The 57,671-nt window shown below is 61.4% G+C and carries 42 protein-coding genes and 3 pseudogenes (2 of these 45 cut by a window edge); 28 read left to right on the forward strand and 17 right to left on the reverse strand.

Annotated features, from left to right (window positions below; all coding sequences use genetic code 11):
- The 9 genes from ligD to NKH90_RS11165 all read left to right on the forward strand — a co-directional run.
- Nucleotides 1–1,793: the 3' portion of a non-homologous end-joining DNA ligase gene (ligD, locus tag NKH90_RS11125; RefSeq protein ID WP_352771874.1), read on the forward strand. It extends 823 nt beyond the left edge of the window; only the last 1,793 of its 2,616 coding nucleotides appear in the window; the start codon falls outside the window, past its left edge; its stop codon occupies nucleotides 1,791–1,793.
- Between the two features lie 1,081 nt (nucleotides 1,794–2,874).
- On the forward strand, nucleotides 2,875–3,051 hold the full coding sequence (locus NKH90_RS11130; RefSeq protein WP_352771872.1) for a hypothetical protein: 177 nt from the start codon (nucleotides 2,875–2,877) through the stop codon (nucleotides 3,049–3,051).
- A gap of 645 nt (nucleotides 3,052–3,696) precedes the next feature.
- Nucleotides 3,697–5,694 carry a conjugal transfer protein TraG gene (locus NKH90_RS11135; protein ID WP_352819497.1) on the forward strand — a complete coding sequence of 666 codons (1,998 nt, stop codon included), beginning with the start codon at nucleotides 3,697–3,699 and terminating at the stop codon, nucleotides 5,692–5,694.
- Complete coding sequence (locus NKH90_RS11140) at nucleotides 5,678–6,133, forward strand: CopG family transcriptional regulator (RefSeq protein ID WP_352470524.1); 456 nt, start codon at nucleotides 5,678–5,680, stop codon at nucleotides 6,131–6,133. The genes NKH90_RS11135 and NKH90_RS11140 overlap by 17 nt, the downstream gene beginning before the upstream one ends.
- Before the next feature lie 297 nt (nucleotides 6,134–6,430).
- Nucleotides 6,431–7,429 carry a LacI family DNA-binding transcriptional regulator gene (locus NKH90_RS11145; protein WP_352540063.1) on the forward strand — a complete coding sequence of 333 codons (999 nt, stop codon included), beginning with the start codon at nucleotides 6,431–6,433 and terminating at the stop codon, nucleotides 7,427–7,429.
- Nucleotides 7,426–8,943: a sugar ABC transporter ATP-binding protein gene (locus tag NKH90_RS11150; RefSeq protein WP_352502908.1), complete on the forward strand. Its 1,518-nt coding sequence runs from the start codon at nucleotides 7,426–7,428 to the stop codon at nucleotides 8,941–8,943. Before NKH90_RS11145 ends, NKH90_RS11150 begins: the two co-directional genes overlap by 4 nt.
- Nucleotides 8,943–9,998, forward strand: coding sequence for an ABC transporter permease (locus NKH90_RS11155; RefSeq protein ID WP_352502907.1), 1,056 nt, complete (start codon nucleotides 8,943–8,945; stop codon nucleotides 9,996–9,998). Before NKH90_RS11150 ends, NKH90_RS11155 begins: the two co-directional genes overlap by 1 nt.
- A gap of 73 nt (nucleotides 9,999–10,071) precedes the next feature.
- Nucleotides 10,072–11,061, forward strand: coding sequence for a substrate-binding domain-containing protein (locus NKH90_RS11160; protein WP_352819362.1), 990 nt, complete (start codon nucleotides 10,072–10,074; stop codon nucleotides 11,059–11,061).
- 382 nt (nucleotides 11,062–11,443) lie between these two features.
- Nucleotides 11,444–11,590 (forward strand): hypothetical protein, encoded by a 147-nt coding sequence (locus tag NKH90_RS11165; protein WP_352819364.1) that lies wholly within the window; start codon nucleotides 11,444–11,446, stop codon nucleotides 11,588–11,590.
- A 196-nt stretch (nucleotides 11,591–11,786) separates the two neighbouring features.
- On the opposite strand, the gene NKH90_RS11170 is transcribed toward NKH90_RS11165, so the two are convergent.
- The 11 genes and pseudogenes from NKH90_RS11170 to NKH90_RS11220 all read right to left on the reverse strand — a co-directional run bounded on the left by NKH90_RS11170 (nucleotide 11,787) and on the right by NKH90_RS11220 (nucleotide 35,742).
- Nucleotides 11,787–12,437 (reverse strand): hypothetical protein, encoded by a 651-nt coding sequence (locus NKH90_RS11170; protein WP_352819366.1) that lies wholly within the window; start codon nucleotides 12,435–12,437, stop codon nucleotides 11,787–11,789.
- A gap of 32 nt (nucleotides 12,438–12,469) precedes the next feature.
- On the reverse strand, nucleotides 12,470–18,931 hold the full coding sequence (locus NKH90_RS11175; RefSeq protein ID WP_352819367.1) for an RHS repeat-associated core domain-containing protein: 6,462 nt from the start codon (nucleotides 18,929–18,931) through the stop codon (nucleotides 12,470–12,472).
- Nucleotides 18,932–18,956: 25 nt separating this feature from the next.
- Nucleotides 18,957–21,794, reverse strand: a complete 2,838-nt coding sequence (locus NKH90_RS11180) for a leucine-rich repeat domain-containing protein (RefSeq protein WP_352819369.1) — start codon at nucleotides 21,792–21,794, stop codon at nucleotides 18,957–18,959.
- 65 nt (nucleotides 21,795–21,859) lie between these two features.
- Nucleotides 21,860–23,977 (reverse strand): RICIN domain-containing protein, encoded by a 2,118-nt coding sequence (locus NKH90_RS11185; protein ID WP_352819371.1) that lies wholly within the window; start codon nucleotides 23,975–23,977, stop codon nucleotides 21,860–21,862.
- A gap of 19 nt (nucleotides 23,978–23,996) precedes the next feature.
- Nucleotides 23,997–26,042: a hypothetical protein gene (locus NKH90_RS11190; protein WP_352819373.1), complete on the reverse strand. Its 2,046-nt coding sequence runs from the start codon at nucleotides 26,040–26,042 to the stop codon at nucleotides 23,997–23,999.
- The gene (locus NKH90_RS11195; RefSeq protein ID WP_352819375.1) at nucleotides 26,039–27,379 is read right to left on the reverse strand and encodes a hypothetical protein; all 1,341 of its coding nucleotides are present in this window, start codon (nucleotides 27,377–27,379) and stop codon (nucleotides 26,039–26,041) included. Before NKH90_RS11195 ends, NKH90_RS11190 begins: the two co-directional genes overlap by 4 nt.
- Complete coding sequence (locus NKH90_RS11200; RefSeq protein WP_352819377.1) at nucleotides 27,376–31,224, reverse strand: hypothetical protein; 3,849 nt, start codon at nucleotides 31,222–31,224, stop codon at nucleotides 27,376–27,378. Before NKH90_RS11200 ends, NKH90_RS11195 begins: the two co-directional genes overlap by 4 nt.
- Entirely contained in the window at nucleotides 31,221–32,549 is a 1,329-nt protein-coding gene (locus tag NKH90_RS11205) for a hypothetical protein (RefSeq protein WP_352819379.1), read from the reverse strand. Before NKH90_RS11205 ends, NKH90_RS11200 begins: the two co-directional genes overlap by 4 nt.
- Nucleotides 32,546–33,676: a hypothetical protein gene (locus NKH90_RS11210; RefSeq protein ID WP_352819381.1), complete on the reverse strand. Its 1,131-nt coding sequence runs from the start codon at nucleotides 33,674–33,676 to the stop codon at nucleotides 32,546–32,548. The genes NKH90_RS11205 and NKH90_RS11210 overlap by 4 nt, the downstream gene beginning before the upstream one ends.
- Nucleotides 33,677–34,050: 374 nt before the next feature.
- Entirely contained in the window at nucleotides 34,051–34,686 is a 636-nt protein-coding gene (locus NKH90_RS11215) for an Lcl C-terminal domain-containing protein (protein ID WP_352771857.1), read from the reverse strand.
- A 225-nt stretch (nucleotides 34,687–34,911) separates the two neighbouring features.
- Nucleotides 34,912–35,742: pseudogene (locus tag NKH90_RS11220) on the reverse strand (IS5 family transposase).
- A 358-nt stretch (nucleotides 35,743–36,100) separates the two neighbouring features.
- On the opposite strand from NKH90_RS11220, the gene NKH90_RS11225 reads away from it, so the two are divergent.
- Nucleotides 36,101–36,271 carry a hypothetical protein gene (locus tag NKH90_RS11225; protein ID WP_352819383.1) on the forward strand — a complete coding sequence of 57 codons (171 nt, stop codon included), beginning with the start codon at nucleotides 36,101–36,103 and terminating at the stop codon, nucleotides 36,269–36,271.
- 713 nt (nucleotides 36,272–36,984) lie between these two features.
- Here the strand turns inward: NKH90_RS11225 and NKH90_RS11230 are convergent.
- Both NKH90_RS11230 and NKH90_RS11235 read right to left on the reverse strand, forming a co-directional pair.
- Nucleotides 36,985–37,290 (reverse strand): hypothetical protein, encoded by a 306-nt coding sequence (locus NKH90_RS11230; protein ID WP_352612590.1) that lies wholly within the window; start codon nucleotides 37,288–37,290, stop codon nucleotides 36,985–36,987.
- A 669-nt stretch (nucleotides 37,291–37,959) separates the two neighbouring features.
- A complete protein-coding gene (locus NKH90_RS11235; RefSeq protein WP_352771854.1) occupies nucleotides 37,960–38,853 on the reverse strand; it encodes a hypothetical protein in 894 nt (297 codons plus the stop codon).
- Between the two features lie 603 nt (nucleotides 38,854–39,456).
- On the opposite strand from NKH90_RS11235, the gene NKH90_RS11240 reads away from it, so the two are divergent.
- Nucleotides 39,457–39,759, forward strand: a complete 303-nt coding sequence (locus NKH90_RS11240) for a hypothetical protein (protein ID WP_352771852.1) — start codon at nucleotides 39,457–39,459, stop codon at nucleotides 39,757–39,759.
- A gap of 96 nt (nucleotides 39,760–39,855) precedes the next feature.
- Here NKH90_RS11240 and NKH90_RS11245 read toward each other — a convergent pair whose 3' ends face one another.
- Nucleotides 39,856–40,074 carry a DUF3072 domain-containing protein gene (locus NKH90_RS11245; protein ID WP_352502879.1) on the reverse strand — a complete coding sequence of 73 codons (219 nt, stop codon included), beginning with the start codon at nucleotides 40,072–40,074 and terminating at the stop codon, nucleotides 39,856–39,858.
- A gap of 448 nt (nucleotides 40,075–40,522) precedes the next feature.
- Nucleotides 40,523–41,287 carry a Crp/Fnr family transcriptional regulator gene (locus NKH90_RS11250; protein WP_352771850.1) on the reverse strand — a complete coding sequence of 255 codons (765 nt, stop codon included), beginning with the start codon at nucleotides 41,285–41,287 and terminating at the stop codon, nucleotides 40,523–40,525.
- A gap of 261 nt (nucleotides 41,288–41,548) precedes the next feature.
- On the opposite strand from NKH90_RS11250, the gene NKH90_RS11255 reads away from it, so the two are divergent.
- Nucleotides 41,549–41,779 carry a hypothetical protein gene (locus NKH90_RS11255; RefSeq protein ID WP_352502878.1) on the forward strand — a complete coding sequence of 77 codons (231 nt, stop codon included), beginning with the start codon at nucleotides 41,549–41,551 and terminating at the stop codon, nucleotides 41,777–41,779.
- 15 nt (nucleotides 41,780–41,794) lie between these two features.
- Nucleotides 41,795–42,087, forward strand: a pseudogene (locus NKH90_RS11260) (GSU2403 family nucleotidyltransferase fold protein).
- Nucleotides 42,088–42,313: 226 nt separating this feature from the next.
- On the opposite strand, the gene NKH90_RS11265 reads toward NKH90_RS11260, so the two are convergent.
- A complete protein-coding gene (locus tag NKH90_RS11265; protein WP_352612595.1) occupies nucleotides 42,314–42,700 on the reverse strand; it encodes a type II toxin-antitoxin system VapC family toxin in 387 nt (128 codons plus the stop codon).
- Nucleotides 42,700–42,957: a type II toxin-antitoxin system VapB family antitoxin gene (locus NKH90_RS11270; protein ID WP_352492342.1), complete on the reverse strand. Its 258-nt coding sequence runs from the start codon at nucleotides 42,955–42,957 to the stop codon at nucleotides 42,700–42,702. Before NKH90_RS11270 ends, NKH90_RS11265 begins: the two co-directional genes overlap by 1 nt.
- A 516-nt stretch (nucleotides 42,958–43,473) precedes the next feature.
- Between NKH90_RS11270 and trbB the strand changes: the two genes are divergently transcribed.
- From trbB to NKH90_RS11345, 15 genes and pseudogenes are all read left to right on the forward strand, one after another.
- Complete coding sequence (gene trbB / locus NKH90_RS11275) at nucleotides 43,474–44,490, forward strand: P-type conjugative transfer ATPase TrbB (protein ID WP_352502876.1); 1,017 nt, start codon at nucleotides 43,474–43,476, stop codon at nucleotides 44,488–44,490.
- A gap of 74 nt (nucleotides 44,491–44,564) precedes the next feature.
- Nucleotides 44,565–44,828, forward strand: coding sequence for a TrbC/VirB2 family type IV secretion system protein (locus tag NKH90_RS11280; RefSeq protein ID WP_352474837.1), 264 nt, complete (start codon nucleotides 44,565–44,567; stop codon nucleotides 44,826–44,828).
- Nucleotides 44,828–45,091 (forward strand): VirB3 family type IV secretion system protein, encoded by a 264-nt coding sequence (locus NKH90_RS11285; RefSeq protein WP_352685422.1) that lies wholly within the window; start codon nucleotides 44,828–44,830, stop codon nucleotides 45,089–45,091. The genes NKH90_RS11280 and NKH90_RS11285 overlap by 1 nt, the downstream gene beginning before the upstream one ends.
- 10 nt (nucleotides 45,092–45,101) lie before the next feature.
- Nucleotides 45,102–47,609 carry a conjugal transfer protein TrbE gene (trbE, locus tag NKH90_RS11290; protein ID WP_352819385.1) on the forward strand — a complete coding sequence of 836 codons (2,508 nt, stop codon included), beginning with the start codon at nucleotides 45,102–45,104 and terminating at the stop codon, nucleotides 47,607–47,609.
- Nucleotides 47,606–48,355 (forward strand): P-type conjugative transfer protein TrbJ, encoded by a 750-nt coding sequence (gene trbJ / locus NKH90_RS11295; protein ID WP_502898815.1) that lies wholly within the window; start codon nucleotides 47,606–47,608, stop codon nucleotides 48,353–48,355. Before trbE ends, trbJ begins: the two co-directional genes overlap by 4 nt.
- Nucleotides 48,356–48,367: 12 nt before the next feature.
- Entirely contained in the window at nucleotides 48,368–48,736 is a 369-nt protein-coding gene (gene trbK-alt / locus NKH90_RS11300) for a putative entry exclusion protein TrbK-alt (protein ID WP_352819387.1), read from the forward strand.
- The gene (gene trbL, locus NKH90_RS11305) at nucleotides 48,733–50,103 is read left to right on the forward strand and encodes a P-type conjugative transfer protein TrbL (protein ID WP_352771845.1); all 1,371 of its coding nucleotides are present in this window, start codon (nucleotides 48,733–48,735) and stop codon (nucleotides 50,101–50,103) included. The genes trbK-alt and trbL overlap by 4 nt, the downstream gene beginning before the upstream one ends.
- Nucleotides 50,100–50,786, forward strand: coding sequence for a conjugal transfer protein TrbF (gene trbF, locus NKH90_RS11310; RefSeq protein ID WP_352771843.1), 687 nt, complete (start codon nucleotides 50,100–50,102; stop codon nucleotides 50,784–50,786). Before trbL ends, trbF begins: the two co-directional genes overlap by 4 nt.
- Nucleotides 50,786–51,847, forward strand: a complete 1,062-nt coding sequence (gene trbG / locus NKH90_RS11315; protein ID WP_352819389.1) for a P-type conjugative transfer protein TrbG — start codon at nucleotides 50,786–50,788, stop codon at nucleotides 51,845–51,847. The genes trbF and trbG overlap by 1 nt, the downstream gene beginning before the upstream one ends.
- Nucleotides 51,844–53,058, forward strand: coding sequence for a TraB/TrbI/VirB10 family type IV secretion system protein (locus NKH90_RS11320; protein ID WP_352819391.1), 1,215 nt, complete (start codon nucleotides 51,844–51,846; stop codon nucleotides 53,056–53,058). Before trbG ends, NKH90_RS11320 begins: the two co-directional genes overlap by 4 nt.
- Nucleotides 53,055–53,156: pseudogene (locus tag NKH90_RS11325) on the forward strand (DUF2274 domain-containing protein); the annotation flags it as partial. The gene NKH90_RS11320 and the pseudogene NKH90_RS11325, both read left to right, overlap by 4 nt.
- A 45-nt stretch (nucleotides 53,157–53,201) precedes the next feature.
- Nucleotides 53,202–53,489, forward strand: coding sequence for a DUF2274 domain-containing protein (locus NKH90_RS11330; RefSeq protein ID WP_352819393.1), 288 nt, complete (start codon nucleotides 53,202–53,204; stop codon nucleotides 53,487–53,489).
- Between the two features lie 294 nt (nucleotides 53,490–53,783).
- Entirely contained in the window at nucleotides 53,784–54,542 is a 759-nt protein-coding gene (locus NKH90_RS11335; RefSeq protein ID WP_352819395.1) for a Tll0287-like domain-containing protein, read from the forward strand.
- The gene (locus NKH90_RS11340; RefSeq protein ID WP_352819397.1) at nucleotides 54,539–57,331 is read left to right on the forward strand and encodes an ATP-binding response regulator; all 2,793 of its coding nucleotides are present in this window, start codon (nucleotides 54,539–54,541) and stop codon (nucleotides 57,329–57,331) included. The genes NKH90_RS11335 and NKH90_RS11340 overlap by 4 nt, the downstream gene beginning before the upstream one ends.
- Nucleotides 57,328–57,671, forward strand: the 5' portion of a protein-coding gene (locus NKH90_RS11345; protein ID WP_352542692.1) for a response regulator. Its footprint extends 28 nt past the window's final position; the window shows 344 of its 372 coding nt (coding positions 1–344); the start codon lies at nucleotides 57,328–57,330; its stop codon lies off the right edge, out of view. The genes NKH90_RS11340 and NKH90_RS11345 overlap by 4 nt, the downstream gene beginning before the upstream one ends.

Genomic DNA, 57,671 nt, shown 5'->3' on the forward strand with positions numbered 1-57,671 from the left:
GCATTCCGGTCGCCTTCTCGACGTTGCTTTCGGTCCTCAGGGGGAAGGTTCAGCGCGAGGAGATACTGATAACCGCGCTCATGGCCACAGGCGTGGTGACCATAATGGGCATCAGCCTCTACAACGCCGAGGTCCTAGAACCCTTCGTCAAGCTAATAAACGCCACCATTATCAACAAGGCGGATTCTGCCTCGGGCGAGGAGCGCACCTACTGGAACATCAAGAGCCTGCAGTCCTTCCTGGACACCAGCGGCCTTGGCATCGGTTTCGGTAGTTCGAGGGCATCGAGCTGGCCGATCGCAGTTCTGTCCCAGCTTGGCGTCTTCGGATCGCTCATGATGGCCATCATGCTCGGTGTCGTGGTCAGCGGAATGGGCCGGCTACGGAAATGGGTGGACCCAGAGACCAACGCTGTCGTGACGAGTGTCAGGAACGCTTCCCTCGCCAGCATAGTTGCCGGGTCAGTGTCAGGTGGCAGCGCCGATCCAGGCATCCTCTTCTTCACCGCATTTGCCGTCGTTGCCGCCGCGAGGACGCGTGCTCGGCGCACCATGGCAGCAAAACGATCAAACTGGCTACTGATCAAGCATAGCAATCAACATGCTCGCGACGGTGATGGCGAAGCGATCTCGGCGGAGGCCCCCGGCCGAACTATAGCGACGATGGGCGCGGGAGAGCGCGCAGGCGCAGGCACAAAACCTTTTGCGATGAGCGGCTTCGCAGCAGGCAGTGGCGGCGTCATGCGGGACAGTAACCCGGGCGCCCCCCGGGACAAGCGTGCTACCAAAAAAGCAAAGCCGTCCCAGCGCCAACGGAAAGCTGCCTCGCGCACTGCCAAGGCAAGAATGCCGGAGTTCATCGCCCCTCAAATGTGCGAGACCCTATCCCGACCCCCTGGTGGGCGCGATTGGGTCCACGAGATTAAGCTCGACGGCTATCGAATCCAACTGCGTGTTCAAGCCGGCGCCGTCACGCTGAAGACGCGCAAAGGTCTGGATTGGACCTATAAGTTTGCGGCAATTGCAAAAGAGGCGTCAAGCCTTCCCGATGTCATCATCGATGGCGAGATCGTGGCGCATGGCGAAAACCAAGCGCCCGATTTTTCCGCCCTACAGGCCGCTTTGTCGCAGCGGAGAACCAACGACCTTATCTTCTTTGCCTTTGACATGTTGTTCGATGACGCTGGCGATTTACGGCAAATGCCGCTCTGCGCCCGGAAGGAGCGCCTGAAACAGATGCTAAGCAATGTTCATCATGGGGAGGGCAGTCAGCTCGTCCGTTATGTGGAACACTTCGCAAATAGCGGTCATGCGGCCCTGCGGGTTGCGGGCATCATCTCGAAGAAGATCGATGCGGTGTACGTGTCGGGCAGAAGCGATGGCTGGGCGAAATCAAAATGTCGGTCTGGCCATGAAGTGATTATCGGGGGGTGGTCATCCACCAACGGTAAGTTTCGGTCGTTGTTGGTTGGCCTCAATCGCGGTGACCATTTCGCCTACATTGGCCGGGTAGGAACGGGCTACAGTAAGACGAAGGTCAAGCAGCTTCTCCCACGTCTAAAGGCTGCGAAGGCTAAGACGTCGCCCTTCACCGGCAATGGAGCCCCAAAAGAAGATCCGGCCGTATTTTGGACCAGACCGCAACTTGTAGCAGAAATCGAAATGGCGGGCTGGACACGCGGTGGCAATGTTAGGCAGGCTGCATTCAAAGGTTTGCGCGACGACGAGTCAGCAAAAGACCTGGGAGCCGAACGCCCCGCCTACGCCGGAACATCGAGGCGCCGAACCCTTTAAAAAAGGCAAGTAGTCCCTATGATTGCAGGGCCTGAGGGTCCGTCATCCGATATGCAACGGTACGAGGGTTAAGCCGGCTGGCCGGCACAGGGGCCTCATGCACTAGGAGAAGGGCCTCATGGAAGATACCTGATTTGTTGGTTTGGATATTCACAAACAGCGGATGTCGATTGCGGTGGCGGAGAGTGGACGCTCCGGATCTCATGAGATCCGGGTTCCGATGAACGGCTTTTCCGTGGTTCTGTTTGGGCGCTCCAAGTTGAGAGCGTACTCATTGCCCTCTATATTAAGTCCGCTATCAACACTTTGGCCTGCCTCAATCCGACGCCGGGAGTCCCCTGCGCGTTGAGGGAAGCGGCTATTCAATTGCGAAGTATCGGGCGGCCGCAGTTGGACCGCGCGGGGAAGGGATGATCCAGGAGCTCTTGCCTTCTGTTATCAGACCGGCTTCCTAGTTTGGCGGGGCGCCACCTTTGGGCTCGGCCAGCATTACGAGTCGGGCAGACATCGTTTGATGCTGTAAGTCACCGGGTTCGCCAACGCATCCGAGTAGCTGCGAAGAATCCGGCTGGGCTGACCACCACTTGCCCTTTGTCTTGGTTGCAAAGCAGCCAATTGGGCATCTATTCCTTGGCGATCATGTACAAAACGATCTCGCTGATGAAAGTGGTAGGCGGAAAAACAGGTTGCGAAACGCTAACCACCTGCGGTCGCATTAGTATGGCTTGGTCGTGGAACGCAAAGGCTGACCCGATTTCGTCCCGCGATGCGGATGCGACAATTAGAGATCAAGCAAAACGTCGCCATGTGGGCGGCTGCAGCACGCCAGGATGTAGCCTGCCGATTTGTCCTCCAAGGTCAGCCCGCCTAGAGGTCATCCATGGCGACTTCGCCGGACAGCTTGGCGATCCGGCTCTTCCGGTTCCGGTCAGGACTGACAATCCGGGCATGACCTACAGCTGGTGGTAATGCTGCTGACGTGCTGGTCGAGGAACATCTGGATCAATCTTTTTGCGTGCGCTGCGGAACAACTCTCCATTTCAAGGATTGAGGCGAACATGAGAAGGGACAACTCATCATCATGTTCGACGACAACGACGACCGTGCCCGCCGTACTGAGCGGGACACATCCGCAGCCCGTTACCTGGCCACAGAGACCGGCATCTCGGAGAACCAGGCGCGAGACCTCATCAATATGATCGGGTACGATCGCCCGTCGTTGCTGCGCGAGGCTCGCATAATGAAGAAGGTGCCTTAAGAGTCGCTCGCCGCCCTCTGTACATGGCCGGGATACAGGACGAGGAAGAACTTGTTTCGGCCTCCAAGCTACCAATGGGACGATAAGCGGCGGCCCCGCCACGGTGTATCGGACCGGAGCCCACCGCGAAGGGTGCGGCGGGCTTTTTCTTCGTTTGCGGGCGCGCGTTCCTCAATCCTAGAACACGTTGATCAACCGCAGAAAATAGCCACCGCAGCCGCGATCATCTTTCAAATTGCGGATCTTATGCGCGGCTGCACGTGATCAGGGCGTCGGCAGACAGTGCGATCGGGCGCAAGAGATCGAGCGGCTCTGGGCCGGACGTTCCATGTGCCAGGTCTATCAGACCCATTTCCATTCAAGGCGCAAGTGAGATGGTTGTGCAGATCTGCGATTTAGTAGATCTCCTTCACGGCCACCACAATGAGAACAGCCACGATTGTTCCAAGGTGGCCCAATGCCAACGACCCGACTCTGATCTCTCTGCCCAAAGTGAAATACTTTCCAAAGAAATCTCGGACCGAATTCTACAAGTCTTTCCATCTCAGAGTACGTCCTGCCGCTTTTGACAACTCCTTCCCCTTGCATATCTCGACACTCGGTCTTTCTTCGTGGTTCGGGTCATTCAGATCGGAGAAACAACAAGTGCCGGCAACCAAGATTTTGTGGGGACAGGTCCTCACCGCCTTTCTGATCGTCGTCGCGACAACATGGGGAGCAACACAGTGGACGGCATGGCGGCTCGGCTTTCAAAGCCAACTCGGTCCGCCGTGGTTCGAATTGGCTGGACACCCCATTTATCCCCCGCCAGCCTTTTTCTGGTGGTGGTTTTTCTACGACGCCTACGCGCCGAAGGTCTTCCTGGAGGGCGCGGCGATTGCGGCGAGCGGAAGCCTCATGGCTATCGTCGCAGCGATCGGGATGTCGCTGTGGCGGGGGCGCGAGGCAAAGGACACCACGACTTACGGCTCGGCGCGCTGGGCGAGGCGAGACGAAATCAAGGCCGCTGGGATGATCGGTCAGGATGGGGTGATCCTGGGTATGTTGGGCCGACACTATCTGCGCCACGACGGTCCCGAACACGTGATGTGTGTTGCGCCGACGCGAAGCGGCAAGGGTGTTGGCTTGGTCGTGCCGTCACTACTGACCTGGCCGGGTTCGGCAATCGTCCACGACATCAAAGGCGAAAACTGGGAACTGACGGCCGGATGGCGGGCCCGTTTCGGCCAGGTGCTTCTGTTCGATCCGACCAATGCTGGATCAGCAGCCTACAATCCTCTGCTGGAGGTGCGACGGGGCGAGTGGGAAGTTCGAGATGTGCAGAACGTGGCGGATGTCCTGGTCGACCCAGAAGGCACATTGGAACGCCGCAACCACTGGGAGAAGACCAGCCATGCGTTGCTGGTCGGCGCTATACTGCACGTGCTCTATGCGGAGAAAGACAAGACCCTTGCCGGCGTGGCGAACTTCCTTTCCGATCCAGAGCGGCCAATCGAGGCAACGTTGCGCGCCATGATGCTGACGCGGCATTTGGGTGATGCAGGCCCGCATCCCGTCGTGGCGTCGGCTGCTCGGGAACTGCTTAATAAGTCCGAGAACGAGCGTTCCGGCGTGCTCTCGACGGCCATGAGTTTTCTGGGCCTCTACCGCGATCCAGTTGTGGCCAAGGTGACGTCATGCTGTGATTGGCGGATCGCAGACCTTGTCGAGGAGGCACGGCCGACGACGCTTTATCTGGTCGTGCCGCCATCGGACATCAGTCGCACAAAGCCGCTGATCCGACTCGTGCTTAACCAGATCGGCCGCAGGCTCGCCGAAGATCTTCACGCGAAGGATCACCGGCAGCGTCTTTTGATGCTGCTGGACGAGTTTCCCGCGCTCGGCAGGCTCGATTTCTTCGAAAGCGCGCTGGCCTTCATGGCCGGGTATGGCATCAAGTCGTTCCTGATTGCACAATCGCTCAATCAGATCGAGAGGGCCTACGGACCGAACAATTCCATCCTCGACAATTGTCATGTGCGGGTGAGCTTCGCCACGAATGACGAGAGGACGGCCAAGCGCGTCTCAGACTCTCTGGGGACCGCGACCGAGTTGCGCGCCATGAAGAACTATGCGGGGCACAGATTGTCGCCCTGGCTCGGGCATCTGATGGTGTCGCGGCAGGAAACGGCGCGTGCACTGATGACGCCGGGCGAGATCATGCAGCTGCCGCCGACCGAGGCGATCATTATGATCTCGGGCCAGTTCCCAGTCCGTGCGAAGAAGGCACGCTACTTTGCCGACCCGCGTCTTGCCGAGCGCGTGTTGCCGCCACCAAGGACCGGAGGGACAACGCAGAACGCTCGCCCTGACGACTGGACCGACACGACACTTCTTGCTGGGCCGGAAGGCAAATCTCGCAAGCTGAGGCTTGCCAGGGATCAGCAGGACGAGGATCCGGCCAATGGCGGCATTCGCCGCCAGCCCGAGCTTCCCGAACACGAAGACATCGCGCCGGAACGAACGCCACGCTGCGACGATGAGTTCGACCTCGACAGGGACGAGCCCGATGATGACGCCGTTCGTCGCCGCAGTGTCGATCAAGCCATGAGACGCGCAGCTCGTCAGGCCGCCCTTGACCCCAATGATGGCATTGAGCTTTGAGCGCATGAAGAACGCCAAGAAAAGACGTCTGTCTGCCTATCTCGACCCTGACATAATGAGGGCACTGGCGGATTACGCTGGGCGGCGCGAGGTCTCGCTGTCACTGGTCGCCGAGGCTGCGCTCGCGTCGTTCCTGTCGCCGGACGCCGAAGAACGAAAGCAAGCGGCGATCACTCGCCGCCTCGACCAGATCGATCGACGCGTGCAGCGGGTCGAGCGTGACGTCGGAATTGCTATTGAGACGCTAGCATTGTTCGTCCGGTTTTGGCTCAACTCGACTCCAGCCTTGCCGGAATCGGCGCAAGCGGAGGCGCGCGCCAAGGGCTTGCAGCGCTACGACAATTTCGTCGATGCGCTCGGTCGCCGGCTCAGCAAAGGACCAAGGCTCAGGCAGGAAATAGCCGACGATGTCCCGCCAGTGCCGCCAGCGAGCCGATAAGGCGCGTGACGCCAGATTGAAGCGTCTCTCGGGACCGTGATCTTGCCGACGGGTTGGTATCTGCTCGCGCACCGTTCCTAAACGTGCCCACAAAGTTCGGGTGGTGAGCGAGCGGACGTCGTACGTCTGCTTTGCTCCATTCCAGACAACATTAGTCTAATCAGATCAAAACGACGATCGAATCGATTGCGCAAACGTTTCGATGGCACTATGGTTATTGTATCCGCCAGGACAGAGCGGGTTTAAAGCGCAACATCAGGGAGGAGCGCTTGCGTGCAGCACTCCGTTTGAGCCGCAATGGCAACGATGGTTGAGGTAGCCCGTCGTGCCGGGGTGTCGGTCTCAACGGTGTCACATGTGATCAACCGCACGCGCTTTGTCTCGCCTGCGAAATCGAGAGCCATTAACGAAGCGATTGCTTTGCTTGGATATCAGCCCAATGGGCTGGCGCGTTCCCTCAAGGTCGCTTCAACCAACAGCGTCGGCTTGGCGATTTCGGCGATCTCGAACCCGTATTTCACTGACATCATCTGTGCCGTGGAAGCGGAATGCGCGCGTCTTGGCCTCATGGTTTTCCTTTCCGACACGCAGGACGATCCTGATCGGGAGCTTGCGGTCGTTCGCGCCTTCCATCAACGACGTGTTGACGGCGTTATTTTGGCGCCCTCGGGTGCCCCAGAGCGAGCCACCAATTACCTTGCCGAGAAAATGGTTCCCTGCGTTCTGATCGACCGGTTTGCCGACGAACGATTTGACCAGATCGGCGTTGAGAACCAATCTGCGATGCGCGCTCTTATCGACCACGTCGCATCCTTCGGCCATCAGCGGATTGGGTTCATTGCAGGGCAGCCGGGCCTTGCTACGACTCGCGAACGTATCGATGCGTTCAAGTCAGCTTTGATGGCTAACGGACTTGCCTACGTGTCGGAATATCTGCAGCCAGGGAACGTCGACACGGCGAGCGCTACGGCGTCGACCCGCGCGATGTTGTCGTTGCCTTCGCCGCCTACGGCCTTGGTCACCGGCAACAATATGGCGACGATCGGAGCGGTCCGAGCGGTTCGCGAAAAAGGTCTCGAAATACCTCGGGATCTTTCACTTGTCGGCTTTGACGACTTCGAATGGGCCGATTGTTTTGAGCCGCAACTGACCCTTATTGCGCAGCCTTGCGCCGAAATCGGGCGGCAGGCCGCATCGCTGCTTAGCGCCCGAATTGCATCAACGGATACAGAGCCCCGCTCGGTGCGGCTTCAGGCGACGCTGCATGCCCGTCAATCCTGCGGGAGGCCGGCATGAGCGCGCCGCTTCTATCGGTGACTGGGGCCGTGAAACGCTTCGGCGGCGTTCAGGCACTACGCGGTGTCGATTTTGATCTCAAGCCAGGCGAGATCCACGCCCTGCTGGGCGAGAACGGCGCCGGCAAATCGACATTGATGAATCTGCTGTCGGGAGTTTACGCACCCGACGAAGGTACAATCCAGATTGACGGCAAGCCGGTGCGATTCAACAACCCGCGCGAGGCGCAGACGGCCGGAATTGCGACCATTTTTCAGGAGCTTGATCTCGTTCCAACGCTCGATGTGGCGTCAAACCTCTTCCTTGGCCGCGAATTGATGCGCTCGGGCGGACTGCTCGATGTGGCGGGGATGCGCCGCGAAGCTCGCAAGCGTCTGGAAGCTATCGAACTGGCTATCGATCCCGCCGGGCTAGTCGGCGACCTCTCGATAGGGCAACGCCAGGTCGTTGCCATCGTCAAAGCGTTGTCCTATGCGACGCGGGTCCTGATCATGGACGAGCCGACGGCGGCCCTAACGGTGGGCGAGGTCGAGAGGCTGTTCGACATCATGCGCAAGCTCGCCGCCAGTGGCGTCGGCATCGTCTATATCTCCCACCGTCTGGAGGAAGTGCCGCAGATCGCGGACCGGGTGACGGTGATGCGGGACGGACGTGTAGCCGGCATCACCGATCCGCACACACCGCAGGCCGAACTGGTGCGGCTGCTCGTCGGGCGCCCACTGGACGAACTCTATCCCCAGCGCACCACGGCCGTCGGCCGGGCTCTGCTCAGCCTGCGCAATGCCAGCTTCCGGCTAGCGCGCGAAAGCGCCGGCTGGCAGGCCCCGACAGGGCTTTCACTCGAGGTGCATGAAGGCGAGATCGTCGGGCTGGCCGGCATCATGGGGGCAGGGCGCACCGAGCTCCTGAGCGCGCTTTACGGCACCGGCCTTTCCGGCCAATGGGAGGGCGGCGTGGTCATTTCCGGCCGTCCGATCAAGCTTGATTCGATCAGAGCCGCGCGCCTTGCCGGCATCGCCTTCGTCACCGACGACCGCCGTGGCAGTGGCCTAATGCTGAGGATGGCCGTTGGCCTCAACCTCGTCATGTCGGTGATCCGGCGAATATCGCCGGGCGGACTGATGTCACCGGGCCGCCAGGCCGAGGCGGTGAAACAATCGTTCGGCCAGTTCGACATTCGGCCGAAGAATCCCGACATCGCGGTCGGCGCGCTGTCCGGCGGCAACCAGCAGAAGGTGGTGCTGGCCAAGGAGATACTTGGCAATCCCCGGCTCTTGCTGCTCGACGAGCCGACGCGCGGCGTCGATGTCGGCGCCAAGGGCGAGATCTATCAGCGGCTGCGGCAGTTGGCTGCACAAGGCCTGGGCATCCTAGTTGCCTCCAGCGAAATGCCGGAGCTGATTGGCCTGTGCGACCGCATCGTGGTGCTGCGCCAGGGGCGCAATGTAGCGGAATTCACCGGTGGCGTTGACGAGCACACCGTGATGGCAGCGGCAAATGGCAGGGAGGCGTGATGTCCGAACAGAAGATTTCGGTTGCGAGCGGTCCGGTGCTAGCCGCACCGGCCGCAAAGCATCGCGATCCACTCGCGCTGATCGTGCGCTTCCAAAGCTTGATCGGCCTGGTGCTGGTGGCGATCGGCGGCGTCATCTTCTCGCCCAGGCGCCATGGCGAGATACTGTTCCTTGCGCCCGACAACATGGCCAACATCGTGCGCGCCGTGTCGGAGACCGGCATTATCGCCATCGGCATGACCTTCGTCATTATCACCGCCGGCATCGACCTTTCGGTGGGGGCAGTGCTTGGTCTCTCCAGCGTCGTCACCGCGACGATGATGATCTCCGGCGGCTTCGGGCTTATCCCGACCATTCTCGCGGTGCTGGTAATGGGCACCGTCTTCGGCGTGATCCAGGGCACCATTTCCAGCCGCTTTCGGCTTGAGCCGTTCATCGTCACGCTCGCCGGCCTGCAGGCGGCGCGGGGTCTCGCGCTGGTCGTTTCCGGCAACCAGTACATTAATATTTCCTATGGCGAGGGGCCCGGCCTGGCGCCACCTGTCTTCGCGGTACTGGGCGAGCGCCTGTTCAACAACACAGTGCCGGTGGCGACCATCGTCTTCATCGTCTTCGCCGCTATTGCTACCCTGGTACTGAATACCACGCGCTTCGGCCGCTATGTCTTTGCCGTCGGCGGCAACGAGCGAGCGGCGCGCATTTCGGGCGTTCCTGTCTCTATGGTCAAGATCTCGGTCTATGCCATTACCGGATTTGCCGCCGCCCTTGCCGGCGTCGTGCATGCGGGTCAGTTCAACTTCGGCAGCGCCAATGACGGTATGGGCTATGAGCTCACGGCCATCGCGGCCGTGGTCATCGGCGGCACCAGCCTGTTCGGCGGCGCCGGCTCGATGGTCGGCACCGTTGCCGGCACCATCATGCTCGGCGCGCTCGCCAACATCCTTCAGCTCAACAACATTACCCCCGCCATGCAGCTGCTCGCGACCGCCGCGATCATCGTTGTGGCGGCAGTGCTTCAATCCCTCGTTCGCCGCCGCGAGGGTTTGGGACGATAGGAGGCCGGCGGCAGCATTTGGAAGACCATGAAACCAAGGTCTGGCCATAGGCCCGACGAGGAGGAGAGCAAGCATGACAACGATGGAAAAAGGATCGAGGTGCGCCCTGCAGGTCGCCTTTCTGGCAGGCTCTTGCCTGTGCATGGCGGGTGCTGCCCAAGCGGCCGACCCGATGGTCAAGGCCTGCGCCAAGGACGGCCAGTTCATCATCGGCTTTTCGCAGGCGAACAATGCCGAGCCCTACCGCCAGCATGTCAATGACGAGCTGACCGCGGCGGTCAAGGATGTGCCGCAGTTCACGCTGCAGATCGCCGACGGCGCCGGCAACGTCAACACGCAGACCTCGCAGGTGGACAACTTCATAACCCAGAAAGTTGATCTGCTGTTGATCTCGCCCTTCGAGGCAGCACCCATAACCCCGGCGGTGAAGCGCGCGATGGATGCCGGCATTCCCGTCATCGAACTAGACCGCAAAACGGTAGGCGACCCCGGCAAGGACTACACCGCCTTCATCGGCGGCGACAATTACAAGATCGCGCTCGAAGCGGGCAAGTACACCGCAAAGACCCTGCTCCCGGAAGGCGGCGAGGCGGCGGTGCTTGAAGGGCTGCCGAGTTCGACGCCAGCGGTGGAGCGGCTCAACGGCTTCAAGGACGGTGTGAAGGAGAATGCCAAAATCCAAGTGGTGGCCGAGCAGGCCGCCGACTGGGTGCCCGACAAAGCTCAGACCGCCTTTTCCGCCATGCTGCAAGCGCACCCGGACATCAAGGTGCTCTATGCCTCGAACGACATGATGGCGGCGGGTGCGCTGCTCGCAGCCAAGGGCGCGGGCAAGCAGGTCAAGATCATCGGCACTGATGGCCTGCCGGGTCCGGCCGGCGGCATCGAGGCCGTGGCCAAGGGCGACTGGGCGGCAACCTTCACCTACCCGACCGGCGCCAAGGAAGCGATCGAGATGTCGAAAAAGATCCTGCTTGAGTGTGCTTCGTCGGTGGAGCCGACGGTGACGGTGGACACGACCGCGATCACGCCGGAAAATGCCAAGCAGATGACGGGAAACTGAGGGCAGGGCCGACAGCAGAGTTGATACGACAAGGCCCGGGAGTGGGCCTTGTTGTTTTTGTGAGCGAGCCGGCGTGGTCGTCGTCGGTCAAAACTCCGGCTAGAAAAATCCCGGCGGTCGAAGGACGGCACGCAGTTGAGCGCGTAGGCGGCATCAGCCCGTCTCGCCGCGATTTCAGCTGGATCTTGCAAGCAGCCTTGTCACGGGCTCGTTTCCATTTGGTTGGCGCCAGGCACTCGCGGAAAGCGCGAAAAGCGCCTCTATTCCGGGTTAAACCAGTGACGCCGATGACCGCCACCGTCACCGCCGCCGCCCTCTCGAGAAAAACTTCGGCGCTTATGAAGATACCTCCGTCCGCAATCCGGTCGTCATCGCACGCACCGTGCTGCTGGCCTACGAGGTTTTTGTCCGGCTGTTGAAGCGCGACAGGCGGGTCGAGCTGATAGCGGAGCTCAACAAGGACGATATCGCTGCGGTCGAAGTCTCCGCATGGAGCCCAGTCTCGACCATCTCACGACGAGCTCTCTGAGCCAAAACCAAAGTCCAAGGTCGCACAGGTCTTCCGATATTCCTATCTCTGGCATTGGCACACCGGGAGGGCGCGGAGAAGGCGACAAGGACCGGCCCCGCCTGGTGCTGGCGCTGGTCGGCCCCACAAAGCACGTGGACAATACAAGTCTAGCGTTTCGTCGGCGCCAGGTGTTGCTTGCTACCTCGCGGCTGGCCTACCGCAGGTCCAGCTGCAACAGCCCGCTATAATCCTCCGTCGCCAGGAAGAAGCCCTCGTCGATCGCCTTGGCTCTGAAAGCGGGATCGTCGCCGAGGTTGCGAAATTCCGGCTTCAATGTGCCTGATGCATCGAAGTAGCGATCTCGAAAGGTCGCCCGGTCAAGCCCGGCATAGTCTTTACCCTGACCTGCGACCGTGCAGGATTTCAGTTCGGTTTGGTCGGCAGCGTCCGCCGGGAAACTCTTGCTTGCGAAATCCATGGGACCGATGCCTGGAGCAATGCTGCGGGGGAATTGCGTGACGCACCGCTTCGTCGCGTCACCCGCAGCGATCGTCAGATCGAAATAGGGAGGCCTCAGCCCCTTGGTCGCGAGGTAGGCAAAGGCACGAATGCGATTGGCTGCCTTCAACGTATCAAGGTCGGTCGTCTCCAGAATGCCGCCATCGATGGTGAGCTTTCCCGACCCGCCAAGTGCGGCAATTTGCTTCTGCAGCCAGTCTGCGTCACGATCGATCCAGGTCAGGAAATCGAGTGGCATCGCTTGCGGCTCCTTCATCTGCGGGTTCATGGATTGAGCGAGGGCCGCCGCAGTGATGAGCATCGCCAGCCCGGCCAGCGCTGCCGTAGAGAGAGGGAAGTTACGCATGTCATGCCTCCGTCCTTCTGCGTTGCCGCGAATCAGTTGTAGTGGTTGCGCGGCTTGATACCGAGCATGTCGCGCAATTGGTTCTCCGTTATGTCGTCAGGCCGCGGCGTTCCGCCGACACCGACGGTCCGCGCTTCCTCGTCCATGGAGGTATGTGGCTTTCCATCAAGCCCGTTGTAGGTGGCTGGACCCATGCCGGAAATCTGTCCCGCCTGGATGTGGGAGGCGTGGATCTGCTCATGGGCGAGCACGATGCCAGGATCGGCCGGGTTTGTCGCGACAGTGCCGGTCGATTTGTCGAACTCGCTCGACGTGCGGATACGGGCTGCCGCCGGATCGTAAGAGATGACCGCCCCTCCCGGTGTCGTCGTCGGATCCTTCGTATGATCGGCGAGATCGGTTCCGGTGCGGCCGGCCACGTTCTGGATCGTCACCGTTTCTGGGCTGTCGACAATCCTCTTGGTGAGTTCGCGCCCTGTATCCATCCCGGTACCGGGTACGAAGAAGTCCTTGACGTCGAGCCAGGCCCCGTGGAGCCAGCTTTGCGAAACTTCGCCAGTCTTGCTGTCGACTCGGGCAGTCGGGTCTGTGCGTTGGATATCCTCCTCAACTTGCCGCCGATAGGCGGCATCGCCGGCCACGATCTCCTTGAGACCTGTCGGGTCGATATAGGCCATCGGATTATTGTTGGCATAGGCGAAGAGATTGCATGATGTGGGGTTGCCGGTGCAGCGCTCAGGATCGCCGACATACAGCGGGTCGGGTGACACGAAGCGGCCAAGGGCCGGATCGTAGTAGCGGGCACCGAAGTAGTAGAGCCCGGTATCGTCGTCGAGATATTTGCCGGTGAACCGATGGTGGGTTTTTTCGCGCGGCAACTCGCCCGAAATGTCTGTCAAGTGATCGGCCCAGGCAGGAGCCAGTACTTCTGGCTTGTGCTCGGTTCCGTATGCCCGATAGAGCATTTGCTCGACCGGGGCGCCGCCCGAGGCGATCACATAGTCGCTGCTCTCGATATGATCCTTGAGGTAATAGAACCATTTACCGGTGCCGTGCTCGAGCCGCACCAACTTGGTCGAGGCAATGTTGACATAGCTCTCTTCGCCCTTTGGGCCGACCTCGAATGTCTCCACTGGATAGAGATAAAGCTGGTCTGGCTTCGATCCGTCCGGAGCGACAATCTTCTTGTATAGGCGTCGACCGGTCTGGTCGTAGCCGTAGAAGACGTCGTTGGTCGCGGTTTGCGCTCGGATGAGCCGGCCGTTGATGTCAAAGACAGTGCCGGTAAGGTTCGGCGACGTCGCCAGCTGGCCGAAGCCATCGAAACCATATGGCTTGGACGCGCTGCCGGTCGGAATGAGGCCGGTCGCGCTGGCTGCCGCCGGGACAATCCGTGCTCCGGGATCGAGCTCGTCATTGCGGGCGAAGGTGCCGGCAGGCGAATAGCCGAATTCGGCATGCTTGCCATAGCGATCGATACTCACGAGCTCGTTCTTGAAGTCATAGTGAAAGGTGCCGGAACGGTCGACATGGGTCGCGCCGCCGGCGCCACTGCCCAGCGCATCGACGATCTGTGTGATGGAGCCGTTCGAGTTGAAAGCCATGGTCAAGTCCTGCAGCGGAACGCCTCCCGCTTGCGAGACGATATGCGTCAGGAACAGCGTCGTCGGATCGTAGGTCATCTGCGTGAAGGCGCCGAGCCGGTAGTTGACGCGCTCGACCCGTCCTTCCGGATTGTACGTGATGTTCTCGATCACTTTCTGCGGGGCGGCGAAGTCCGGATGGGATACCGTCACGGAGCGGAGATTCTTGTCCGGTCCAAGCGCGAATTTCGACGTCAGGCCGCGTGGGCCGATCGATGAATCGATCCGGCCATCAAGCGTGTGATGGAAGCGATCGGCATACTTTGCGTGGTTGATCTCCACCTCGTTGGCGGTCATGCGGCCGTTCGCGTTGTAGGCGTAGCGTTCGGCCGCATCGAACAGGCCGTTGGGATCGTGGATGATGACCTCGGTTATTTTATCGAGCGGCAACGCGATCGGCACTTCGAACCCGGCCGCAGAGGCTATCTCGACGCCCCGGTCGTAGCGGTATTCGAGATGGAGGACACCGTCGTCAACCTCTGTGAGCTTGCGGTTAAGGAAGTCGTAGGTGGACGTCTGCACGGAAGCTTCGCCGTTCACGCCGACGCGCGCGATCGCTGATTGCCGCCCGCGCGCGTCGTAGAAGGCGTACCGGTCGCCCATTCCGGGGATCGACTGGAATTCGATGTCGCCGACCGAATTGTAGATCAACCGTCGAGGCGCAGTTTCGCCCGGCAGCCAAATCTCGCTCAAATAGCCGAAGGAATCGCGCACGAAGCGGGAAATTTGCATCACGCCGTCGCCATTGGCGGCGATGAAGCCGGTCACCCCGTTCTCGTTGCTGAGCGAATATTCCTCGCTCCGCACCGTACCGTCGAACTGATCGGCATAGGTCGTTATTGTGTGCGTGCCCCAAGGCCCGAAGGTCATCTCGGAAACCTTGCCCGACGGGTAAGACTCACGCACCATGCGGCCCGTTGCGTCGTAGGTATATGTGTTGCCGATTTCGTGATCCGGACGCGGAACGTCGCCCAGCTCGAAGACCTTCTGCAGGTTCAGATCGTCGATACCGCCGAAGCTCCTGACGACGAATGGGGTCCAGCGGAAGACCAGTTTCTCGTTGCGATTGTAGAGCGCGAAGTTGCGGACCCGCACGCCCCCCTCGGCAACGCTTTCCAGGTCGGCGATCTGGTTGCCGCGGGCGTTGTAGGCGGCGAGCTCGGCAATGAATTCGCTCTCGCTTTCCGGAGTTTGGGCAGCGCTTGCGTAACGGCGCTTCGATGTCAAGATCAGTGAGGGCAGGCCGCTCTCGCCGATCTTGTAGCTGTAGAATTTCTCCGCACCGTCGGCTGCCACCTCATGGATCCTACGGCCGAGCGCGTCATAGTCGTTGGTGACGACCATGCCGAGGGGAGTCGTCATCGTTCGCACAGCTCCGGCCCGTGGCCCGTCGTAGGTCATTGACGTGATCTGGTTGAGCTCAGGCGCACCACCCGCCATCTTGGTGTGGCTCATCGGCAAGGTGCCGGTCTCTTCGTAGAGAACGGCCTCTGTCTGCCCAAGGTCGTCCGACAGCGCGGTGGTGTTGCCGAAGACGTCATAGCCCATTCTCTTGGTGAGGGTGCGGGTGGCGTTGCGGAACTGCTCGAGCGACGCCGGCAAGTTGCTGAGGCCGGAAAAGACTTCGAGTGTCCGGGTGCCCATGCGACCGCCCGCGTCGGCTAGATAGGTGAAGCTTTCACGGCTGAGCAGTCGCGTTCCGGTTAGGATACGGCGCTCGGATGCGGCGTTGACAATGCCGAGCGCGGCGAGATCGGCACGCGACTGCGCATACCCGGTCTGGGTGGTGCGGCTAAAGCCCTGAATGGTCAAATCCGCGGGTCCCGGGATATCGCGAACCTGCACAGTTTCCGAGGCGGGCATATTGAATTCGTCGAAATCGGCATACGTCTGGACCTTCACCGGGTCCTTACATTCGGGATCGGCCGGGTCCTGCTGTTCGGCGTCGCCGGCGGAACCGGTCAGCGTCTCCTTGACCTTTCTGAGATAGGACGAGCCGTCGCCACGCGAAAACGTCTCCCACACCGACGACTCGCACTTCAACATCATCCCGGTCGTCGGCAGCTTCTGGGTGCGCGTGGCGGTCGACAGCGAGTGCAGCGCCGCCGCCGACGGATCGAGCGTCTCGGTCGTCTCCGCGCTCGCGACGAGCGTCGCCTCGGGCTTCACTTCATAGGTCTTGCGGATCTTCAGTTTGCCGGCGAGGTTCAGGTCAGCCGCCGTTTCCGCGAAGGTGTAATACTGTTCGCGATCGAGGCTTGAGCGCTGCGTGACCCGCTGGCCGGCCGCGTTCTCGTCGCCGTACGCGATCCTCTCGACGTCCGAGAAGCCGATAAAACGGCGATTGATCACATCGTAAAATGGATTGTGGTAGAAATATTCGTCCGTCTGCACTTGGGCGCGAACCTGGCCGGGTATGCCCTGCGACGTGACGAGTTGCTTGGCAACGACAACGGGAAAATGCAGGTTGCGCGTCGGCTGGCCGTTGGCGCGGTCGCGCAGCATCTCGTCGATCGAAGTCGCATAGCGAATGTCGTGCCGGCGGCCGGAATCGAAGTCGACGACCGTGAGCAGGTTGGCCTTGACCAACTGCACCGTGTCGGTGCGATTGAAGTCAATCACGACGACGGGCTTCACCTCGTCGCCGGACGGCTTCTGGAACACGATGATTTCGCTCTGGCCGTCGCCGTCGATGTCTGCGACGCGCGAAGCGAAGGTCTGCGTCGACGCGCCAAGTTGAACCCGCAGATTGAGCGCGATGCTGAGCGGATCCTTCAGGTAGGTCCCGTCGCCGAAGCCGAGCCAGACGCGCATCTGGTCGGTGCGCTCGCCCATCGACGCGAAATCGATGATGCCGTCGCCGTTGGCGTCGATGTACCACATTGTGGCGAGATTATCGCCGGGCTGCATGCCGCCAATCTTCGAGAAGCTGCCGTGACCGCAGACCGGATCGTTGATCGCGACGTCGCCAAACAGCAGCGCATTCGGGTCCTTCGAGAACATGTTGCCCTGGTTCTCATAGAGGCAGAAGCCCTGATCAGCCGGACGGATGACGACGAGATCGGGCAGCCGGTCGCCATTGATGTCAACCATCCGCACATTGTTGCGGCCGAGTATCTGGCCGTCCTGACTGTTGAATGGGAACGCTTTGGTAAGCGCTCCGAAATTGACGCTGTAACCCCCGTCGGCCTGGCGCCGGGTGAGATTGAGAAATATCCGCCATTCCGTGCGGCCATCAGCATTGAGGCGCGTCGTGATGATGTCGGACAGGCTGTCCATATTAACGTCGGCGAAGCGGCCGTTGCCGCCCGCGAATGTCGTCGGCGAGACGCCGGGCAGCGGGATCGAGCGGCCGAGATAAGGGAAGGTCCCGTCGGCCTTGCCATCATAGACGTGCATCAGCCCGTCTTCGATTTCGACGATATCGACGAAGCTGTCGCCAAGGATATCGGCAAAAGCGAAGCGATTGTCGGTGAGCCGGGGGGCGATCTGGCGCATTAGTCCAGCCTCGGTCGGACGCGACAGCACGAGTTGGCTGGTGTCGCCAAAGGCGCTGTTCAGGTCGCCGCTTCCGAGATGCACTGTCGCGCCGTCATCCTTGGTCTGCACGATGTCGACCAGTGCATCCATGTTGAGGTCGGCCAATTCGAAATTCTGCGGCGGGATGTCGCCGGCGAACGCCATTTTCGGCGCTTCGAACACCACGGGGCGCGACGCCAGTTCGGCGCTTGTCCACGATGAATAGCCGAAATGGATGTCCGGGAACTTCAGCGTCGATTGCGCCAGCGCCTCGCCGCCGGTGTCACCATACCGGTAGAGCACGCGAAGCTGGTCGAGCACATTGACCGACTGCGCGTCGATGAGCGGCGTGAGGTCGGCCTGAGCCTTCGCCAGGCAGTCCGGATGCGCCCGGACGACGAACTTCGACGTGTCACTGGTATCACGGCCGACATATCCCATGCACCATTGGGCGTAGACGGTGTCTTTGAACTTGGCCGTCACCTTGCCGTAGAGCCGGGCGTTCTCCTGTTTGCTGCCATTGGTGTGGCTTACGAGCGTCGATTGCGTCTCGATCAGCTCGAACTGATAGCTGCTCTGACCGCCGGCGAAGCTGGCCTTTGTCAGGTAGCTGCGTCCACCGAAACGCTGGTACTCGTAGCGGATGGCTTCGCGGTTGGCATTGAGCTGCAGCACCAGCGGCCATTTCGTGACGTAGGGCGCGGCTACATCGAAATTGCCCTCCGCCACGGAGGAATCGCCGCTGAAGATCAGCCGTGTTCCGTTGGCGTTGATCACCTCGAAACCGGAGGAGATGGTGTCGGTGTGTAGGCCGCCCGTCAGGTCGAGCGAAAGGACGTCGAACGCGCCAGTGTGGTAGAGGATCTTGACGAAATCCTCGGCATATTCGGGCTTGTACTCCCAGACGCCGTTCTGGTTGCCGAGGAAGATAAGTCGCGCGCCCATATACGACAGGCGGGAGAAGAAATCGCCGCCTGGCTTGGTGCCGGGCACGGCCGTGCCGAGATCGTCATTGACGGCGATCGCCTGGGTATTGAACTGCCAGCCGATACCGAGCCCGTTGCCGGTATCGCCCGCGAACTGGCTGTAGGTGAGGCTCAGTTGCGGCCCGAACTGGCCGCGCGTCGGCAGGGTGGGTAGCGGCACGGTGAAGTTCGCCGATCCCGTATTGTTGTTCAGCGTGAAGCTGCCTTCCTCCTGCGTGACAGTGCCGCCCGCAGCGGGCAACTGCACAATCGACGTCGCAGATTTGTCTTCGGCGCGGGCCGGTGAGCCGAGTACTGCGGCGCCAGCGGCCAGGGCTGCGAGGGCGGTAAGGGTCTTTGTGAACATGGGACTACCTCTCCGGATGCAGGCACTACTGATGAATTTGCGGACCCACGATGATGAGCTGTAAGCAGTTCGGGCGCGGACAGATGACCGAGGGCTGGACGGCGATCGCGTCGTGCAGGTGAATGTTTCCATCGAAGATGCGCCACGGCTCACGGTTGCAGGCTTCGGCGACTTGAGGGAGGAGCGGCTGCGGGAAGGAGCAGATCGGATTGTTGCCCAGATAGGTCTTTCCGATCACCGGATGGACGCTAGCGAAGTTCTCGATCCGATTGCCTCTCAGATCGACGACTGACAGCGCCGGAAGCGAGCCGAGCGGCAGCGCATCGAAGACCCGGTTGTTGCGCAGATCGATATCCGACAACGCCGGCATGTTCGATAGATTGCCGACATTGGTGATCTGGTTGTCGTTCAGGTAGATGTATTTGAGCCCGCTCGATCCGAAGCGCGGGATCGCGGATAGCCGGTTGGTGGCGAGGTTCAGTTTCTGAAGTCCTGTCAGCGAAGCGATCGGCGACGCGTCGGTGATCACATTGTCGAAGAGGTTAAGTTCGCCCAGCGCCCGGAAATGGACCACGGGGTTGACGGCGATGATCGATTTCTTGTTCAGAGTCAGGCTGGTCAGTGACTGCGCCCAGTTCTGCGCTGCACTGCAATCTGCGCTGTCGACGTGGTCGGCCTGCATGCGGCTGTCGAGCGCCGCCATGAAGCCGCGGGCGTCGCCGAGCGCAATAGAATCGAACCGGTAGACGATGCAGTATTCAGCGAAGCTGGCGTATTGCAGCGGCAGATTGCGCATGCCGGCATCCTCGAGCAGCGGCAGGTCCGCCAACGGCGTCACGGATTGTACGTGTGTGTTCGAGAAATAGAGCTTTGTCAGCTTGTTGAGCATCCCGATGCCGATCAGGTTCGACAGGGGATTGCCGTCGATGTTCAGTTGTTCGAGGCGGCGCAGCTGGAGGATGCCCTGGATCGAGGGGATCTGGTTGTTGCGGATCCAAAGCTTCGTCAGCCCCGGTACCGCCGACAGCGCCGAGACGTCGGACAATTGGTTGTCGGACAGGTCGATGGAGGTCAGATTTCCCATCACTGGGAAGAGCGAGACGCTGGTCAACCCGCGGTTCTTCGCATCGGCGAACTGGCGCGAACTGAGATCGTCATAGGCTCTGCCGCAAACAGTCTTGCCCGAGATCGATAGCAGCGCGTTCACTTCCGCGGTTTGCGCGGGCGTTAGAAAGTCGGTCTGGTTCCGCATCATGCATGCCGACAGGAAGTCGCTCGCCTGCACGGGATTGTCGGAAAGATCGAGACTGATCAGGCCCGACAGCGCTGCCAGCGGTCTGACATTGGCGATCGAATTCTTCGACAGGTTGAGTGTGCCGAGATTGGTCAGGCCGGCAAGCGGCGAGACGTCCGTGATGGCATTGTTGGACAGGTTGAGCGAGGTGAGTTGCGGTAAGGTGGCGAGCGGACGCAGGTCGCTGACGATCTTCGACGACAGATCGAGTGCGGTGGTCGCCAGCAGCTTGTTGCCCACCACCAAGCACGTCCCGCCACCCTCCAGTTCGACCATGGCTCGTATGGTTTGCCCAAGCGGGGTCGCCGCGTCGCGGTGCAGCACGCACAGGTCAACGAAGCTCTGCCCGCCATTCGCCACGATTGGATTGCCGCTGAGATTGATGGCCAGCGTCGAGGGGAAGCTGCCGAGATTGGCGAAGGTCTCGATCTTGTTGTTGGCGAGGTTGAGACTGGTCAGGCCGCCGAGCGCGCTGAGCGGATCGAGCATGTCGCCCGTGAGGCCATTGTTGGCGATGGACAGGATCGAGAGCGCCTGCAGGAATTGCAGCGGCTCAAGGCTGGCGATCTTGTTGTCGTCGAGTGTGAGGTTCGTCAGCAACGCGAGCGCCGACAGCGCGCGGATGTCGGTGATGTCGTTGTCGGAGACGTCGGCCCGCGTCAGCGCGGTCAGTGGCGCCAGGGCGTTGATGTTGCTGACGTGATTGCCGGAAATATCAAGAAAGGTCAGTGTCTTGAGCTTGGCCAGCGGCCCGAGTTCGGCGATCGAGTTGTTGCCGGCGATCGACAGGCTGGTGAGGTTCGTCAGCACCGCAACCGGCTCGAGTGATTGCACGCCCTTGCCGCTCAGGTTCAGCGTCGTGATCGATTCCAGGAAGGTCTGTGCGGTGGCGCAGGCGGCCGGGTTGCCGAGCGCGGAGACTCCGCCGGGCGTTGAATCGAGCACCGCCATCACGGTCGCCGTTTCAGCCGGCGTGCGGTCGCCCTTGATGCACCATTTCGCGAAGGTGGTCGGCTTGTTGACCAGCGGCGCGCCCGAGAGGCACGTGATGGTGTGGATCTTGCCGGCGAAGAACGGCGTGGGGTCGGCGTTCAGCGCCTGGTCGAGATTGAGCTTCAACTCGGTGACCAGCGGTGCGCAGGATGGAATGTAGAGCCGGTCGGAAAATGTCGTCGCGCCGAAGTCTGAGGGAAATTGCAAGTAGTAGATGAGGCCGCTGCCATTATCGTACGCGAACACCTTTATTGGGTATGTCTCGCCCGAGGGGCACAGCAGCGGATTGGCGGCCGGATCCGCGGCGACGATCGCGCTGTCGACGGCGGTCAACACCTCCGAGGGAACCGTCGCGAAGCCAAGTCCGCGGATCACTGCTTCCTCGTCCGCCTGGTCCTTGCAGCGGATGCGGTAGCCGCGCCCGTCGGAGATAAGCAACGGATAATGCAGCCGGTTCGCCTCCAGCGCCGGATCCTCGAACAGCACAACCTTCGGCTCGTCCGCGCGGGCCGGGCCGGCGGCGGCGGCCACGAGCATGACCAGAACAAGGAGCAGCGATTGGCCGATGCGGTTCATCTGGTTTCTCCTTTCGAGGCTCAGGCTGATCGATGCGGCTCAATCAGCCCGAACCAATGGCAGCGCTACATCTCGTCCGCGGTCTTGATGGTCCAAAAGCTCGACGGCTCGCGATCGCAAGTGAACTGAAGGGCCGGGATGTTGTTCAAGTTGCTAACCCCGCCGGCAATGATCAGGCACTTGCCTGTCTGGACGTTTTCCGCCTGAACTCCGTCGCGCGTCTCGACAAGGTTCCAACGGCGCGAAGGATCGCTGTCACAGTTGAACTGCAAGGCCGGGATGTTGTCTTCGGTACTGACTCCGCCGGCAATCGTCAGGCACTTGCTTGTCCGGACGTTGGCCACCTGGAAGCCATCGCCCGTCTCGACCAGCCTCCAGCGCTGCCATTGACTGCCGTCGCAGTCGAATTGCACCGTCGGTGCATTGTTGTCGGTTCGTCCTTCCGCGACCGAAAGGCACCTTTCGGTTTGCCGGTTCACCAGCAACACTTCCGGGTCGGCCGCCCGGATGCTCCAGAACCGCGACGGATCGCGGTCGCAGTTGAATTGGAGGGCAGGGACGTTGTCATCGGTGCTCACCCCGCCGGCAATGGTCAGGCATTTGCTCGTCTGCATGTTTTCAGCCTGGAAGCCGTCGCCGGTTGCGGTCAGCTTCCAGCGCCGCGACGGATCTCGGTCGCAGTCGAATTGAAGGGCCGGGATGTTGTTGTCGGTGCTGACACCGCCGGCAATCGTCAGGCATTTTCCGGTCCGCACGTTCTGTAACTGAAAACCGTCATTCGTCTCGACCAGCTTCCAGCGGCGCCACTGGTCGCCGTCGCAGTTGAACTGTACGGCCGGCGCGTTGTTGTCGAGGCGCCCCTCGGAAACTGCCAGGCATTTGCCGGTCTGCATGTTTGCCAGCACCACGTCTCCCTCCTTGATCGCCGTGATGCAGGCTTCGAAAATTTTCCCGGTGGCCGCGGTCGATTGCTCCGGTCGACTGATGCAGACCGGATTGCCGTCCAGCGAAGGCTTGAATGGCAGGATGGCGCTGACGGACTGCACCGTGGCCAGACGGTTCGCGCGCAGGTTAAGAGAGGTGAGTTCGGTAAGGCCCATCAAGGCGCGCGCATCCGTGACGCGGTTTTTCGACAGGTCGAGCGCCGTGAGCTCTTGCAGAAACCGCAACGGCGACACGTCGGCGATCTTGTTGCTGGCCAGAACCAGTCGCGTCAGCGCCCGCGCCGAGGCGAGCGGCCGCAGGTCGGCGATCTGGTTGGAACTGAGGTCGGCGTCGGCCAAATCCTTCATCACGCCAGTCACGTTGATGTTGCTGATCCTGTTTCGCGACAGATCGAGAAAGGTAAGCTTGGTCAGCTTTTCCAGATCGCGCGTGTCGGCTATTTCATTGCCGGACAAGGTCAGGCGCGTCAGATGGGTAAGTGTCGCCAGCGGCTCGAGATTTGTCAGCCGTCGCCCGGCAAGGTCGAGCGTCGTGCTCGACGCGAGAAAGTCCTGCGCGCTTGCGCACGCCGCCGGATTGCCCAACGCGGAGGCACCGCCGGGTGTCAGGTCGAGCAGCTCCTCGACCGTCGTCTGCTGGGCAGGATCAAGGTCGTTCTTGATGCACCAACTGGCAAAGGTCGTCGGCCGTCCGACAAGCGGCGGGCCCGCCAGGCATGCGATGGTATGGACCTTTCCGGCAAAGAAAGGGGTGGGGTCGGCCTCGATCGCCTGATTGAGGTTGAGCTTTAACCCTTCGACCAACGGCGCGCAGCCGGGAATGTAGAGTTGGTCGGAAAAGGATGTTGACCCGAAATCGGTCGGGAACTGCAGGTAGTAGACGAGCCCGCTGCCGCTATCATGCGCAAAGACCTTGATCGGGTAGTGCTCGTCGGATGGGCACAACAGCGGATTGGCGGCTGGGTCGGCCGCGATGACCGCATTGTCGACGGCGCTCAGCATTTGCGACGGGACGGTTACTAAGCCCAGTCCGCGGATCACTGCTTCCTCGTCCGCCTGAACACTGCAGCGAATGCGGTAGCCGCGTCCTTCGGAGATGAGCAGGGGATAGTGCAAGCGAGTGGCGTTCAGCGTCGGGTCCTCCAACAGAACGAGCTTCGGTTCCTCGGCTCGGGCCCGACCGGCGCCGATCACCGCAAGCAGCGCCAGCAGGAGCAGCGATCGGGCTATGCGGGTCATCTGGTTTCTCCTTTCCGCTCTATTCGACCAGGCTGAAGCGGCCTGGCCCGCAGGCCCGGCTGGTATTGTCGTGTGCAATGTCGTTGCCCGGCAGCAGGAAACTGGCGCTGGAGGCGCTGTCGGCGAAACTGACCGCGCAGCGGAAGCCGGACACCGTCGAGGTGGTGAAATTCGCCGACGAACCGCGCTCGAGCTGGATGGCGGAGCCGACCGTAAGGCCAGCGGCCATGGGCGCGAGCCCGTCCGAGCGACCCGCCACGACCGCGCCGCGCAGAACTAGCGGATTGGCGGCGGCGATGTCGGTGAAGGCCATCCGCATCAGGCTGTCGGAGGTGAGCACCGCGCCGAAGCGTGCGCGCACAATGCTGGAGCGGGCAGGCGCTTGGGCCGAGATCAGCAGCCGTGCCCGAACGCCTTGGATCGCCAGCATGTCTGCTTCGACCCTGAGCCCGCGCGCATAAAGGTCCGCCAGGCACAGCGACGCGCCCCGCGCGATCGGCGACAGTCCGTCCGCCACGGTGCCGATAGTCACATCGTCGAGCGCGACCGCGCCATTCTGCGCGATCACGGCGACGACCTCGTCGGTCGTTTGAGCGGCTGCCCGCGCCAGATCGATCCGCTCGAGTTCGAGCCGCGGCAATCCATCGGCGACGATGATCACGCCTGTGGCTGACAGGATGCATGACGACGTGCCGGCAGGCACTCGGTTGGCGGTGCCGACGAGCCGCGTGCGGGCAACGCCGGGGGCCGGCGCCATGTGCACGGTCTTGAACGGCAATCCCTTCAGGATTAGCGTCTGCGGCATCTGGACCGATGCGGGCAGTTCGAGCCTGAGATTCGCCCGCCCGGCGCAATCGCCCTCGGCAGAGAATTGCGCCAGCGTCAGCGTGCCGCCATCATTGATGCGGCGAAGGCACGTATCGCCGGCCGAACCCCGACAGTCGAACCCGGTACCCGGCGCCGGAGCGGCTGTCAGCGCGCGATCCGTCTCGCCCATCCAGTCGCCAATGCCGGGGGCGGAGAGGCCGAGCGCCAACGTCAGACGCGGGCAACCCGTAAATGACAGGCTTCGCCCCTCCGCGAAGATCCAATCCAGCCGCGCATTGCCGAGGGAGTCAAGCGAGGTGATGGACAGGCCGGCTGACAGCGGCGTCAGGCCGAGGTCGATACCCGGCTGCGCGAAGGTCGAGTGCTCGCGCTGATAGCCATCGCAATTCGACAGACACAGGTCGATGAAGGGCGCCGAACGAAGCGCCGCCACCGCGTCGGCGCCGAGCAGGGTTACGGCCTCGGCCTCAGCGATGCCGAAGAATGATCGCAGCTTCTTCTCCGCCGCTTCCGCTCCGGCTGCATCGGCAATGATGTCGCGCGTCGCCTTGCCGTCAAGGCGCACAATCGGCAGGTAGGAGGGCTGCGCACCTTCGCCCGGCGGCGCGTAGCGCACGACATAGATCGTGTCGCCAATGCTTTCGGCGCTGAGGAAGGTTTCAAACCGGTGCAGACTCCAGCGCGCCGCACTCGCCACCGCTACATTCGATGTGCCGCCAAGATCGGCGCGCCCGCAATCGAACACGAAGGGTGTCCCGACATCGGGCGGCGCGACGAAGCCCTGCAGTACGCCAGGGAGTTGCAACCGCTCGCGGATGGCGAGCGCTGCCTTGATCTCCGCGCAGGCGGCGGGGACGGCGAAATAACCGCGGCCCGAGACGGCGGGGAGATAGTAGTTGCCCGATGCCTCGACATCGGCCCAGATGGCGGTCGTCGCCGGCCAGTCGATATCGAAGGCCGTGCCGGGGCATGGCAAGCGCGGCTGCGCGCCGAAGCCGTTTTCGGTCTGAAGCTTGGCGAACGTTGCCTCCGAGACGATAGCGGTGTCAGGCAGGTGCAGGAGCCGCTTCGCCTGGCCGGCGCTGGCGCAGCCGGCAAGCTCCACCGCCTTGCCGTCGAAAAGCGCGACATAGACGTCCTTGTTCTGATCGGTGACGAAAGCGTCAAGCTGCGGCTCGGCGGGGGCCACCGAAGTGCTGGCGAGAAACAGGGTGAGCAATGCGGCCGCCTGTCTCATCTCAGTTCGCTCAGGCAGCTTGCCGCACGGGTGGGCTCCATATTGACTTCGGTCATCAACGGATCGAGGCCGGCCGACTGGCACAGCTCCTTGACCGAGATCGAGTGCGGCCCCTGGAAATCGACCTTGAGAGTTCCATTGCTCATCTGCCCGTTCTGGCCGATGCACAGCGGATTGTTGGCGAGCGCCGGCCGACGGCAGGTGCGGATGACGTCGGCCATTGCCCGGCGGTTGGTCAGTTCGCAGAAGTAGATGCGGCAAAGCGCGGCGACTGCGGCGCGGTTCTCGGCGTCGGCATTGATGATGCGCTTGATTTCGGTGATCAGGCCGCTCGCCTTGGCTGCGAATGCTAGGCCTTCGACGCGAGTTTTCTCGCCCGCGATCTCGCCCGACCGTTCGGTGATCTTCGGCATCAGGTTGATGTTTTCCGACGTTATGAACAGGCCGCCTTTCCAGCGGTCGAACTCGTCGAAAATCGAGGTCGCCCTCAGGATCGCTTCGCGGTAGGCGTTGTAGATCGGCCCCATCTTGGTGTCGCGCGCCGCCTCGTAAACCTGGTTTAGCGCAGCGTATTCCTTGTTCACCGCGTCGGCGCCCGCCTTGATGCCGTCGATGCCGGCGCGCGAACTCTGCACCAGACCCTCGGCACGCTTCAGCTTGCGGGAAAACATCGCCGTAATCGGGCTCTCGACGCTGGCGAAGTAGTTTTCGATCACCTTGCCGGCCGCTCCGTCGGCGAAGGCATTGATCTCGGTGTCGGACAGATTGGAGATCAGGCCGCACTGGGCGTCGAAATCGGCGCTCAAGGGCCCGGCCTGGCAAGAGCTCATCTCCGCCAGTCTCTGATCGAGCGTTCGGTTCGAAGCGAGCCCGTCGGCATACTCGAACAGCGCATGATTCCATTCGATAGCATTCAAGTCAGCCTGGCTGTGCCGCCGGTCGCGGCAGAACAGCGTCTGCTCCATCCGGCTCTGGTTGCCCGAAGCGCGGTAGGCGTCGAGGTGACGCGTCGCCTCGGCGCAGGTCGCCAGACCTGAAATCAGCCCGGCAAGCTGCTGGTGGACGGGCGGCAGTCCGCGTGTCTGCGCCTCCCGCATTAGATTGGCGGCGCGTTGGCTGTCTTCGGGACTGCGGGCCGGGCGGTGGAAGACGCAGAGGCCTTGCTCGAAGGTTTTCAGCGTGCCGTCCGGAATGGCCGGCCCCTCGCAGTTTGGAGCGTCGAGAACACGCGATTCGATCGTATAGCCGGCAAGATTGTCGACGAAGAGGTCGCGCGCGGCCGCTCCCGTCGCGCCAAGCGCCAGACCGAGCGCCCCTGTGGCGATGATCGCTCTCATGGCGCGCTCGCGAAGATGAAATAGAGGGTGAACACAGCGCCGTCGAAGGGGCAGTCGCTCGGCTGCAGCGACAGCCGGTACGAGCCGATCAGCGGCGCGCCGAGATAGGGCAGGATCAGGCTTGTGTCGTTCGACGGTCCGGGTGCGCGCGGGAACTTGCGCGCCTGGTAGCGATCCTGAACCCAGTAGCGGATGATCCGGCTGATCTCGTCGCCGCTGTCGGCCTGGTTGAAAAAGGTCTGCAAGGCGACCCGCTCCGGCCCGACCGAAATGTCGGCGCGGACCTCGTTCGACCCCTTGGTCAGCGGCTTGAACACGAAGCCGCTGCCGCGGTGTTGCAAGGCGAAGCGGTTCCACTGCGCGCCAGTGCACTGGTAGTCGGTGCCGACGAAGACATCGATCAGGGTTAGGTTCTTGCGCTCGCGGAATTTGTTGGGCGCCCATAGCGCGAAATAGCCGTTCGCTTTCATCAGCCCGTCGGTCGATGCGAAGGGCGAAACCTCGAACTCGACATTCTCGTCGAGCGCCAGCTTGCGGGCGAAACCGGAATTGGCGGGCACTACGATCTGGGCGACATCGATATTGATCTGCCGCTCGTCGAAAAAGCGCTTGGCGACAATGTCGTCGATCATTGCCTGCAGCTGGGTTGCGTTGCGCACATAGACCTCGGGCACAGTCGCGGCCTCGCCGGTGAAGGCCTGCACCACTTCAAAGCGGCGGCGCATCAGGTGCATCAGCCGGTTGGCGGTCTCAAGCACGCGCCGCTTGGTCACCAGATATTCGGGAATGCCCTTCATCAGGTCGGCTACGGTGTCCTGGCTCGCGATGAACAGATTCTTGCCCGTCGCCGGATCGTCGATTTGGGTAACGAGCTTGGTCATGTCTTCTTGCTGCTTTGTCACCTCCGCCTGAATATTGCCCTGGAACTTCAGGATGCTGTCCTGGAGCGCGCGGCTCTTGAGACCGAGATCCTTGGCCTGGTTCAGGCCCGCGACGAGTTCCTCGGTGTTGCCGCGCGACTGCGTGATGCGCTGCTCGACGAAGGCGAGTTCGGCATCGTTCAGCGCCAGCATCTTGTCCCTCTGCCTGTCGCGTAGTTCGTTGATCAGGTTGGTCGAGGCATTTGATTTCTCGGCGAGGCCGGTGACGGTTGTCTGCGCAGCGCGGACGCGCTCGATGCGGCCGTTGGTTGCCGCGACCAGTTCGGCAACACGTGCATTGTCCTCGTTGAGCTGAGCTTCCGACAAGGACAGCTTGTCGAGTTCGAGATTGAGGATCGCGATCTCGTTGGTCAGCCGGTCGATCGTACGCTGCTGATCGGTGATCTGGAAACTGAGCATGTCGTTTTCGCGCGCCTGAAGATCGAGTCCGGCAAGTATTCGTTCATGGTCGGACGTGAGCCGCGCCACCTGCTCGTCGATGCCGAGATCCTGGCTCTGGCAGTCGACCGCCGCCATCGAGCCCTGCAGTGTCAGCTCCTTGATCTCTTCGGCCCCTTGCGCCAGCCGGCCGGCGAGTTGGAAATGCGTGTCGATCAGCGCCCGGGCCTTGAGCGCCTTGTCGAGGTCGAGTTCCTCATTCGCTTGGCGCAGCTGCGTGATCCTCTGCTGCAGGCCGTTGATCTGGTTGATGTTCTCCTGCGTCACCCGCCCGGTCGCGATGATCGTCGACAAGATCGACTGTGCCGCTTCGAGCGACGCCTTGACGACCTTGGAGGTGTCGATCTTGGTCGCCGCGCCGCTGGCGAGCCCGCAGGCGCAGACGTTGACCTCGGGTATCGCCGCGGAGATCGCGTAGGCGGCCTGGATGGCGGTGAGCGTGATCTGCGCGGCCTGCGTCGTGCCGTTGAACGCAGCGAACCAGGCGATCACTTCGGTCAACTGGCCGTCGACCTGGTCGCGGGCTTCCTCAAGGTCCGCCTTTTTCTTGGCATAGGCGTCACGCTCGGCTTCATAGAGCTTCTTGGCGAAGTCGGTTTCCGTCTGTGTGAACGAGCCGCAACTGACGTTCGCCAGTTCCTGCGGCAGCGAGACGTTCGACGTGATCATCTGCTGGTCGGACATCAGCGGCTCGACGTCGGCGAAATCGGCGTCACCGATGACGCACTTCATCAGGAAAGCCCTGGCCTGGGTCTGTGTGGCCAAGAGCTGAGCCCTGAGGCCCGACTGTCCATCAGGGCCGCACATCTGGGCGACATACTGGTTGCGCGTGAAGGCCGGCGTCACTGTCTGGCACGGCTGTTCGCCCGCAAGCAGCGGGGTGAATGGATGGGCCGGCGCCTCTCCGATCAGGGCGAGCTGGTTCTCGATGCCGCAAAGCTGTTCGCGGTCGACGGCCCGGCGGCGCTGATAGAGATCGGTCTGGCGCAGTTGCAGTTCGGTGATTGCGTCGTTGGCGCGGGCGATCGCACCCTGGTTGTTGGTGATCTGGGTTTGGAGGATCTGCCGCTGGCGAACCGCCTGTTCGAGCTGGTTGGCGTTGCGCTCGGTCTGGCGGGCATATTCGGTGATCTGGCTCTCGAGCGAGGAAATCTGCAGATCGAGGTTCATCTGAGTCATTTCCCAATTCAGCAGCCAGCGCAGTTCGTTGCGCCGCTCGACTTCGGCCTCCTTGGAGAGGACGATGAGATCGAGTTCCTGCCTGTCATTGATCTGACGGCGCTGGTTCTCGAACTCGGCGATCTTGGTGCCGAGCTCGATCTCCAGCGACCTGATCTGCTGGCGATAGCCGAACGTGTCCTTCTCGGCGTCGACCGCGTTGATCTCTTGCTGGACGGTGGTGGCGAAGGTCTGCGCCTCGTGCTCCAGCTTGCCGATTTTGTGGGCGATCAGGTTGACTTCCTGGCTGCGGATCGTCCGCTCCTCATCGATCGCGCGGGTCGCTTGGCCTTCCTTGTTCGCGTACCACCGCTCAACCAGCGCCTCGACATTGCGCTCGACCTCGGTCAGTCGCTGTTCGCTTTCGGCCAGGGCCTGCTGCAGTTCTTCGAACGGGATCGTGGTGAACTGCATGGGGTCGATGTTGAGGAACAGGAAACCCTTGTGCACGCTGTCCATGCGGGCATCGAGGTCGCTGTGCTGCAGCAGCAGGTCGGCGCGCAAGTCGTCGTAGGTGGACTCGCCCGGAATATCCATCTGCGTCTCGACCAGCACCCACATTGCGGCCTCGTAATTGGTGTAGGCCTTGGAGAGGTTGGGTTGGCTGTCGAGGCCGGCGCCTCCGACAGCGCCCAACGTATCGTAGACCAGGAAGTCGAGCGCCTTGACGCGCGCCTCCGAGAGGGTCTGGTACCAGACGTCGCCGGTGTTCATAAGCAACTGGATCTTCAGCGAGGACAGCGCCGTCAACTGCCGCACGAAGCTGCGGTAACTCGCATCCGCTCCCGCCGCGGCTCCCTGGTCGTTGCCTTGTTGCCGCGCGAGAATGCGAAGACCCCTGTCGACGATCTCGATGCCTTGCCGGCCGAATTCCTGCGCCGCCTGCGGCGAAACCGGCGTATCGTTTCGGCTGACACCGCTCGCCGACGACAGGAAGGGCATGTCGGCCGCGAGGAACAGGCGGTAGCGCCCGAGTTGCAGATGGCAGTCGAAATCGCACACGATCGCCAGCCGTCCGGTCGCCTCGTCGCCGCAGGTCGTCAGGAACTGTTCGAGTTCGGTGGCGACTTCACCCATATATTTTACGTCGGCGCGGAAATTAGCGATCTTCAGCAGGGTCGTCAGCTCGCCGGCATGGCCGGCCGCCGCGTCGACGTCGAGCGCCATGCAGTCCTGCGCGCGCGCCATTCCCGCAGCGCCGAAGACGACGCCGGCAACCAGTCCGCAAAGCAGGAAAAACCGTCTCATGGCTGCCCCGTCGTCAGAAGAACCTCGGAAATCTGGCGCACGTGCCGGGCAAGTTCGGCCATCTGCGCCTTGGAAAGCGAAGGATTCTGGAACCGCCCGACCACCGCCCGGGCATGATTGATGCAGTCTTCGTAGGGCCCATTGATCTTCGCAGTCAGCGCGCCGGTGTCCAGCGTGAGGTCGAGCGTCGAATACGCGCCGGCCAGTCCTGCGCAGGAAGAAAGCTCTGACGTGATCGTCGGATCGTCGACGACATGCGCGAGGCCGGACAGAGCCGTCATCACCCCTTCGATTTGTCCGACGATCTGTGCCATCCTTGCCTTACCGTCCTCGAACTCCTTCAGCGAATCCGGCTGGTTGAGGCTGGAGAGATCGACGGCCCGCAGCGTGGCGATCGTCTCGGCTGCTTTCAGCTGGTCCTCCTTGACAAGCACCATGTTGGCCTGAGCGTTGCCGAGTACTCGCTCCAACTCCATCACCTCGGCCGACTTGATCGTCACGTCCATCTCGTTGACCAGCGACTGATATTGGGTCGAAGCGGCGTTCATCAGGTTGAGCGTGTCGTCGACCTTCGTCCTGACCGCCTTGACGATCTGTTCGCGCACCCGCGTCTCGATGAGGCCGGTCGTCTCGGCCCGCCCACGCACTGGCTTGGCCGAACAGACCAGCTTTGCCAGCGCGTCCGAGCCGAGCCGTGCACGCACCGCCCCAACGATCGGGAATAGCGGGCGCCAGGCAGCAGGCAGCGCATCCGCGCTTGCGCCCGACAAAGGTCCAGCATCGATCTCGTTCATACGCGTCAGATGCCGGCATTTCTCCTGCAAGTCGGCCCCGGAAAAGTAAAGCCGCCCGGTGATCAGGTAAGCCTCGATCGCGGCTGCGTATTGTCGCCCGACGAGGGCGGCGAGTTCTTCAGCGTTATCGGTCGAGACCGGGGCGAAGAAGCGGTAGCGGCTGAGATAGATCTCCGCCCAGGCGAGGCGGCGCATCAGCACCGAGGCGTCGTCGGCCGAAAGCGGGATGACCGGAAAGCCGACGCTGCGGCTGCCGCCCGAGGGGGCAGATGCCTCGCCGATCACCTCGCCGGCGAAGGGCAGGCCGAAATCGGGCTGCGTCGCCTCGTGACTCGGTTCGACGGCGACGGGGCCGGGGGCGAGCAAGCTGAACCGGGTCGTTTCGGGCGTCGCGTTCGAGAGCGTGGCGTTCCAGAAGCCGTCAAGTTTTTCCGATGTGTAAGCGCGCTCCAGAATCGATGCGCCGCCGGCTTCGCTGGCCAACACGCAACTGACGATGACGAATAACACGATGTCTCGGAAGCTTGTCATCGGCAGTACCACACCCTGTCGGCTGCGCCTGCCTGGGCGCAGATGCCGGTCGCAGCGCCGTGCGCCTTCCAGTCCGCCTTAATCTTGGTGAGATCATTGAATGCGCGCTGTGCCGCGTTGTCGGCATGAACCTCGGCATCCAGTCGCCAGAAGGGCTTTGCCGGATCGGTCGGGAGCAGCACCCCGATCATATTGATGTGGAAGGCGGAGACTTTGAGAAAGTCCTCAGCGCTAGCGACGGTCTTGCGATTAAGATTGGCGTATTGCTCAGGCGTTACGTTGCCGAGCGCCCGCTTGAACTCTTCCTCCGAAACTTCGACGGAGCGCAGCATCTGCGTCGTCTTCGCTGCCAACCCGTCGAGGATTGAGGTGTTGGCGACCAGCGTCGCGCCCGCACCGCTCACCGGTCCGAAGATCTCCGCGAAAATGGCGCGGATCGCCTTCAAGTGCGTGTCGGCCGACTTAATCTCGACGCGGCGCAGCGCGATGCCCGTTTCGAGGTCTGACGCCCGACTGACGAAGCCACTCAGCGCGCCTTGCAGCGTTTCGAACGAGGAACGGGCTTCCGGCGGCGGCTGCAGGAACACCGAGCGCGCATAGCGTACGGCCTCACTGCGGGCGATGTCCTCGACGGCGGCGCGTGTGAGTGCCGATTCCGGGCAACCGGTTACGCTGCCGAGGTCGGTCAGCATCTGCGCGGCATGATAGATTTGATCCATCTGTCGCACCGTGCCGAAGGAGCCGCTGGTGGTGAACTCGGTCTCGACGCCGGACAGATAGTCGGTCAGGTATTCGCGCGCGAACTTCACCATCTCGCACTGCACGCCGGCGGCACGTTCGCGAATGTGGCGGCCGTAGAATGAGGCGCCGACGAAGTATTTCTGGTCGGGCGTCGGTTCGAACCGCTCGACGAAGAGCGACTGGATAACGGTATCGTATTCACCGCACGCATAGGTGCGTTCAAGGCATGCGGGGTCGGTCTGCAGGTCGCACTGCGATAGCGCGGGGCCGCAGATTTGCTGGGCTGCAGCGGGGTCAATTCCTTCGCCGTGCACAAGAAACGCCGCGACGATGATCGCTCGATTGAAGATGTACCTCTTCAACATAACGACCAAAGGAAAATGCACAAAAGCCTCCCCCACCGTCGAAACGGCGGCCTCATTGCTCTTTACTGGCAATATGCTAGCAGGCTACTTTTGGTATTTGTTCGCTACAGCGGAAATTGGCCGCCGAAGGCGTGGCCAATTCAAATTCAGCTTCGCTTTAAAATGCACTGCTAAAGTAAGATAGAACGGTTTGTCTGTCGATACACGTGGCTTTTCGCATTCCGTTACGGAAATGCGTGCCTAAGTGTTGATGCAGTTAACGCATCGTAAAGAGTTGTCTTTTCCGCTCTCTTGGCCCCGTCCAAGGATCGTTCGGCGCCCACGGTTCGAATGCGGGAGGTCACGATCTGGCCTTGGGCCCTAACCTCAACCAATCTGCGCGGGCTGCCAGGCAGCTAGTCCAAGCCTGTGGCGGGCGCCCCAAAAACGCACCATACGCCTGCCTTCTTGGACGCTTCAAGCGGACGCACCAGAGTGGTGGGGGCACTGAAGGCAACGACCGCAAAGGACCCTGCCAGGCCCGGCCATTCAGTGCGGGTCCAGTATTCGGTTTCGCTACGTGCGAGCGGCGGCAGCTTGTATTGCGCGAACGCCTCGCGCTGACTTGGCCAGTCTGCCGAATCGAGGCTCGTCAGTTCCGCCATCGTTGGAAGCTCCCAGCCCATGTCGCCGTGCGGCCCGCCTTGCCCGAGCGTGGCGCAGTACCCCATCGCATCGCTCAGCGTTGCGGGTTGATCAAGCCTGTCTAGCCGGGCAACAAGGCAAGTGCGTTGGTCGACGAAAGCTTTGCCGTCATGTTCAGCGAGCAACCAGAAATTTTGATCACTCAGCGGCTGGCGGGCTTGCTTGTGCACGATACCGCAAGGTGCAGCTTGGGATTGTGACGCTGATATGGTTGCAAAAAAGGCAAGCCCTATGCTGAAAGTCGCAAGAGTGGCGATCCGATGCATGCCTTCCTCCTCCTTGGCCGCGCGTTCGACATGGCAATCGGAAGCGTACTTGAACCGGCGAATAATTGAAAGTTCCTGCACTTGCCGGGTTGCCTTGTAAATGATCGAAGCATTGGTCCACCAAGCGAATGCGTGCAGTAATCCTCGAGCCGAACACCGATCGCTTTAACCTTTCATCGACCAACCGGGAGTATTGGCTTGTGCTCATATGCGCCGAACGATCAATTCTGGTCTGGAAGTAATCCTCGGTCGTTTCTGCGCCGTCGAGCCAGAGAACAAGCTCTAAGAGCCTGACTCGAAACTCGGTTACGCACGACGCGGAGCTGCCATGCGGCGAAGCATGAGGCCGATCGAGGCGATGAAGATCCACGCCTCAGCGCTGGCGATGGTCGGCTCGAAGTCTTTGGCGAGCCGGCGACAACGTCCCAGCCAGGCGAAGGTTCGCTCGACGACCCATCGTCGTGGCAGCATCTCAAAGCCCTTGGCTGCGTCGGAGCGCTTGATGATTTCGATGGTCCATGTGCCGAGATTGGCCAGAGCCTGCGACAGTTTTTCTCCGGCATAGCCGGCGTCGGCGAACAGATGGCGCAACCAGGGATAAGGCCGTCGAATGGAGGCGATGACGCCGACTGCCCCATCCCTGTCCTGGAAGTCGGCTGCGTGCACCCTCAGCCCGACCAAGTGTCCCTCGCTGTCGGTAATGATATGGCCCTTGCGGTCTTTGACCTTCTTGCCGGCGTCGTTACCGCGCAAACCGGCAACGTCCGTGGTCTTTGCCGATTGGCTGTCGATGACACCGGCGCTCGGGCTCGCCTCGCGACCAGCGCAGGCGTGCCGCAGCCACCAAGTGCAAGTTGATGGTCTCCACAGCCCGTTGTCCCGCCAGGCATAGAACTAGCGTTGAACCGTCGAAACCGGCGGGAACCGGTCGGGCAATGCCCGCCATTGGCAGCCGGTCCAGGCGATGTAGAGAAGCGCGTCCACGACCGCCCGAAGTTCTGTCGTCCGCGGTCGTCCCGTTGTCTTCGTTCCCGACAGGAACGGCTCGATCAACGCCCATTCCCTGTCCGTCAACGCGTTTGCATGTCGCTGCCCCGCGCGGCAATATCGCCGGCGGGCGGTCTCCGTCCAACCCATGTCGTGATCCCGTTCGAGTCTAGACAACTCAAACGAATCACAACGGACGGGGCCACTCAACCGCTTCCACCCCCCTCGGCATTCGTCTCCACAGTCGATCTCGGCCAGCAGTGTGCGTTGCCGAATTGGAGGTCTTTCGACCGCGCATGCTTGGTTGAATTCGAGCCTTGCCGCCGGAGGAAAAGGTTCTTGCCCGTGCCGTAACCAACGGTTGCAGATGATAATCACTTTGAACAGCCCGGTGGGACGGCATCGCTGTCAAAACCGGACATCGGACCCTTTCCTTAGGCGCAATAACTTTGAAACAAATCCTGCCGGCAAGCGTTCCAGCATAGCGGGCGGGTTGCCGGAGGACCCAATGCCCGACGATGATATCGTCCTTCCCCAAGACCACGACGCTTCGCTACTTCGGGAGGAGGAGTATTATGTCGTCTGCCCGGCGTGCGGCCAGGCGTTCGATATCAGGTGTATGGCAGAGGCGCTTCATCACAACGAGCTGGGCCACGAGCCCTACGACCTCGACTCGTAGTCGGCAATTACCGACGGTCGTCGACGAACGTCAACCCTGATCGAGACCAACACCGAGTTCTCGCTCATCTGGCCGGCGTTGCCGTCCGGTCGGCCTACAACGAATCCCGGTCGCCAGGGCGGAGCTTCGCCGGCACGCTATGTCGTGACAGACACCTTGCGGGCTTTCAGCGACGACTTGATTGCCGTTGCGGGCGTTGTCGGTGCGGTCGTGGCCGCCACTGACCGGCATGGCCGTCAGTGGCCGGGTTCTTAACCCAGGCGGCTTGCTCCACCGCAACATGTCGCCCAGTTGCCTCGCGACGCTCCGAAGCAGACCTTTGCCGGCATCGGGGCCGGGCGGAACATGTGATCTCCATAATGCGCACCAACCGGAGCCTATCGCGATTGAAATTGCTGATCGGCGAACAGGCGCTCGTTGCAGAGAAAGGTTACGATCGATCGCGATGCCCGCGTGCCTTCACGCGAAGGCACATGCTACGCGTCTTGGACGGGCGGGCCGCCTGTTGCCGAGAGCGGACGGCAGGTGAAGCGCGCTTGCGATGGCCCGAATCTGACTTGCTTCACCAGTAACCCGGAAGACGCCAGGGACGCGCTGCGCTGGACGCGTGCCCTAGCCGTCGAGCTCCCATCTATCGGACGGCGCCGCACCCTTGGGCTGTTCAAAGGCGCTTGCATCTTCCCTGCGCCGACGCTGGCAGTGTATCCGGAGCGTCAACCCGCTGAAGTCCGGTTGCGCTTTCTCAGCCGAGTAATCGCCGAATTGTCGACAGTGATCACCCCGCCGCAGTCAATCCGCACAGTGAGTTTGTTCACCCCGCGATCGACGCGGGTGACGTCCCCAACAAGAACCACTCTGTCGCCGGCCCGGACTTTCGGTGGCGGATCAATCGTATAAGGATGGTCATACGAAGGAATGCTCACCCTGGCGCGCCCACTGGGGAGAATCGCGATCACGATACCTGCCAGCGCCACCTCATCGCCGACCTCAAATTCGCGAGGCATGTTAACGTGCAGCATGGTCTTCCTCCCGATGCCTTCCTAATTCACGCTTTGCTAAATTAATGCCCGGCCAACCGGGTTGGTTGCTTGCAATCGACTTCGTACGGTTCCGCACAATTCCAAGCTGGTATGCACTCCCAGTTGGCCTCGGATCGGCCTTGTGCGTCAAAATTCTGCAGAAACGGTTTGACCTTCAGGATGACCTTGGCGCGCCCGCCACACGGTAGCGGAGCGGCGGACTTCATCGCAGTCCGGCGATGGCATAAACGCTGAGCGTGAAGCGGAAATGAATGTTTCGCGTTCAGGTACATCGTTCTGGCAAATTCGAGCAACGCCACGCCGGAAGCAGGAATCGTGTGCTGCTCCCAAGCTCCCTCGGAAGGCAAGTTGACCACCCGCCCACCGTTAGTCTAGGTCCGGCCGGTGCGTTCCAAACGTCATAGAAGCCGGTCGATGGCTTTACTGCCACGCGGGTTATTGGAGCCGGATCATCGATGCTGGTGTCGTGCGCCTACGCGCACGTCAAGTCGGTTTCATGCATGGGACCTTCAAGGCCAGCGACGTCATCATCGAGCAATGTTCAGCCAAGCCGTATGTTGTTCGCAATCGTTGCACATGGAAGGCTCCGATCGGGGTGACATCTCAACACTAGGGCAACCGGACAGACGGTGGAAAACGGCCCCAGCTTCAAAAGCTAGAACAATGCCATAAGCCTTGTGCCCTTCTTCGCGCCAGGCTTCGAGCTATTTGGCGAGCTATCCTGAGTTCGGCCAGCGTTGGTTGCCACCAGCCTCGCTGCCGTTCCGGTAATCCGGCAGCACGCCGAGCGGGCCATGTTCTAATCAATTCAGCCAACGTCGCCGGACGCCATCGGCCCCAGACGTGGTCGACGTTCGCCTCGATCAAATGCGGATAGAACGCTGCTATCTGCGAGGCGTCGACGAGTTCACCCGAAATCTCGGTGAAGACCACGATACCGTATTGCTCCGTTGCCACGGCACGGCCAAGCCGGGGTAAATCGTCTGGGGGCAGTGGATAGCGACGTCGCCTGCGTTCGGCATACCGCAATCTGGCGGCTTTATATTCCTCGGAATCTTTGGACGCTTCTCGTCGCCGTTTCCTCTCCTCCGGTTCTGCGCGGCCTGCGGCCCTTTCGATGCTTGGCCAATGGCGCTTCAACTCCTCGTACGAGCGGAAAGGCACCCTCCAGGCCCGCAGTTCGTCGTCCCAGCTCGCCCATGGAACGGCTCGCAGTTCCTCAAGAACCGTCCGCGAATAAGGCGTGCGAATGCGCAGGTCGTCCGCGACTTCCAGATACCGGCTCGACAGGGGATCGAAGGCGAAGGCATCCCGTCCCTTGCTGTCATCATGTGCTGCTCGCAAATCCGCCTCTTGCGCAAGCCAGCGCTGGATCCGCCGCTCTGCAGTCTTTCCTGGCACGAACCAGGTTCTGCGCTCGTCACTCCACCTGGCGCGCGGGAATGTCTGTCGAAACCGCTCAACCGCCGCACGATCGTACGGAAAGCGCGCTTCGGCACCAGGAGCTGTCTGCGGTGCAGCAGGGGCGTCGGATTTTTCCATCAGATTGCGAAGCACAGCATGCGCGCAAACAACGCGGTGCAGCTCATTTGGGTCCAAGAACATCAGAACGCATAGTTAGACCTGCAAGAGGAAGCCGACGAGGCGATCGGTGAAGGCGCTCCCGCCTCACATATGCCGCTACGGTTGACCAGGATCCGCGCAACCTCCAACGTGAGAACTTCACGTTTGTGCTCCGATTGGCACCGGGTCCTGACAGCATCGTGCTTTCGGTTGTTCTGTGGTTCCTCGACCGACAACAGGACGGCGAGCCCGCGTCGCCGGAGGATAAGAACGACGCGGGCCGATCGGAGATATCCGATCTGGCAGCAAAAATATGAGGGAAAGAGTTTGCTGCGTGGGCAGAACTTTTCCTGCGCGCCGGTGTTCCATCGCGTGAGGAAAAAAGCCCGCCGCACAGGTTGATGCGGCGGGTCGATCAAACGCTGTTGCACCGAGCGGGGGGTCGGACATGCCCGGTGCGCGCGGACCACGCGAACTTTAGATGCACCAGCTGCGATGCGTCCACCAACCGACGGTTGGAGTTTCATTCCGAGAACTGTCTCACAGTGCGAAGCGGGCAAGTAGTTTATCGGGAACCCAGCCTTGGCACAGCACGTTGCTCAGTCGCTGACCTTCGCAAAGGAAGCGAAAGACATATCTCGCGAGGAAGAGCAACGCGGCACCGAAAAAGTTTTCTTCTGGGGCGCTGCAATCGCCCTTGTCCTGTTTGTGTCTTTGGTTACCATCGCCCTCGTCGGAAGGGCCTGGTCTGTTTCGACAGTAGGATTGGATCGGCGGGTGCGAGGTCTCGGTGGGTTTTGGGGCGAATGCGGGCTGTTGTACCCTATGAGCCGCTCCCATCCGCCGTTTGTCGTCTCGATCGCCGGTCGAGCCACAATGCACTGAATTCAGAAGATTCATCGCGGGTCACCTGCAGCAAAACTGTCCCAATCCAATCCGATCGGCTGTCCTTTGCTAGAGACGAAAAGCCACGGGCGGACGCTACAGGCCTAACTTTTCCCGGAGTGCACCAATGCGTTTAGAAGCTTCCGCCTTGCTAAGGCCGTCGGCATAGGCCTCAGGGTCGTCGGCCTGTTCGGCCAGAGTTTTCAGATATGAGGCTTGTGCGGGAGTCATTGGGTCATCTCCGCTGACCCAATCTTCCGGGTCTTTTCCGACATTTGCCGATGCCTCGATTTTTGGGTTGTGCCGGTCGCCCATGGTCAATCTCCCTTGATTGATCAGCACAATGAGAAACGATCATGATTTGTTCCGCCACATTTGGTAGGCTCTCTCAGGCCGTTTGCAGGGCTGCTCGTCACCGACCTGGTCAGTGTGTGGGATCGGTCGGAGTAACGTCGACGCTGGCCGGGACCCGGACAACACGTCGACTGCGGCTGGATGGTGGTTCCCGCGCCGGACTGGCAGCCATATCCTGCTCTGGTCGCCAACGGCGCTGACAGAGCCTCCGGTCTCAAGATATCAATTCTTTGCGGGAAGGGAGAGACTCGGCGTGCCTCACTCAACGGTCGCAACCAGCAGGGGTTGCCCTTCGCGAATCGAGACCCCCCGCCCAGCATTAGCGATGGCCTGCCGCTTTAGGTAGTTTGTCTCATCCCATCGGCGGACTTCGATATTGGCGCGGATCATGGAGATGCCTGCTCGCCGATCAGGCGGGCATATTCCGCCTCCGGCTGGCCATATGAGCTGTTTGCCAAGGTGATGAGACCAGTTCGATCACGGAGATGACCTCGCCACGATTTGACCTGATCAGGCCGCGGCCTTCCAGCATTTGAAGTGCCACGGTGACGCCCGGCCGTCGTACACCCAACATGACCGACAGGAATTCATGGGTAATCGGCAGCCGGTCGCCTTCTATGCGGTCGTTGCACATGACCAGCCATCTTGCCAGCCGTTCTTCCAGTTTCAAACGCGCATTGGCGAGGGCGGTATAGCTTGCCTGGATCCACGCGTAGTGCACGTACCGCAGCAGAAAAAGCCGCAGCGTCGGGCTGTCGGAAAGCGCCTTTGTGAATGGCTCGGCGTCCATGCTGGCAACCTCGGCATCCGCTTGAATGTAGCAGTCGTGCGGCGATCGATCGCCGCCCATGATCAGCGCCGAGCCGGTCATGCCCTCGAAACCAATGACTATAACTTCGGCGTCGACCTCCGGCCGGAGTTTCGCCACCATCGAGCCGATCCCCGTCTCAAAGAAGTAGACGGCCTCGATAGCGGCGTTTGCGGTTTCGAGCTGCGTCCTCAATGGCAGAAAGCTGCTGTGAAGGTGAGGGCTGAGCAATTGAAGGTCGGCCGGAGACATGCGCCGCAGCAGTTCGTTTCTGTATACAGGCTCTGGGCTAGGAATTGGCTGTGGCGCCCGATCGCGGTCTTCTGAGTTTGCGACGCCAATTTTGGAGGTGTTGGGGCTGCTCATGGCTCCCTCCCGAATTGGGGCGGAAGCACGATGCTCGCTCACAGCCGGCGATGCCCTTAATGTTTATCACCGATCAAAGCAGAGTACGGCTTTCAAACCGGCGAGTCCCGAGAATTATTCGTCGGTCGATGCGGCCTGTCCACCTCTCCAGGCCTCTGCGGCCCTGTCTCATAGCAGAGGAACAACCGCACTCGCATCCGTTCGGCACCGCCAGAACCCTCCGGCTGAATGTCTCTTCGGTGCCGCAAATGGAGATGTTGCATGGCTCGATCCGTAGAGCACGTTTTCAAAGACCATCTGAGGCTGCGTTCCGCCGGCGATCTCGAGCAGAATCTCAGGCACAGTTATGCCGACGTCGTTCTCTTGGCCGCGAATCCGAATCTGGTGGGCCATGATGCCGCGCGCGTATCGTCCAAACACCTGCGCGGCCAATTGCCCGAAGGGGAGTTCAAGTACCTCTCAAAACAGGTTCGCGGTCCCACACACTGCTGATCTGGTCTGGCATGGTTGGAAAATGCCCCTGCTTTCGAAGCAATCGCCATCGATGAAAAAGGCGGACCGTTACGGCTCGCGGTTCCCGATCCGCGTATTTTTGCTGCTCACAATTCTGGGTCTCAAAACGAGCTGATCGCGAGCCAGTCAAGCGCGGTCGTGACTTGGCCCAAGCGCAAGTGGTTGTCCCGCTGACGACGCAGTATCTCGAGCATCTCACCCACCAAGCAAGCGAGCTTCGGGCCCTCCCAAGGGCTGTTTTCGACGAGGCCCATCATCTATTGGTGCAGCCAGCGTCGCGGCCGTGAATGTCTGAGTTACAAGTTGGCCGGCTGGATTGGCCCTCAACTTCCAACCCATCCGAGACGCGGCCCAGCAGCGCCAGATCGGAAAGACGAAAGACGCCAGCTTGCTCTGCTTTTGGACCAATTGGCATGACGCCCCTCGATGCAGGCCCAGCCGACAGGGCCGAAACTAATTGGGCGCTATTACAGGTTCAAGCTGGGGACAGCCGATCATCTTACAATCTCGTGCTCATGCCGGTTCGATATCCGTTTGGCAGAAGTCTTTGCCGATGAAAAGCAGCGGTTCGTCTGCACGCTTTGCCAAAGCATAGGAGAGGCAATCGGCAAAATTCAGCGCCGCCGGGTGGTGGCCCTTGCCGTAGGTCAGCCAACCCTGGGTCGCAAGATCAACCAATTCGGAGTCGACAGGAATGATGTCGGCCTCGATTTTGCGCAGCCAAAGATCGATCTCAGCCAACGCGTGTTCGCCGCGCCTGCTGACCAGCACCATGCGTACCTCGAGCACGCAGGTTGCCGGGATCAGACGGATTGGATCGGAGACTAGCGCTCGTTCCAGCCTTGCTGCCTCAGGCTCGCTCCGAAGGATCGCTACAACAGCTGAGGTATCGATCACCATCAGTTAGGGATTCCATGCTCGTCATACCCGATGATCTCCTCGTCGCTGCGACCATCCAGTTCAGGCAATCGTGCCACTCTTTCTCGGATGGCGCGCAATTCTGCCAGCAGACGCTCCTGAGCGGTCTCTCCAAAGCCCAAGCGGTGCAAGCGCTCGCTAAGGGCCTGATGAATGGCTGCTGTCTTACTGATACCCTGGCGGCGTGCGAGTTCATCGGCGAGAGCAACGGTGGCTGGATTTTTGATGTTCAGGGACACGAGAAACTCCAAAAATCTACCTTTCTGGCAATTTCTACCAGAGTTCTCTACGCTCTTCAACATACCTGCTAGCCTCGCCTACCCGCGCCGGATTGACCACGACAATCGCCAGGCCGACGCCTGCCAAGCGGCGACCGCAGTCTCCCGAAGCTGCCTGTCGACTCCAATCCGACGACGGCCGGCGAGGAACTCTACCGGGGCCGCGGTAAAGAGCGTTCCGGCAGCGGTCCATAGAGCGTGAAAGCAGTCCCTTCATCCTGTCAGACGCACCTAACGAGGCGCTGATCCTCCGTCGCGATGCCACCTCTTGAATATAGCCGCCTGTTCTGCTGGAGCGGCGATGGCCAGTCGGGCACCGGGTTGCTGAGCTGTCGCGGTAGCGGCACCGCATCTCGCAAGTCTCTGCACGTCATGCCACGATCGCCGGTTTTGCTTGTTGCAAGGCCGGCGCTCCTGCCTTTTCTAATGATCCCCGACCGCGGCAAGAACAGTTCGTGGCGAGAAACGGGGACCCGCATGGCGACCAACTATCATGCCAGTAAGGGAGCGGTATCGCGCGGCGCGCGCATGCTGCGCACCGCCCTCGGCCCGGCGGTCGCAGGCTTCCTTGACGATCCAGCCATTGTCGAGGTGATGCTCAATCCCGACGGTCGCCTGTGGGTTGACCGTCTCAGCGAAGGACTCGCTGCAAGCAATGAAACACTGATCGCGGCAGACGGCGAACGGATCGTCAGGCTGGTCGCGCACCATGTCGGTGCGGAGGTGCATTCGGGCTCGCCGCGCGTTTCGGCTGAACTGCCCGGGACCGGTGAACGGTTCGAGGGCCTTTTGCCGCCTGTCGTCACGGCCCCAACATTCGCCATCCGCAAGCCGGCAGTCGCGGTGTTTACGCTTCAAGACTATGTCGCTGCCGGCATCATGACCGAAGGCCAGGCTGACGTCCTGCAGCTTGCCGTGGAGACACGCAAGAACGTGCTGGTGGCCGGCGGTACATCGACGGGCAAGACCACGCTGGTCAACGCGCTTTTGGCGGAGGTGGCTAAAACCGCCGAGCGCGTCGTGCTGATCGAGGACACACGCGAGTTGCAGTGCGCTGCGCCCAATCTTGTAGCGCTGCGCACAAAGGATGGTGTCGCCTCGCTGTCCGATCTGGTGAAGTCATCATTGCGGCTTCGGCCCGACCGCATCCCGATAGGCGAGGTACGGGGCGCCGAAGCGCTCGATTTGCTGAAGGCCTGGGGCACCGGCCATCCCGGCGGCATCGGCACCATTCACGCCAATTCTGCCATTGGCGCACTGCAGCGACTGGAACAGCTCGTACAGGAGGCCGTCGTCACGGTCCCGCGCGCGCTGATAGCCGAAACCATAGACCTCGTCGCCGTCCTCGCCGGCCGCGGCTCCGCGCGCCGGCTCGTCGAAATCGCCTTTGTCGACGGGCTCGATGCGGCCACCGGTGACTACCGCACCCTGGAAGCAAATGTCGAGACCACAATGACCGTGAATCACCACTCGCCCTTTGGAGCTTCAGAATGACCCCGATCCGCTTCAATTCATCGGCTATCCGCAAACTTGCCGTGGAGCTGTCGTATGCGACGACCGCCGCGATCATGACGATTGCGCCCGCCCATGCTGCCGGCTCCTCCATGCCCTGGGAGGAGCCGCTTCAGCAAATTCTCGAATCGATCGAGGGGCCAGTCGCCAAGATCGTGGCGGTGATCATCATCATCGTCACTGGCTTGTCGCTCGCTTTCGGCGACACATCGGGCGGATTTCGCCGGCTGATTCAGATCGTCTTCGGGCTGTCGATCGCTTTCGCGGCAAGTTCGTTCTTCCTGTCCTTTTTCTCCTTCGGCGGCGGGGCGTTGATCTGATGGAGGAGGAAGTCCGTGGCTTTTTCGCGCCGGTGCATCGCGCGCTTACTGAACCGATCCTGCTCGGCGGCGCGCCGCGCGCCGTCGCTATCGCCAACGGCACGCTGGCAGGCGCGGTCGGGTTGGGTCTTCGTCTGTGGATCGCGGGGCTCGTCATCTGGGCGGTCGGGCATCTCGCCGCCGTCTGGGCGGCAAAGCGCGATGCGCAGTTCGTCGACGTGGTTCGCCGGCACCTGCGCTATCCCGCGCATTTCGGCTGTTGAGGTTTTCGCCGTGATGAACCTCGCGGAATATCGAAACAAGAGCGCCAGCCTCGTCGACTATCTGCCTTGGGCCGCCCTGGTGGCGCCGGGCGTGGTGCTCAACAAGGACGGCAGTTTTCAAAGAACGGCGCGTTTTCGCGGGCCGGACCTGGACTCCGCCACGCCGGCGGAGCTGGTCGGCACGACCGCACGGCTCAACGGCGCGCTGCGCCGGCTCGGCTCCGGCTGGGCGATCTTTGTCGAAGCGCAGCGCAATTCCGCCAGCGGCTATCCCGACAGCCGGTTCCCGGATTGCGCATCCGCGCTTCTCGACGTTGAGCGGCGCGAACAGTTCGAAGGGTCCGGCGTGCTGTTTGAAAGCAGCTACTTTCTCACCTTCGTGTGGCTGCCTCCGGCCGAGGAAGCGTCGCGAATGGAGAGCTTGCTCTACGAAGGCCGGCAAAAGACCGGCGTCGATCCTTGGGAGCTCCTGAAGAGTTATGTCGATCGCACGGACCGCGTGCTCAACCTCATCGAAGGCTTCGTTCCCGAAGCTGACTGGCTCGATGATGGCGAGACGCTGAGTTACCTGCACTCAACAATTTCGACCAAGCGGCATCGCGTTCGCGTGCCGGAAACGCCGATGCATCTCGATGGCTTGCTTGTCGATCAGCCGTTAGCCGGCGGGTTAGAGCCGAGGCTTGGCGATGCGCATCTGCGCACACTCACTATCATCGGGTTTCCGAACATGACCTTCCCGGGGATTCTCGACGACCTTAATCGGCTTGCCTTCCCCTACCGCTGGTCCACGCGGGCGATCATGCTCGACAAGACCGACGCGACGAAGCTGGTGACGAAGATCCGTCGCCAGTGGTTCGCCAAACGCAAATCGATCGCCGCAATTTTGAAGGAGGTGATGACCAACGAGGCGTCAGTCCTCGTTGATACGGACGCCGCCAACAAGGCGGCCGATGCGGACGCGGCCCTGCAGGATCTCGGTTCAGATCAGATCGGCGAAGCCTATGTCACCGCCTCCGTGACGGTCTGGGATGCTGATCCGTCAATTGCCGACGAAAAGCTGCGCCTGATCGAAAAGGTCATTCAGGGCAGGGATTTCACCTGCATCGCCGAAAGCGTCAACGCGGTCGAGGCTTGGCTCGGCAGCATCCCTGGCCACGTCTACGCCAATGTCCGCCAGCCGCCGATCTCGACTCTGAACCTCGCCCACATGATTCCACTTTCGGCGGTCTGGGCTGGACCGATTGAGGACGAGCATTTTGGCGCCCCGCCGCTGTTCTTCGCCAGAACGGAAGGCGCCACACCGTTCCGGTTCAGCCTTCACGTCGGCGATGTCGGCCACACCCTCGTCATCGGCCCGACCGGTGCCGGCAAGTCGGTCCTGTTGGCGATGATCGCGCTGCAGTTCCGACGTTACGAGCACAGCCAGGTTTTTGCCTTCGACTTCGGCGGCTCAATCCGCGCGGCCATTCTCGCCATGCATGGCGATTGGCATGATCTCGGAAGAAATGCCGGAACTGGGCAGGGGGCTGACGATCCGTTGCCCTTGCTTACTTTGGCCGATCTGTCGGACGACGTTCATACCGTTTCGCTACAGCCGCTCGCCCATATTCATCATACGCCAGAGCGAGCCTGGGCGGCCGACTGGATTGTCGACATCCTTCTGCGCGAAGGCGTGTCCATCACGCCGCAGGTAAAGGAACATCTGTGGTCGGCGTTGACGTCGCTGGCCTCTGCGCCCGTCCACGAACGGACGCTGACTGGCCTGTCCGTATTGCTGCAATCTTCGCCGCTGAAGCAGGCGCTCCTTCCCTATTGCATCGGTGGCCCTTATGGCGGCCTGCTCGATGCCGAGCACGAGCGGCTGGGCGAGGCTTCGGTCCAGGCGTTCGAAACCGAAGGCCTGATCGGCACAGGTGCAGCGCCCGCCGTGCTCGCCTATCTGTTCCACCGCATCGAGCAGAGGATGGACGGCCGGCCGACACTGCTGCTCATCGACGAGGGTTGGCTCGCGCTCGACGACGGCGGTTTCGCTGACCAGTTGCGCGAATGGCTGAAGACGCTGAGGAAGAAGAACGCCAGCGTGGTCTTCGCCACCCAGTCGCTTTCGGACATCGACGGATCGCCAATCGCACCGGCAATCGTCGAAAGCTGCCCGACGCGGCTGTTCTTGCCGAACGAGCGCGCCGTCGAGCCGCAGATCACAGAGATCTACCGACGCTTTGGTCTCAACGATCGCCAGATCGAGATCGTCGCCCGAGCGACACCGAAGCGCGACTATTACTGTCAAAGCCGCCGCGGCAACCGCCTGTTCGAGCTGGGGCTTGGTCCGATCGCGCTGGCGCTCTGCGCCGCATCGTCCAAATCGGACCAGGCCGCGATCGACCGGATAATCGCCGGGGCGGGGCGAGACCATTTCCTCGAGGCCTGGCTTACGAACCGTGGTCTCTCCTGGGCGGCAGACCTCATTCCCAATCTCACTGGCGTGATCGACCAATCCACAAAGGAGCTTCCCTCATGAATTCCGTTCTTGCAGGTCGGCGTATCCGTCGCATGGCGGCAGCCGGCGCAATCGTCGTCGCGACGGCGCTGTCATCGGCACCGGCATCGGCACTGATCGTGTTCGACCCAAAGAACTACGCCGAGAACCTGCTTTCGGCATCGCGTGCGCTGGAGCAGATCCACAACCAGATCAGCTCGCTTCAGAACGAAGCGCAGATGCTGATCAACCAGGCGAAGAATCTCACCTCCCTGCCAACCTCGCTGCTTGGCCAGATCGAGGCCAATTTTTCCGAGATGAAGAGCCTGCTCGGCGAGGCCGACAAGCTGGCCTATAGCGTCCAGGAGATCGAGAGCCAGTTTACCTCCACTTACGAGAATTTCGGGTCGGAACTCTCCAGCCAGCAGCTTGTCGACGGCGCGCGTCAACGCTGGCAGACCTCGGTGTCGGCCTTTGAGCATTCGCTGAAGACCGGCGCCGTCGCAGTAGACAACATCGCAGAGACACAGGAGCAGACGAGTGCGCTGGTCAGCGCCAGCCAGTCGGCTGTCGGCGTGCTGCAGGCGACGCAAGCCGGCAACCAGCTTCTTGCCGTGCAGGCCAAGCAAGTTGCCGATCTCACTGCGATGCTGGCCGCACAAGGACGAGCCGAAGCTCTTGAGCAAGCGAGAAGGGCGGCCGCACAGGAGCAGGCGCGGGAACAGTTCAGCCGTTTCATGACGGGCAGCAGCTACAGTGCGTCATCCGTAAAAATGTTCCACGACTGAGGCGAAGACCGCATGGATCTCAAGATCGCCGCCCGGATAACAGCCGTTCTTGCCCTTGGCGCCGCCATGACCGCCGCCTCCATGGCGCTGCGCGGCGGCGGCTCGCAGGACGCGTCCTCCCCGCGCTCCGCATATCCGGGCGGCGAGCCGGCAAGCGTCGAGCTTGCCCGATGCCGGGACATCGGAATTGCGGCGATCGATGACGACGCCTGCAGGAAAGCCTGGGCGGAAGGCCGCCGACGCTTCCTGCGGCCATTCCGCCCGATCATGCCAAACGTGGCTCCGCCGACCGAAAAGGGCCCGACCCGGCTGCCGCCGCTCCAACCGCCAACGCCGCCTTTCGCGGAAGACCGGCCCTATCCCGAAACGGTGGCGCCATGAACGACACCGGCGTCATCGATCGCTTCCTCGAGACTTTCACTCGCTACATCGATTCAGGATTTGGCCTGCTCGGTGGGGAAGTTGCGTTTCTCACTTCGACCCTGATTGTGATCGACATCACACTGGCCGGCCTGTTCTGGGCATGGGGTGCTGATGAAGACGTGCTGCACCGACTGGTGAAGAAGACGCTCTATATCGGCTTCTTTGCCTTCATCATCGGCAACTTCAACCGTCTTGCCGGCATCGTCTTCGAGAGCTTTTCCGGGCTCGGCCTGAAGGCTGGAGGCTCGGCACTTTCAGGCTCGGCATTGCTGCAGCCGGGCCGCGTCGCGCAAGTTGGCATCGATGCCGGCAATCCAATCCTCGAGGCCGCCAGCCAGCTGATGGGCTACGTCTCGTTCTTCGAGAATTTCGTCCAGATCGTAGTGCTGATGATCGCCTGGGCGATCGTACTGATTGCGTTCTTTCTTCTGGCCGTCCAGATATTCGTCACGCTGGTCGAATTCAAGCTGACGACGCTTGCCGGGTTTGTGCTGATACCCTTTGCGCTGTTCAACCGGACCGCCTTCCTTGCCGAAAAAGTGCTCGGCAACATCGTTGCCTCCGGCGTGAAGATACTGGTCCTTGCCGTCATCGTCGGCATCGGCTCGGGCCTGTTCGGCGAGTTCACCCAAGGCTTCGGCGCCGAACAGCCCACAATCACGGATGCGCTGTCGCTTGTCCTGGGCGCTCTGTCGCTGATGGGACTGTCGATCTTCGGTCCCGGCATTGCGACGGGGCTGGTCTCCGGTGCCCCGCAACTGGGCGCAGGTGCCGCTGTTGGCACGAGCCTCGTCGCTGGCGGCCTTGGCGTGGCTGGCGCTATGGGTGCTCGCGCCGGATTGAGCGGCGCGGCAGGCGCACTCAATGGCAGTGCGCGTATGTCGGCAGCAGCCGCACGCCGCGGCGCGCATTTGGCCGGCAGCACTTCGGCCGCCTGGGAACTTGGCGCAGCGACATCTGGAAGAGGTGGTGCAGGCTCGGTCGCCGCCGGCGTGGCGGGTGTCGCCAGGGCCGGTGCCAGCGCTGCCGTTCGACCGGTGAAGCAGGCCATGTCGCGCGCCGCCTCGGCGCTGTCCGACAGCTATGATGCCGGCCGCTTTGCGGCTTGGAGTGCGACGAGTGGAGAGCGATCGTCGGGAACGGCTTCCTCGGGTGACTGGTCGGCCTCCGACACCAGTTCCGACGCCCCGCCCGCATGGGCAAAACGCATGAAGCGCAACCAGGCCATGGGCCACGGCGCCAGTATCGCCGCCCATTCGGTCCACTCAAGTGATGATGGGGGCGGCTCGATGAATGTTTCCCTCGATCAGGACGACCGCCGATGACCCCCTTAAGACGCCCTTTTGTTCGTTACGCAAAAACGCCTCACCCCGAGACGCCATATCAGCGTGCAGCCCAGATTTGGGACGAGCGCATCGGCTCGGCTCGCGTCCAGGCGAGAAACTGGCGGCTGATGGCCTTCGGCTCTCTCGTCCTGGCCGGCGGTTTTGCATCCGCATTGGTCTGGCAGTCAACGCGCGGCTCAGTGGTTCCCTGGGTGGTGGAGGTCGACAAGTTCGGTGAAGCGCAGGTTGTCGCTCCGGCCGTTGCCGACTATCGGCCGACCGATCCGCAGGTCGCCTGGCATCTGGCCCGCTTCATCGAACAGGTCAGAAGCATTCCGGCCGACCCGGTCATCGTCCGCCAAAACTGGCTGCGCGCCTACGACTACACCACAGACCGCGGCGCCATTTCCCTTAATGATTACGCCCGGTTGAACGACCCTTTTGCCAAATTGGGCAAACTCCAGATCGCCATCGAGGTTTCCAGCGTCATCCGTGCTACCCCCGATTCGTTTCGCGTCGCCTGGGTCGAGCGCCGTTACGAGAATGGCAACCTGGCCGGCACCGAGCGCTGGACCGCAATCCTCACAATCGCGATTCAGCAACCCCGCGACGCTGACCGGCTCAAAGCCAATCCGCTTGGCGTCTATGTCAACGCCATCAGCTGGTCGAAGGAGTTTTCATGATGCGTGCAGCACCAACAAGAACATCGGCGAGACCGGCCACGCGCAATGCGCCCAAGGCACGTAGGCTTGCCCTGACACTGCTGTCGGCAACGGCGCTCGCCGGCTGTGCATCGAAGAAATACATTCCGCCGGAAATCGCCTACGACGATGCGGTGCCTGCGGTGCGCAGGCTCGACCCGCATGGTCCGGTCAAAGTGGTGGAAGTGCCGAAACCGCTTCCGCTGCCTGGTCAGTTGAAACCAGTCGACGCTACGAAGGTGAAGCCGGAGCCGACCGATCCGAAGCAGCGTATCAGCCAGGCGAACGAGGCAGCGAGGATGCAGCCGGTTCGCGACGGGTTCGTCAATGCCATCCAGCTCTATCCGTGGAGTGAGGGCGCGCTCTACCAGATTTATGCCGCGCCCGGCCAGGTCACCGACATCGCCTTGCAGCCGGGCGAACAGCTTGTCGGCTCCGGGCCTGTGGCCGCCGGCGACACGGTGCGCTGGATCATCGGCGATACGCAAAGTGGGGCAGGGGAGCGCCAGCAGGTCCATATTCTTGTGAAGCCGACACGGCCGGATCTGCAGACCAATCTCGTCATCAACAGCGACCGCCGCACCTATCATCTCGAGCTGCGCTCGACCGAAAAGACCTACATGGCTTCGGTCTCCTGGCAGTACCCGCAGGACCAGCTGATTGCGCTGCGGCGCCAGAACGCGCAGGCTTCCGCTGCACAGCCGGTCGCGTCCGGCGTCGACATCCAGAAACTGAATTTTCGCTATCGCATCGAAGGCGACATGGCGCCCTGGCGGCCGCTTCGCGCCTTCGATGACGGTGCAAAAGTCTATATCGAGTTCCCGTCGGGCATAGGGCAAGGTGAAATGCCGCCGCTCTTTGTCATCGGCCCATCGGGCGGCTCGGAGCTGGTCAACTACCGTGCTCGCCAGAACTACTATGTCGTTGATCGGCTGTTTGCCGCCGCTGAATTGAGGCTCGGCGACAAAACAAGCGAAAAGCGCGTCCGCATCGTGCGCACGGACGGCAAACGAACCTCGCCCAGCACGAGGCTGTTCCGATGAGCGACCCTGCAAATGCACCCAACCAGGACATTCGAGCGGAACTGCGCCTTCGGCCCGAACCGGCCAGGGTCACGCGACTGTCGCGCAAGGTGCTGATAGGCGTCGGTGGAGTTCCCAGCGCTGCGATCCTCGGCACGTTGATTTGGGCGCTCGACACCAGACAGCGCGGAACCGAACAGCCGCCCGAGCTCTTCACCACCGAAAACCGCTCAACGGCCGACGGGCTACAGAAGCTGCCGAAGGACTATGCAGGTGTTCCGCAACTCGGCCCCGCGCTGCCTGGCGATTTGGGCCGGCCGATCTTGCGCGCGCAGGAGCGCGGCCAGCCGATTGGGGCGTCCAACGTCAGTGGACCGCGCGCCGATCCGGAGGAGCAGCGCCGACTGGCCGAGATCGAGGCCGCACGCGTGGCGAAGCTCTTCACCGATACGAACACGAGACCTGGTCCCACACGACAGGATCCTGGCGGCAGAGTCATAGAACCGGACACCCAATCTGGTCTGATTCCGCCGCTGGGGCCGCCACCGATCGATCCTGGCGCCGCGCAAAACGTGCAGGATCGCAAGCTGGCCTTCGTCAATGCCGAGCCAGACCGTCGCACAGTCAGCCCCGATCGGCTCGCCAAGAAGGCCTCGCCCTATGTGGTGCAAGCCGGCAGCGTCATTCCAGCTGCCCTTATCACCGGCATCCGCTCCGACCTGCCCGGCGAGATCACCGCTCAGGTCACGGAAAATGTCTATGACAGCCCGACAGGATCCCATCTCCTGATCCCGCAGGGTGCGAGGCTGATCGGCCAGTACGACAGCCACGTCGCCTTCGGCCAGTCGCGCGTGCTGCTGGTCTGGAACCGGCTGATCATGCCTGACGGCACCTCGATCGTCCTGGAGCGCCAGCAGGGCGCAGACGCTGAAGGATTTTCTGGGCTGGAGGACGAGGTCGACCGTCATTGGGGCCAGATGTTCCGGGCCGCAGCACTCTCGACATTACTGGGCATTGGGACATCGCTTGGGTCCAGCGACGACGAAAGCGAAATCGCCAAGGCCATCCGCGAAAGCGCGCAAGATTCGGCCTCCGATATGGGCCAGCAGCTCATGCGCAATCAGCTCAATGTCCAGCCTACGCTCACCGTGCGGCCCGGTTTCCCGGTTCGCGTGATTGTCAATCGCGACCTTCTTCTTGTGCCTTACGGCACGTCAAAGGATCCATCATGACCAAGCTGAAACTTTCCGCCATTCCCTATGACCGTCCGGTCAAGATCACCGTCGAACTGCCTGCCGCCGTTCATCGCGACCTCGTTGCCTATGTCGATTATGAACAGTCAACATGTCTTTGTCTCATAAGCAGGAGGTGAACAATGCCTGATCTGAGGCTCGGTCGGCTGCCGAAGGTTGGTGTCGTCCGCATGACGATCATCCTGCCGGAGCCCCTCAAGGAGGAACTCGATCAGTATGCGGCCGAGCACAGCCGGCTCTATGAACCCGTGGACACCGCTGCCCTGATTCCGCACATGCTGGAAGCGTTCGTCGGTTCGGATCGCGGCTGGCGCAGCCGTAAGGCGAAGACCGGCCGTGCCCGTCAACGAGCGGCGTCTCCAGCCAGCAGCACGACGCGAAGCGGTGCTGAAGGCGATGGCCCCGCCTGAAGCTGTCCTGGTGGCTTCACCCTAAGCGGAATATCGGTTCCCACCCTAAGCGGAAGCTCGCTTGCTCCGGGCCAATTCACGGCCATCACCCGAAGCCGTCATCCAGTTGGTCGAGGCTGTGGGTTGGCAATGGGGTGGTAAGGGACGTTCGGCGAAGATGGGTTACACGCCAGGGACGCTTCGGAACAGATGGCGAATTTCGTTCCCTCCTTCCCTGAGCTTCGAAGTTTGTCGCTGCCTCCCCGGCTTTTATCGTGCTATGCTGCTAGTGGCCTTCCTGGAAGGGAAACGGAAATGTCCGGCATGTCAACGTTGACGCGGACTTTCATTGCCGCTGCTCTTGTCGGCTGCGCGCTCGTCGTGTCGTCTGCCATCGGAGCGGGAGTTACCGAGGATGTCGCGACGGGAACGCGACTCGCGGAATTGCTCCGTGCGGGGCGACGTATCATCTCGAACTACCAGACGCTCATCAATGATCCTGCTCTTGGCGACAAGCACCTCGACGGTGAGCGCATTACGAGAGAGGCCATCGCCGAATACTCAAAACACACCGGCAACGACCCGCTTTCCGGCGAATTGACCGAGCGCGACCGGCGTCTGCTTGAAGTCCAGATTGAGGCCATGCGAGAGGTGGTGGACGAACAGCAAGATAACATCAACCGCGCGGGAATCGCATTCAAGGGCTTCGTGCCAGCCGTGTTTGCGCGTCTGATGAATGACAAGTTCAGCGCCAAGGCCGGCAACGAAGCTCGGGTGCGCGTGACTGCGCCAGAGCAACTCGTGCGCAACCGCAAATCGCTTCCGGACGCCTGGGAAGCACAGATCATCGAGAGCGTCTTGCTGGATCCGCAGAGAGCGAAGGGAGCCTACACGGACGTCACAGAGGCGGATGGACGCCCGGCATTTCGAATGCTGCTGCCCGAATACTATACAGGCTCGTGTCTTTCCTGTCACGGCGAGCCCAAGGGCGAGATCGACGTGACAGGATATCCAAAGGAGGGCGGCAAAGCGGGCGATCTGGGAGGCGCGATCAGCATCGTCTTGTTCAAATGAGCGCTTTGGAACAATCACCGCACCAAGTGGAGGCCGTATCGGCGCCGGCGAGGCCACTTGCGCGTAGCTTCGCCAATCTACCGATTTCGGCCCGCATAGCTGCGCTGACAGCGGCCGGCCTTATCAGCCTCATCGTATCGTCCATCTTTCTCACGCAGGCACTTTATCGCAGTGCAGATCGAACCGCGGAGACCAAGGCATTTTTCGATGTCGCATCCACTGCGGCTGCGGCCCACGTAACATTCGGCGAATTGCGCTACTGGCTGACTGATTTGTCGGTTAGCTTGTTGATGAATTCCCAGCGCAATGCCGAGCAGGCGCGCGAGCGACTGCTGACACATCTGGACCGCCTTTCGAAATCATCACCGGATGCGGTCAGGGAAATCCGCGTTGAGATCGATTCCTATGTCAAAACGGCGTTACGAGCGGCAGACAGCTATACTCAAGACAACCGCATCATCGGCAACACTCTCCTCGCCGAGGCGCGCACCCACAGCGCAAATGTGGATGCCGCGCTAAACAAACTCGTCGAACGAGCGAGCGCCGAGGCAGAAGCCGCTCGCAACGAGGTCGTAACGGAAACCCAGAAAACGGCGACGACCGCTGCCGTGCTGGTGGCCATCGTGGTGATGATCGGGTCGCTTCTCACCATCCTTGTTCTTCGCTCGATCGTCGGCCCGTTGCGGCGCTTGAACCGGGTGATCGGAAATCTGACGGAAGGACGCTATGACGTCGAAATACAGGCAGAGGGAGGCGACGAGCTCGGCGCGATGGCGCGGACGCTTCGGCTTTTCCGGGCGAGCGCAATTGAAAAGCAAAGACTGGAAGATGAGGCGGAGCGGCAAAGACGGACGATCGCAGCGGCACTCGAGGCGATTTCTGACGGATTTGTCCTGTTCGATTCGGAGGACAAGGTCCTTCTTGCCAACAGCAAATACTGCGAAATCTTTCCCGGCAATGAGCGAGCTACTCTTCCTGGGCAAAGCCTTCAGGATATTCTGAAAGGACGCTTGGCGAGCGGGCACGTCGACCTTGAGGGCGCGTCGCCGGAGGAATGGATTGCGGAGAGGCTGCGCATCCAGAAGGATCCGGCAGGCTTCGTCCACGAGGGTCGCTTCGGAGAACGCTGGGTCCGCGTCAGCAAACGAAAGACCCCTGACGGCGGGACCGTCGCCGTTTACACCGACATCACGGAACTGAAGCAGAGAGAGGTCGAACTCGAGCGGGCCAAGAGCCATGCTGAAGCGGCAAATGAGGCCAAAAGCAGCTTCCTCGCGTCCATGAGCCACGAGCTACGCACTCCACTGAACGCGATCATTGGCTACAGCGAGATGCTGATCGAAGAGGCGAGTGACGAGCAAATGAACGAGTTCGTCCCAGATGTGGAAAAGATCGCCGGGGCCGGTCGCCATCTCCTCGCGCTCATCAACGACATCCTCGATCTGTCGAAGATCGAGGCAAATAAGATGGAAAATTTCCTGGAGACTTTCGACGTCGCCGACTTGTTGCGCGATGTCCAGGCCACAGTCGCGCCACTGATGGCGAAAAACAGAAACAGTTTCGTGCTGGACCTCGCGGGCGACCTTGGGAAAATGCATTCGGACCAGACGAAGTTGCGTCATAACCTCTTCAATCTACTCAGTAACGCGGCCAAGTTCACCGAAGTGGGCCGTGTAACGCTGGCGGTTCAACGCAACAGGACATCGGATGGAGACTGGCTAATATTCATAGTGTCGGACACCGGGATCGGGATGACGCCAGAGCAACAAGAACGGCTCTTTGACGCTTTTACGCAGGCAGACGCGTCCACCACTCGCAACTATGGCGGAACGGGATTGGGCCTTAGCATAACCCGGAGTTTCTGCCGAATGATCGGAGGCGTTGTAACGGTCAAGAGCGAGTTCGGAAAAGGCTCGACCTTCACAATGGAGATTCCAGCCGAGTGCAACGAGGAATCTAGCGAGCAGCGACCCGCCGAACCGCTGTCGTCCAGGCCGTCGGACAAGGCGGTTCTGATCATCGATGACGAACCTGCCGCCCGAACCCTTATCGCCAGGGCCTTGGCAGAGGTGGGACTGGCGTCGATCGAAGCAGCAAGCGGCGAGGAAGGAATAGCCGCTGCGCGAGCGCATCGCCCTGTCGCAATCGTTCTCGACATTATCATGCCGCATCAGGACGGCTGGTCAGTGCTGCGCTCGCTGAAGAGCGACAAGGAGCTCTGCGAGATTCCAGTAATCCTTGCGACGATACTTGCAGATCGCGAACTCGGCCTCTCACTCGGTGCGGTCGAATACCTGACGAAGCCGATCGACACGCGGAAGCTTGTTCGAACGATAGAGGCTTGCGGCAGTGGCAACCGCGATGTGCTTGTTATTGATGACGATCAAGCCTCGCGCGATTTCCTTCGGCGTATTCTGGTCAAGAAGGATTGGCGGGTTCACGAGGCAAGCGATGGCCTGCGCGGCCTCAAGCTGATGAAGCGGTTGTTGCCGCGTCTGGTCCTGCTTGATCTGCTGATGCCCGAAATGGACGGATTCGAGACCTTGAACGAGATGCAGCAGGTGCCCGAACTGCAGAACATTCCGGTCGTCGTCGTGACTTCCAAGGATTTGTCGGCGGACGAGCTCAAATGGCTTCGCGACAGGGCGGTCGCGGTTGTGACCAAGGGCGCAAACAGTCGGTCTCAGTTAGTCGAGGCCCTCGAGCGCCAGATATTCCCACTTGGATCGACAGGTGCCAGCATTGCCGATCCCGGAACCGCCCCCATGGCTGAAGGAAGCCGAGGATGACGAGGATCCTTCTCGTAGAAGACAACGAATTGAATCGCGACATGCTCTCGCGGCGGTTGTCGCGGCGTGGGTTCGAAGTCCTGATTGCGGAAAACGGACAGTCGGGCGTGGAACTCACCGTTTCGGAAAGGCCGGATCTCATCCTCATGGATATGAGCTTGCCGGTCATGGACGGGTGGGAGGCGACCCGGCGGATCAAGGCTGATCCGGCCACCTCCGGGATCCCGATCATTGCGCTTTCTGCGCACGCGATGGCCAGCGATCGCGAAATGGCGCTCGAGGCCGGCTGCGATGACTACGATAGCAAGCCGGTGGACCTGTCGCGACTTGTCCAGAAAAT

Source organism: Mesorhizobium sp. M0898, assembly GCF_040319695.1.
Lineage (GTDB): Bacteria > Pseudomonadota > Alphaproteobacteria > Rhizobiales > Rhizobiaceae > Mesorhizobium.

Bases quoted from the DNA above. Each gene is read 5' to 3' on its own strand.
- trbG (WP_352819389.1), top strand. From the start codon at position 50,786: ATGCGTGCAGCACCAACAAGAACATCGGCGAGACCGGCCACGCGCAAT.
- NKH90_RS11145 (WP_352540063.1), top strand. From the start codon at position 6,431: ATGGCAACGATGGTTGAGGTAGCCCGTCGTGCCGGGGTGTCGGTCTCA.
- NKH90_RS11180 (WP_352819369.1), bottom strand. From the start codon at position 21,794: ATGAACCGCATCGGCCAATCGCTGCTCCTTGTTCTGGTCATGCTCGTG.
- NKH90_RS11140 (WP_352470524.1), top strand. From the start codon at position 5,678: ATGGCATTGAGCTTTGAGCGCATGAAGAACGCCAAGAAAAGACGTCTG.
- NKH90_RS11200 (WP_352819377.1), bottom strand. From the start codon at position 31,224: ATGAGACGGTTTTTCCTGCTTTGCGGACTGGTTGCCGGCGTCGTCTTC.
- NKH90_RS11235 (WP_352771854.1), bottom strand. From the start codon at position 38,853: ATGGAAAAATCCGACGCCCCTGCTGCACCGCAGACAGCTCCTGGTGCC.
- NKH90_RS11160 (WP_352819362.1), top strand. From the start codon at position 10,072: ATGACAACGATGGAAAAAGGATCGAGGTGCGCCCTGCAGGTCGCCTTT.
- NKH90_RS11225 (WP_352819383.1), top strand. From the start codon at position 36,101: ATGCCCGACGATGATATCGTCCTTCCCCAAGACCACGACGCTTCGCTA.
- NKH90_RS11265 (WP_352612595.1), bottom strand. From the start codon at position 42,700: ATGGTGATCGATACCTCAGCTGTTGTAGCGATCCTTCGGAGCGAGCCT.
- NKH90_RS11150 (WP_352502908.1), top strand. From the start codon at position 7,426: ATGAGCGCGCCGCTTCTATCGGTGACTGGGGCCGTGAAACGCTTCGGC.
- NKH90_RS11335 (WP_352819395.1), top strand. From the start codon at position 53,784: ATGTCCGGCATGTCAACGTTGACGCGGACTTTCATTGCCGCTGCTCTT.
- trbL (WP_352771845.1), top strand. From the start codon at position 48,733: ATGAACGACACCGGCGTCATCGATCGCTTCCTCGAGACTTTCACTCGC.
- NKH90_RS11195 (WP_352819375.1), bottom strand. From the start codon at position 27,379: ATGAGAGCGATCATCGCCACAGGGGCGCTCGGTCTGGCGCTTGGCGCG.
- NKH90_RS11155 (WP_352502907.1), top strand. From the start codon at position 8,943: ATGTCCGAACAGAAGATTTCGGTTGCGAGCGGTCCGGTGCTAGCCGCA.
- NKH90_RS11205 (WP_352819379.1), bottom strand. From the start codon at position 32,549: ATGACAAGCTTCCGAGACATCGTGTTATTCGTCATCGTCAGTTGCGTG.
- trbJ (WP_502898815.1), top strand. From the start codon at position 47,606: ATGAATTCCGTTCTTGCAGGTCGGCGTATCCGTCGCATGGCGGCAGCC.
- NKH90_RS11340 (WP_352819397.1), top strand. From the start codon at position 54,539: ATGAGCGCTTTGGAACAATCACCGCACCAAGTGGAGGCCGTATCGGCG.
- trbK-alt (WP_352819387.1), top strand. From the start codon at position 48,368: ATGGATCTCAAGATCGCCGCCCGGATAACAGCCGTTCTTGCCCTTGGC.
- NKH90_RS11130 (WP_352771872.1), top strand. From the start codon at position 2,875: ATGTTCGACGACAACGACGACCGTGCCCGCCGTACTGAGCGGGACACA.
- NKH90_RS11170 (WP_352819366.1), bottom strand. From the start codon at position 12,437: ATGCGTAACTTCCCTCTCTCTACGGCAGCGCTGGCCGGGCTGGCGATG.
- trbF (WP_352771843.1), top strand. From the start codon at position 50,100: ATGACCCCCTTAAGACGCCCTTTTGTTCGTTACGCAAAAACGCCTCAC.
- trbB (WP_352502876.1), top strand. From the start codon at position 43,474: ATGGCGACCAACTATCATGCCAGTAAGGGAGCGGTATCGCGCGGCGCG.
- NKH90_RS11185 (WP_352819371.1), bottom strand. From the start codon at position 23,977: ATGACCCGCATAGCCCGATCGCTGCTCCTGCTGGCGCTGCTTGCGGTG.
- NKH90_RS11320 (WP_352819391.1), top strand. From the start codon at position 51,844: ATGAGCGACCCTGCAAATGCACCCAACCAGGACATTCGAGCGGAACTG.
- NKH90_RS11245 (WP_352502879.1), bottom strand. From the start codon at position 40,074: ATGGGCGACCGGCACAACCCAAAAATCGAGGCATCGGCAAATGTCGGA.
- NKH90_RS11230 (WP_352612590.1), bottom strand. From the start codon at position 37,290: ATGCTGCACGTTAACATGCCTCGCGAATTTGAGGTCGGCGATGAGGTG.
- NKH90_RS11255 (WP_352502878.1), top strand. From the start codon at position 41,549: ATGGCTCGATCCGTAGAGCACGTTTTCAAAGACCATCTGAGGCTGCGT.
- NKH90_RS11175 (WP_352819367.1), bottom strand. From the start codon at position 18,931: ATGTTCACAAAGACCCTTACCGCCCTCGCAGCCCTGGCCGCTGGCGCC.
- NKH90_RS11190 (WP_352819373.1), bottom strand. From the start codon at position 26,042: ATGAGACAGGCGGCCGCATTGCTCACCCTGTTTCTCGCCAGCACTTCG.
- NKH90_RS11285 (WP_352685422.1), top strand. From the start codon at position 44,828: ATGGAGGAGGAAGTCCGTGGCTTTTTCGCGCCGGTGCATCGCGCGCTT.
- NKH90_RS11250 (WP_352771850.1), bottom strand. From the start codon at position 41,287: ATGAGCAGCCCCAACACCTCCAAAATTGGCGTCGCAAACTCAGAAGAC.
- NKH90_RS11280 (WP_352474837.1), top strand. From the start codon at position 44,565: ATGACGATTGCGCCCGCCCATGCTGCCGGCTCCTCCATGCCCTGGGAG.
- NKH90_RS11330 (WP_352819393.1), top strand. From the start codon at position 53,202: ATGCCTGATCTGAGGCTCGGTCGGCTGCCGAAGGTTGGTGTCGTCCGC.